Here is a 54592-nt window from a genome sequence, read left to right on the forward strand (position 1 = left end):
CGCCGCCGGTCACCCGGCCAGCAGGATCGACGAGCTCCTGCCCTGGAACTTCAACCCGTCAAGCTGATCCCGCGTGGGGCGCAGACAGCGCTTACTGACGGCCCAGGCGCAGCGGGCGATTGCGCGGGGCGGTTCGAGCCTCACGAGCTTCCGGCCTTACAACCGCAATGAGCGCGTGTCCTGCGAGTCGCGGGATATGCTGATCACCCCCGACGAATGGCAACAATGCGAGACCGACACGCTGCCCCCGCGCCAGGGCAGCGTCGTCATCGGGATCGACCTGGGCGGCTCGGCCTCGATGACGGCGGCGGCGTTCTGCTGACCCGAGACCGGGCGGCTCGAATGCCTGGGCATCTTCCCGTCGATGCCGGACCTGCTCGACCGGGGCCAGACGGAGACACGGATCGATTTATGGCGGGGCTGGACAATGTGTAGTGTTTCCCTGCCACGCGATGTGCACCGAGTCGTGTCCCGCGGGCGTGCCGCAGCAGAAAACCGGCGTGAAGCCGTGGTGCCCAATCTTCCCCGAGCTTGAGGCGGAAATGGCCAAATGGTGCCGCCGTCGCGGCCCCTGCCTGCTTCGGGAGGACGGCAAGAGCAAAGGCAAGCCATTCAGCACGATCCAGATGTGGAAGGCGTCTGACCGCGAGCGCCAGAAACACCCGAGCCTTGCGGGCGCTGTCCCCCATGGCCTGCGAGCCAATGCGGTGATCCGGCTCCGGGGCGCTGGTTACTCTGCACTGAAGATCTCGGACATGGTGGGGATATCTGTCGTTACGGTCGAGCACGTCTGACGATACGCAGACCGCAAGGCAAGCGGGCAAGCGGTCCCGCAGAACCTACGGGAACGAAACGACGGCACGACTGTGGAACACTGGGAAAGTGGGAAGCAAAAATGACTGAAACACAGTCGCTTATCGGACCGAAAAGAGAGTGCAGGTTTCTGTTGCCAGGTACCTGCGAACCCCGCCTTACGTTGCTAGACGCAAGGGCTTAAGATTTGGTTTTGCGGACTGCTTACGCAGCCAGCGCCACCGGAGCACGGTTGTCATTGGCAACTATCATGCTTGCACCGATAACGGTGGTAGCTCACCGGGCAAAAGCTAACCCCTTTAGACGTCCGTCGATCCTGTTTCGGCCCCAGGATCCCGCCAATGTGGGATATTTGGTGGAGCCGCCGGGTACCGCCCCCGGGTCCGATCCGCTTATTACGGGCGCGTTTATCGCCATAGTCCCTTGCGGGACGATGCCAAGATAAGCCGGGGCGGCGCGCGCTTCAAGGGGTCAGCGCGCGGGAAGGGCCGCACAATGGGCGCCGCCCGCCGCCTGACCCGAGCCGAGCGCGAAAAGCGGCGGGGCAAGATAGGGGTCGAGCGGGGCGGACCGCGCGAGGTCGAAGGCCAGAAACCCCGCCGCCGCGGTCAGAAGGATCAGAACGACCGGGCGCCGGGTCATCTGCGCGCCTCAAGCCCCAGCAGGGGCCGAAGCTGGATGCCGTACCAGGACCCGGTGAAAGCGGCCGCGAACCAGGCCCAGCCATGCAGGCTGCCGGTCGAGATCCCCGAGAAGAAGGCGCCGATATTGCAGCCGAAGGCAAGCCGCGAGGAATAGCCCAAGAGGAACCCTGCGATCACCACCGCGACCCAGGCCCGCGCCGGGTGATCGGCGATCCGTCCTGTCAGCCCGTCGCGCCAGAATGCGGCCAGTGCCGCCCCGGCGATCAGCCCCAGATCGGTCAGCGAGGTGACGTCGGTCAGCACGCTTTCGCGCAGCCGCTCGGCATTGGCGGGGGCCCACCAGAAGGCCGAGCCCGAGAGGTCGGCCCCGAGCGCCGCCGCGCCCTTCGCGACCCAGAGCCCCAGACCGTAGACGACGCCCCAGGGCTGGCCCGCCACCGCCAGATGCAGGATCGCCAGCCCGGCCAGCAGCACCGCCGCCAGCCAGTAGCGCGCCGGGATCGCGCGCTTGCCCGGATCGGCCAGCGCCATCGCAAGCCCCGCGACCGAGGCCAGCAGCACCAGCGTCAGCGCCAACCCCCCGGTGCCGGTCAGCGCGGCAACCGGCAACGCGCCAAGCTCGGTCCACCAGACCAGATGATAGGCCCCGAAAAAGCTGCCCAGACAGAAGAAGGGCAGGGCGATGGCGCTGACCAGATTGCCCGATCCGGCATTGACCAGCGTGCCCGACCCGCAGCCCAGCACGATCTGCATGCAGGCGCCGAAGACGAAGGCGCCGCCGACCATCGCATAGCCGACAGGGGCATGGGCGCCCACCAGCTCGCCCGGATGGGCGGCCAGCATCGGGAAGGCCGCCGCCGCGACCAGCGCCAGACAGACCATCTGCGCCACCAGCCCCGAGGCGTCCCGCTGCAGGATCATCCGCCGCCAGGGACCGGTAAAGCCGAAGCGCAACCCCTCAAGCACCAGCCCGAAGCCGAGCCCGATCATCAGCAGCGCGCCCGAGCGTGGCCCGGCCATCGCGGCCACGGCCAGAACCGCCAGTGCGCACAGCCCGAAAGCGGCGGTTCGGGGCAGGATGCGGGGGGGGACGGGCATCGTCTGGCTGCTGTCGGTCATGGGGTCAATAGCGTCCGGTCACGCGGTTCCAGAGATTGCGAAGCGGGCCGGGCAGGTTCGCGGTCTCATGCCCCGAGCGGGTCCAGCCGACCATCGACTCGGGGTAAAGCCTGACCCCCTCGATCCCGGCCAGTTCGCTGAGCGCGAACCAGTTCGTCGCGGCCCAGTGGCCGGTATTGCAAAACGACACCAGCCGGTCGCCCTGGGCAAAGCCGTTGGCCGCGGCGAGATCCGGGACCAGATCGGGCTTGATCAAGGCGGGGGCGTCGCTGCCGAACCAGCCCGAATGGGTGAAATAGCGCGATTGCGGCAGGGTGCCGGGCCGGGCCGCCGCCGGATGCTTGGCATTGCCCGCCCAGAAGGATTGGGGCCGCGCGTCGATCAGGTCGCCGGGCGCGTCGCCCGCGACGATGGCCTCGACATCCTCGGTGGTGGCCAGCCAGTCATGACTGAAGCTCACCTCGATATCGCTGGGCGCGGGGCGCAGCGCCGGGCCGGTCTCGACCGGCAGGCCGGATGCGCTCCAGGCGGTCATGCCGCCGTTCAGGATCGCAAGCGGGCTGACCCCGCTCGATTTCAGCGTCCAGTAAACCCGCGCGGCCGCGCCGAAATCGGACGGGTCGCTGCCCTGATGCACGATCACCGTGGGCCGGTCCCGGGTCACGCCGAGACTGCGCAGCACCTCGGTCAGCCGGTCCTCGGGGATCAGCGCGCCCGGATTGTCGGCCGGGCCGCGGAACAGCCCGTAGGGCGCCGAGACCGCGCCGGGAATATGGCCAGCCTCGAAGACCGGGGCGGCGCCATCGGGGCCGCTGCGGATATCGAGCACAAGCGGCGCGACCGCGGCCTGCGCCTCGGCCAGACCCTGGGGGTCGATCAGCGGTCCGAAACCCGGTGCGGCAAGGGCTGCGGGACCGGCAAGAAGGGCAAGGATGAAAGCGGCGCTCGGGGCAAATCTGGTCATCTGGTCACCTCATGAATTGCGCCCCAAAGCTGTGGCGGCCGGACGCGCGACGCAAGGCCGCAACATCTTGTTAACCCTAATCCGATTCGTTTTGAAGGTCGCCTGTTCGTTGTGCGTCTGCCGCGAGACCACGCGTGGACGGTTTCGCGGCATCGCCCCGCCCCGGCCGCGCATCGGGCGGTCCCGCACGGACCGGGCCGCAAATGGGGGGCTGGGCGGGAAATGCCCGCCGGTTGACAGCGGGCGTGGTCGGTTCGCGATTGATCCCTCCGCGCGTCATGCCTATCATGGAGCCACCGGCAATAGAGTAGCAGGGTGGTGTCTCCTGCGCCCGTCTTGCGACGGGTTCTTCGCAGCCACGGTGTTCGACCTGATCCGATCGGGACGGCACTCTGGCTTGTCTATGGGCTTTCCCGATCCTCACTACAGACAGACCGCTCGGTTGCGGTCGGGAAAGCGCAGACCTCATGCCCTCTTACCTTGTGTCTTATTCCGCTCTTGCGGGAGCGATCCTCTGCGAAGTCGCGGGCTCCAGTTTCCTTCTGAAATCGGAGCAGTTCACCAGGCTTGGCCCGACTGCGGTCATGGCCTTGTTCTACATCGCCTCTTTCTATCTCTTGTCGATCGCTCTCAAGACGATTCCTCTCGGCATTGCCTATGCGGTCTGGGGGGGACTGGGCACCGTGCTGATCGCGCTGGTCAGCGTCACGATCTTCCGGCAATCGCTGGATGCGGCGGCCATAGTGGGGATCGCCATGATCGTGGGCGGCGTCGTCATCATGAACGCCTTTTCGACGGTCTCTCACTAGCAGAGGCCGCCGCCAAGGGCTTGGCGACAGAGCAAAGATGGCCCGCGAAGGGCCGCGGCTCGTCAGCGGGTCCGGACAGGTCGGCGAGGGCCGGGCCGTCCGGACTGGTCGGCGCCCCGGCAGGAGCGCCGACCCGGTTCAGGCTGCCGCCTCGGCGGCGTCGGGTCCTAGAAGCCCGCCTTGATCTTCTCGAAGGCCGCCGACTGCTTTTCGCGCAGCTCGCCCGGCATCGGCAGTTGCGCCAGCACCGGCACGTCGATCGGGCCGAGCCCGACCGCGGTCAGCGCCTCGTCGCCGATTTCGGCCATCGCCTTGTCGTTCGACTGGCCATAGCCCGCATCCAGCAGCGCCTGGGTCGCGGCGGGGTCGAGCATGGCGTTCAGGAAGTCATAGGCCTTCTCTTCCGACCCGGGGCCGTCCTTCAGATCGACATAGCCGCACAGCCAGAGCGACGAGCCCTCCTTGGCCTCGCGCTGGAAGCCGATGGGGAAGTCCTGTTCGACCATCGTGGGCAGGGTCTCGTTCCAGGCCCAGGCCACCAGCACCTCGCCCGAGGCCAGAAGCTGCGCCAGCTCGGCCGGGTCGGTCCAGTAAGTGCGCAGGTTCGGATGCACCTCGCGCAGCCATTCCACGGCCGCGTCGAACTGGGCATCCGTGGCATGGGTCCAGTTGGTGGTGCCGGTCGCCAGATAGGCCAGCGCGAAGGTGTCGTCCACGTTGTCGGGCAGGGTCACGCGGCCTTCGTATTTCGGGTCCTTGAAGACCTGGAGCGAGGCCACGTCCTCGGCCGGCACCTCCTCGGTGTTATAGGCGATCCCGGTCGAGCCGAAATCGGTCGGCACGAAATAAACGTCGGCGCCGGTATCGGCCACGTCGGTGCCCTTGAGATCGGCGTTCAGATCGCCCCAGGCAGGGATCTTCGAGGTGTCCCAGGGGTCGAGAATGCCGGCTTCGACCCATTTCGTGACCGAGCCCGCGCAGACATGGCTGACATCGGTCCGGAAGCCAGAGCGCAGTTTCTGGAACGCTTCTTCCTCGTCGCCGAAGAAGGTGAAGGTCGGGTTGTCTCCGTATTTGTCCTTGTACTTGGTGTGGAAGGCCGCGTTCTCGAAGCCGGGATAGTCGAACACGAGCAGATCGGCGTCGGTGGCCCAGGCGGCCGACCCTGCAATCAGGGCCGCGGTGCTGGCGAGAATCAGGCGAACGGTCATGGAGGTCCCTCGCATTGGGAATGGGTGCAAGGTCACGCTAGCGGTGCGCCGGGCTCCGCTCAAGACCATTGGCGGGACTCGCCTCCGCGTCGTGGGTCTGCCAAAAGGGGGCCAGGCAAGAGGACGGGGACCGATGGGACAGGCAATGGTCACGGCGGGCTGGTGCCGGCTGATGGCACGATACAATCGCTGGCAGAACCGCGCGATGATGGAAGAGGTGGCCGGGATGGACGAGGCCGCCCGCACGGCCGGGCGCGGCGCCTTCTGGGGGTCGATCCAGGGCACCATGGCGCATCTGCTCTGGGCCGATCACGTCTGGATGTCGCGGCTCGACGGCTGGGAGGCGCCCCATGTGGGGTTGTCCGACAGCGCTCATTTCGTTGCCGACTGGTCGGAATACCGCTCCAAGCGGCAGATCACCGATGCCCGCATCAGCCGCTGGGCGCAGGGCCTGACCGAGGCCGGTCTTGCGGGCGATCTGGCCTGGTATTCGGGGGCCGCGGGGCGCGAGATGGTGGTGCCGCGCGCGGTCTGCGTCGTTCACATGTTCAACCACCAGACCCATCACCGCGGCCAGATCCACGCGATGCTGACCGCCGCCGGGGTGTTGACCGCGCCGACCGATCTGTTTCTGATGCCGGACCTGATCGGGTAGGGACACCCGACACGGAAAGAGGGAAAAACAGGCATGTTCAGAGCGCTGGTCGTCGAGAAGGATGCGGAGGGCAAGACCCGTGCCGCGGTGCAGGATCTGTCGGAGGACCGGCTGCCCGAGGGCGATGTCACGGTCGCGGTCGAATATTCGACGCTGAACTACAAGGACGGGCTTTGCCTGGGATCGGGCGGCGGGCTGGTGCGCAGCTGGCCGCATGTGCCGGGCATCGACTTCGCGGGCGTGGTCCAGCAAAGCGCCGATCCGCGCTACAAGCCCGGCGACCGGGTGGTGCTGACCGGCTGGCGCGTGGGCGAGGTGCATTGGGGCGGCTATGCCCAGCGGGCGCGGGTGAAGGCCGACTGGCTGGTGCCGCTGCCCGACGGGCTGTCGACCCAGATGGCGATGGCGGTCGGCACGGCGGGCATGGCCGCGATGCTGGCGGTGCTCGCTTTGGAGGACCAGGGGCTGAGGCCCGGCGACGGCCCGGTTCTGGTCACCGGCGCCTCGGGGGGCGTGGGCTCGGTGGCGACGGCGGTGCTGGCGCATCTGGGCCATGAGGTGGCTGCGGTGACCGGCCGCCCCGGGTCCGAAAGCTATCTGCGCGATCTCGGCGCCAGCCGGATCGTGCCGCGCGAGGACCTGTCCGAGGTGACGCGCAAGCCCTTGGAAAGCGAGATCTGGGCGGGCTGCGTCGATCCGGTGGCGGGCGCGATGCTGGGCCGGGTGTTGAAGCAGATGAAATACGGCGCCTCGGTCGCGGCCGTGGGCCTTGCGGGCGGCGCCGCCATCGAGGGCGCTCTGATCACGCCCTTCATCCTGCGCGGCGTGAACCTTCTGGGCATCGACAGCGTGATGCGGCCCTACGAGGACCGTCTGCGCGCCTGGCAGCGGATCGCGACGGACCTGCCGATGGATCGGCTGAAGGGCATGATCCGTCACGCGACGCTGGAGGATCTGCCCGGGCTCGGGGCCGACATCCTGAACGGCAAGGTCCAGGGTCGCGTCGTGGTTGACGTCAACGCCTGAGCCGACCGGGCCTTAAACCGGCCCGGGCCGGATCGGCGGTGGGCGTGTCGAAGCAAAGGCTTGCTGAGTTGGGGCGCGGAGGCAAACTCCGCGCCCTTTGCTTTGCAGAGTGAAGCTCTGGCGTCCGGTCGGCCTTGCGGAAGGAGAGTCGTCTAATATATTGAAAATAAAGATATTAATTGGATTCTGGCTTCGCCCTTTCCGGGCGTGTCGTTGGCCGGGCTCTTCCCCGCACTTGGTCTTTCGAAGAAAACGTCCTAAGGTTTGGCGCAACGGAACGCCGCCTGTCCGGGGGCGGTGGCGGCGCGACAGGTGTCGGCATGACCGAGTCCGGGACGACTGACTGGCGCCTTTGCCCGTCGGGTGGAGGTTCTGCATCCGGGCGCCCACGGGGCCGCCGGATGTGACGAAGCGCAAGGAGGGCATGATGTTCAAGCAGATCCTGGTGCCGGTCGATCTTGCCCATGCCGACCGGCTGACGCGCGCCTGCGAGGTGGCCGGAGATCTGGCGCGCCATTATGGCATCGGCGTGACCTATGTCGCCGTGGCCGCGCCGCAGCCGGGCGCGGTCGCGCAGTCGCCCGAGGAGTATCGCTGGAAGCTCGATGCCTTTGCCGCGGCCGAGGCCGACCGGCATGGCCACCGGGTGGCCTCGCGGCTGATGGTCAGCCCGGACCCGGCGGCCGAACTCGACGAGGCGCTGGTGCGCGCGCTTGAAGAGTCGGGCGCCGATCTGGTGGTCATGGCAAGCCATGTGCCCGGATGGGCCGAGCATGTCTTCCCGTCGCACGGGGGCAGGCTGGCAAGCCATGCCAAGGCCTCGGTCCTGCTGGTGCGCCCCTAGCGCCCAATAGGGCCGGGGGCACCGGTCCGGCGGCCCTGAACGAGAAACCGAAGAAGACACGGGTCGCGACCGGCGGCGACCGCCACAGACATGAAGGGGAAAACATGACCGATCAGACGTCCCAGGACCTGACCGATCAGGGAATTCCGGCGCCCGAGGGCGAGGTGGACCTGATCGAGACCGATTACGAAATCGGTCAGGACAATATCGAAGGCAGCCTGGGTCCGTTCGGCTTTGACATTCACAACCCGGTTTTTCTGGTCTCGGGCCTTTCGATCATGGCCTTCGTTTTCTATGCGCTGGCGCTGCCGGGCCAGGCCGAGGCGGTCTTCGGCTGGCTGAGGCCGTTTCTGACCTCGACCTTCGACTGGGTGTTTCTCAGCGCGGGCAACATCTTCGTGCTGTTCTGTCTGGCGCTGATCGTGCTGCCGGTCGGCCGGGTCCGGCTGGGCGGTGCCGAGGCGACGCCCGATTACAGCTATGCGGGCTGGTTTGCGATGCTGTTCGCCGCCGGGATGGGCATCGGGCTGATGTTCTTCGGCGTGCTCGAACCGGTCTATCACATGGCGATTTCCCAGCCGCTGGGCACGCCCTCGCCCTTTGCCGCCGATGGCAGCCTGATCCCCGGCAATGTCGATGCCGCGCGCGAGATGGGGCTGGCGGCGACGATCTATCACTGGGGGCTGCACCCTTGGGCGATCTACGCGGTGGTGGCGCTGGCGCTGGCGCTGTTCACCTATAACAAGGGGCTTCCGCTGACGATCCGGTCGGCCTTCTACCCGATCTTCGGCGAACGGATCTGGGGCTGGACCGGCCATGTCATCGATATCATCGCGGTCTTCGCAACGCTCTTCGGGCTGGCGACCTCGCTGGGCTTCGGGGCGCAGCAGGCCAATGCCGGGCTGCACCATGTCTTCGGGGTGCCCGAGGATCTGTCGGTGCAGATCCTGCTGATCACCGGCATCACCGCGATCGCCCTGATCTCGGTGCTGCGCGGGCTCGATGGCGGGGTGAAGGTGCTGTCGGAAATCAACATGGTCGTGGCCGCTCTGCTGCTGGTCTTCGTGCTGGTGGCCGGGCCGACCGGCACCATCCTTGCCGATTTCGGCGAGGGCATGCTGGCCTATGTCAAGGATCTGCCCGCGCTCTCGAACCCGTTCGGGCGCGAGGATACCGATTACATGCAGGGCTGGACCGCCTTCTACTGGGCCTGGTGGATTTCCTGGTCGCCCTTCGTCGGCATGTTCATCGCCCGCGTCAGCCGCGGCCGGACGGTGCGCGAATTCGTGGTCTGCGTTCTGCTGATCCCCAGCCTGGTCTGTGTGCTGTGGATGGCGGTCTTCGGCGGCGCGGCCATCGACCAGGTGCTGTCCGACCCGGTGAACAGCGCGGTCAAGGCGCAGGTGATCGACAGCTACAACCCGCCGATGTCGCTCTTCGCGATGCTCGAGGCGCTGCCCTGGGCGTCGGTCACCTCGGTGATCGGCATCGTGCTGGTGATCGTCTTCTTCGTCACCTCGTCGGATTCGGGCAGCCTGGTGATCGACACGATCACTGCCGGCGGCAAGATCGATGCGCCGCTGCCCCAGCGGGTGTTCTGGTGCGCCTTCGAGGGGGCGGTCGCCATCGTGCTGCTGGTCGGCGGCGGACTGTCGGCGCTGCAGGCGATGGTGATCTCGACCGGGCTTCCGTTCACGCTGGTGCTGCTGATGATGTGCTTTGCCATCTTCCGCGGTCTTCAGGCCGAGGCGCATTAGGGCGATTCGGGCGGGGCTAGAGCGTAATCTCCGGATTTCAAGGCGTTGCGTGGCCGCACTTGGCCGATTAGACAGGTTGGAATGGCCACGCAGCGTCCGGGTGGGGAATGGTTGCGCTCGATACCGAATTTGTCCGCAACCAGTTTCCGGCCTTCCGGTACAAGGAGTTGCGCGACAAGGTGTTCTGCGAGAATGCCGGCGGATCCTATGCATGCCGCTACGTGATCTGGCGGCTGCACCGCTTTTACCAGGAGCGCAAGGTTCAGCCCTACGGCGCCTACCCCACGTCGCGCCTGGCGGGCGAAGAGATGGACGAGGCCCGCACCCGTCTGGCCGCACATCTGGGCGTCGGCCGGGACGAGTTGCATTTCGGCCCCTCGACCAGCGCCAATACCTATGTTCTGGCCCAGGCCTTCGGCGCCTGGATCGAGCCGGGCCAGGCCATCGTCGTCACCGATCAGGATCACGAGGCCAATTCGGGCGTCTGGCGGCGGCTTGCGGCGCGCGGCATCGAGTTGCGGGAATGGAAGGTCGATCCCGGGACCGGGCATCTCGACCCCGCGGCGCTTGAGCCTCTGCTGGACGAGACGGTGCGGCTGGTCTGTTTTCCGCATGCCTCGAACATCCTCGGCGAGGTCAACGACGTGGCCCGGATCACCGCGATGGTGCGGCGGGCGGGCGCCTTCACCTGCGTCGACGGGGTCAGCTTCGCCCCGCACGGGCTGCCCGACATCCCGGCGCTGGGGGCCGACATCTATCTTTTCTCGACCTACAAGACCTATGGGCCGCATCAGGGCGTGATGCTGATCCGCCGCGAGCTGGCCTATCAACTGCCCAACCAAGGCCATTGGTTCAATGCCGAGGACGTGTTGCGCCGGTTCGATCCGGCCGGTCCCGATCATGCCCAGGTGGCGGCGGTGGCCGGGATATCGGATTATATCGACGCGCTTTACGACCACCATGTCCGGGGCGGGCGCGACGCCCATGCCCGGGCGGGGATTGTCGCGGGCATGATCCGGATTCAGGAAACCGCAATTCTGGAACCCTTGCTGGAGTATCTGTCGACCCGCCCCGATCTGCGCGTGCTGGGGCCTGCGCGCGCCGGTCCGGCGCGGCTGCCGACGGTGTCGATCGCGCTCGACCGGCCGGGGCACGAGGCGGCCGGGCGGCTGGCCGCCAGGGGGGTGCTGGCGGGCGGCGGCGATTTCTATGCGCGCCGGGTGCTGGAGGCGATGGGGATCGACCCGGCGCTTGGCGTGCTGCGGCTGAGCCTGCTGCACTACACCCTGCCCGAAGAGGTTGACCGCCTCATCGAAGCGCTAGATTCCGAACTCTAGGGCCCGTGCGAGGGCAGGGGCCGCTTTATCGTGGCTATCGGCCTGTGCCGCCGCGCGGCGGGGGTCGATCGGGGATGTGACGAAACCGAATGTCAGACCAAGTGCCCGTGATCTGGTGGGTCCGCCGCGACCTCCGTCTCGGCGACAACGCAGCGCTTGCCGGTGCCATCGCGTCCGGCCGCCCGGTCGTGCCGCTTTTCATCCATGACGAAACGGTCGAGGCGCTGGGCGCGGCGGCGAAATGGCGGCTGGGCGAGGGCGTCGCGTGTCTCGGGCAGGCCCTGTCGGCGCGCGGCTCGCGGCTGATCCTGCGGCGCGGTCCCGCGCTTGACGTGCTGCGCGCGGTGATTGCCGGGACCGGTGCCGCCGCCGTGGTCTGGAGCCGCGCCTATGACCCGGCTTCGGTCGCCCGCGACAAGTCGGTCAAGGCCGCTCTGGCCGAAGACGGTGTCGAGGCGCGGTCCTGCGCCGGGCATCTGCTGTTCGAACCCTGGACGGTCGAGACCGGGCAGGGCGGCTTTTACAAGGTCTACACCCCCTACTGGAAGGCGGTGCGCGACCGCGCCGTTCCGGAGCCTGCCCCCGCACCGGGGCTGATCCCCCGGCCCGACACCTGGCCCGCCTCCGACGAGATCGGGACCTGGCGGATGGGCGCGGCGCTCCGCCGGGGCGCGGCGGTGCTGGCGCGGTTCGCCCCGGTCGGCGAGGCGGCGGCGCAGGACAAGCTGAACGAGTTCGCCACGCGCAAGATCGCCGATTATGCCGACCGGCGCGATATGCCCGCAGCCGATGCCACCTCGGGCCTGTCGGCGCATCTGACCTGCGGCGAGATTTCGGCGCGCGCCTGCTGGCATGCCGGGCTCAATGCGATGGACGCGGGCAAGGCCGGGGCCGAGACCTTCCTCAAGGAGCTGGTCTGGCGCGAATTCGGCTGGCATCTGATGTGGCACAGCCCGCATATCGCCGAGCGGAACTGGCGCGAGGGCTGGGACGGTTTCCCCTGGTCGACAGAAGGCGACAGCCCCGAGGCCACGGCCTGGAAGCGCGGCCGGACCGGCATTCCCTTCGTCGATGCTGCCATGCGCGAGATGTATGTGACCGGCACCATGCACAACCGCGCGCGGATGATCGCGGCCTCCTGGCTGACCAAGAACCTGATGACCCACTGGCGGGTTGGGATGGACTGGTTCGCCGAACATCTGATCGACTGGGACCCGGCCTCGAATGCCATGGGCTGGCAATGGGTGGCGGGCTCGGGGCCCGATGCCGCGCCCTATTTCCGGATCTTCAATCCCGTCACGCAGGCCGAGAAATTCGACCCCGACGGCGCCTATCGCGACGCCTGGATCGCCGAGGGGCGCCAGAGCCCCGACCGCCGCGCGCTGGCCTATTTCGACGCGGTGCCGCGCGCCTGGGGGCTTTCGCCGGGCGATGCCTATCCCGCCCCGGCCGTCACGCCCGAGGCCGGGCGCCGCCGTGCTCTGGCGGCCTATGAGGCGCGAGGGGGGTAGGCCGTTGCGGTGGCGCGCGCGATCTGCACAATCGCAGGACAGAACCAGAAAAACCATAAGGGAACGAGGGAGCCAGGATGACCGTCCTGACGAGTACCAGGGGGCAGGCCGACCTGCCGCGCTATTTTGCACAGGTTTTCGACATCGCAGGCCGAATGGGCCACGGACGGCTCGATTTCGTGCTGTCCGACGGGCGGCGTTTTCGCGCCGAGGGCCGGGCGCCAGGCCCGGTGGCCGAGCTGGACATTCACGACCCGGATGTCTTCGCCCGGCTGATCCGCGAGGGCGATCTGGGCTTTTGCGAAGCCTATGTAGAGGGCGGCTGGTCCACGCCCGATCTGATGGCCTTCATGGATCTCGTTCATGCGGATAACGACGAACTCTTCGACGGGTTCCCCGGCCTGGGGCTGATCCGCGCCTACGAGCGGCTGCGCTTCTGGCTGCAAAGGAACTCGAAGACCCAGGCGCGCAAGAACATTTCGCACCATTACGACCTGGGCAACGACTTCTACGGGCTCTGGCTCGACGAGACGATGACCTATTCCTCGGCGCTGTTCCGCACCGGGCAGGAAAGCCTCGAGGCCGCGCAGGAGCTGAAATATGCCGCCATGGTCGACCAGATGGGCGTGGCGCCGGGCGATCATGTGCTGGAGATCGGCTGCGGCTGGGGCGGTTTTGCCGAATATGCCGCCGGACAGCGGGGGCTGAAGGTCACCGGGCTGACCATCAGCCGCGAACAGCACGACTATGCGGTGGCGCGGATCGCGAAGGCCGGGCTTTCCGACCGCGTCGAGATCAAGCTGCAGGATTACCGCGACGAGACCGGGCGCTATGACGGGATCGCCTCGATCGAGATGTTCGAGGCGGTGGGCGAGAAGTACTGGCCGACCTATTTCCGGCAGGTGACCGACTGCCTCAAGCCCGGCGGGCAGGCCACGCTGCAGGTCATCACCGTGCAGGAGCGCCGCTACGAGATCTACCGCAAGGGCGTCGATTTCATTCAGAAATACATCTTCCCGGGCGGCATGCTGCCCAGCCCCGGCGTGCTGCGCGCCCAGGCCAGCGCGGCCGGGCTGGAAATCCGGCGCTCGATGGAATTCGGCGACAGCTATGCGCTGACGCTCCGGCGCTGGCACGAAACCTTCAACGAGCGCTGGGACGATGTCGCGCGGCTTGGGTTCGACGCGCGGTTCCGGCGCATGTGGAACCTCTACCTCGCCTCTTGCGCGGCCACGTTCCAAAGCGGAAACTGCGACGTGACTCAACTGACCGTTGCACGGCCCACCTGACGAATGCCCGCCTGATCCATGCCCACCGCCGCCAAGCTTGTCGCATTCCTTCTCTACGGAGGGCTGGCCTGGGCCGCCTCCGTCGCGCTGGTGCCGAGCTTTCCCGAGGGCATGGATCTGGGCCATTTCTTCACCGTCAACGCGGCGGTGGGGGCGCTGGCGGGCTGGTTCGTCATGGGCCGGCTCGCGGGCCAGGGCTATGGGCTGGCGGTCACGGCAGGGCTGCGCACGACCGTGGTGCTGGTCTTCTACGCGCTCTTGATCCATGCCGGGGCCCGGGCCTATGCCCGCGCCGTCGAGATGCGCTTTGGCGATCCGGTTGCGGCGGTGCTGGGCTGGATCGGGCTGGCGGCGGACTACGGGCTGCAGCTTTTCACCTCGCCCGCGGCGATGGGCGTGCTGCTGGTCGGCGGCGTTCTGGTCGGGCTGGCGGTCGAAGCCGTGTCACATTTCTGGACCTGAAGGACACGAACATGGAACGCATGTTCTTTTATGGCACGCTGTGCCATCTGCCGCTTTTGGCGCGGGTGCTGGACCGCCCGGCCGGCACGCTGACGACGCGGCCCGCGCGGCTGGCGGATCATGCCGTGCGGCTGGCCGAGGGCGAAAGTTTTCCGCTGATCCTGCCCGAACCCGGCAAGCAGGCCGAGGGGCTGCTGGTCGACGGGCTGACGGCGGAAGACCGCGCGCGGCTCGATTATTACGAGGGCGGCTATGGCTTCGACCGCCAGGAGGTTTCGGTCGAGACCGCCGGGGGGGCCGTCAAGGCCGGGGTCTATGCCCATGACCGCGCGGGGCTCGTGCCGGGCGCGCCCTGGGATCTTGACGGCTGGCGCAGGCGCTGGGGCGATCTGGTGACCGAGGCCGCGTCGGAGGTGATGCTGGGCTATCCCGACCGCCCGCCCGAGGTGAATGCCCGGCGCTACCGGATGATCCTGGCCCGCGCCGCCTCGACGCTGCGCGCCCGCCAGCCGGGGCCTGCCACCCTGCGCAAGCCGACCGGCCCGGGCGATATCGTCGAGACCGCCCGGGTCCAGCCCTATGCGAATTTCTTCGCGGTCGAGGAATATACCTTCCGCCATACCCGCTTCGACGGGCGCATGAGCGACGAGATGGTGCGCGCGGCCTTCCTGACCGGGGACGCCGCGACCGTGCTGCCTTATGATCCGGCCCGCGATGCGGTCTTGCTGATCGAACAGGTGCGCGCGGGGCCCTATGCACGGGGCGACAGCCAGGTCTGGTCGGTCGAGGCCATCGCCGGGTTGATCGACCCGGGCGAAACCCCCGAAGAGACGGTGCGCCGCGAGGCGCTCGAAGAGGCGGGGCTGACGATCGGGGCGCTGCATCGCTGTTTTGGCTATTACACCTCGCCGGGCGCGAAGGCCGAATACATCTACTCCTTCGTGGGCGAGGCCGATCTTGGGGCCGAGGCGGGCGGTCTGGGCGGGGTCCCGGCCGAGGGCGAGGACATCCGTGCCCATGTGGTGCCTTTCGCGCGGGCGATGGATCTGGTCGATACCGGCGAGATCGGCAATGCCCCGCTCATCCTGTCGCTTCTCTGGCTTGCACGTCACCGTGAGGCCTTCCGGCCCCCGGCTTGAGTTCCCTCCGGGGCGCCGGTAGCAATGACGAAACCGGCAGGCAGAGGGAGACGCACATGGCGGCGATACGGAGCGATCTGGCCGATCTGGTCGGCAATACGCCTCTGGTGCGCCTGAAAGGGCCATCGGAGGCGACCGGCTGCGAGATCCTCGGCAAGGCCGAATTCCTCAATCCGGGTCAGTCGGTCAAGGACCGCGCCGCCTTGTGGATCATCCGCGATGCGGTGGCGCGCGGCGCGCTGGCGCCGGGCGGCACCATCGTCGAGGGCACGGCGGGCAATACCGGCATCGGGCTGGCGCTGGTCGGCGCCTCGATGGGGTTTCGCACGGTGATCGTGATCCCCGAGACGCAAAGCCGCGAGAAGAAGGACATGCTGCGCCTGGCCGGGGCCGAGCTGGTCGAGGTGCCCGCGAAACCCTATCGCGACCCCGACAACTACGTGCGCTATTCGGGCCGTCTGGCCGAGGCGCTGGCGCAGACCGAAGCCAATGGCGCGATCTGGGCCAACCAGTTCGACAATACCGCCAACCGCCAGGCCCATGCCGAGGGCACCGGCCCCGAGATCTGGGAGCAGACCGGCGGCCGCATCGACGGGTTCATCTGCGCGGTCGGTTCGGGCGGAACGCTGGCGGGGACCGCGATGGCGCTGCAGCCCAGGGGCGTGAGGATCGGGCTGGCCGATCCCCATGGGGCCGCCCTCTACAGCTATTACACCACCGGCGAGATGACATCCGAGGGCTCCTCGATCACCGAGGGGATCGGACAGGGCCGGATCACCGCCAATCTTGAAGGTTTCACCCCCGATTTCTGCTGCCGCATCGGCGACGACGAGGCGCTGGGCGTGGTCTTCGACCTGCTGGCGCAGGAGGGGCTTTGCCTTGGCGGTTCGTCGGGGGTCAATGTCGCGGGCGCCATGCGGATGGCCCGCGAGATGGGTCCGGGCCACAGGATCGTCACCATGCTGTGCGATTCCGGTACCCGCTATCAGTCGCGGCTTTTCGATCCCGCCTTTCTGCGCGGGAAGGGCCTGCCCGTGCCGTCCTGGATGGACGGCCCCAAACGGTCGATGCCGGAGGTGTTCGCCGGATGAAGTTTCGTTTCCTTTTTGCGCTGCTGGCCGTCCTGGCCACAGCCGTTTTGCCGACCGCACTCTCCACCCCCGCGCTGGCTCAGGCCCAGGCCCAGCAAGAGGGCCCCGATTACGCCCAGTGGAACAAGGTCGCCTCGCGGGTCGAGAAGGTTCTTGCCGAGGGCAAGGCCTCGACGGCCGCCTTCGATACGCTGCGTGGCGAACTGGTGGACTGGCGCACGCGGTTTCTCGACGCGCAGAACATCAACTCGGCCCGGATCAAGACCCTGCGCGACCAGATCTCGGCGCTGGGCGATCCGCCCGCCGAGGGCGAGACCGAGCCGCAGGAAATCGCCAAGCGCCGGGCGGAACTGACTAAGCAGCTGAACGAGGCGCAGGCGCCAAGCCTGAAGGCGGTCGAGGCCTATAGCCGGGCCGACGGCCTGATCCGCGAGATCGACCAGATCATCCGCGAACGTCAGGCCGATCAGCTGCTGCAGCTGGGACCCTCGCCGGTGAACCCGGTCAACTGGGCCGCCGGTCTGACCGCGATCCGCGGCACCCTTGTCGAGGTCGGCAACGAGCTGTCGTCGAACTGGGAAAACCCCAATGCGCGCGCGACCATGCGAAGCGCGCTGCCGGTGACGCTGCTGTTTCTGGCCCTGGCAGCCCTCCTGACGGTCAGGGGCCGCCGCTGGATGGAGATGCTGTCGGTGTTTCTGGCCCAGCGCGGCCGGGGCCGGGGACGGACACTCTTTTCCGGCATCGCATCGCTCGGCCAGATCGTGGTGCCGACGCTGGGGGTCGTGCTGCTGGCGGGGGCGCTGAAATCCTCGGCGATGCTCGGGCTTCGCACCGAGCGGCTGGCGCAGATCCTGCCGATCCTCGGCTTCACGATCTTCACCGCGGGCTGGCTGGGGGGCCGCGTCTTCGCCCAGCTGGGCGTCAGCCGCGCCATCCTGACCCTGCCGCCCGAGCGGCGCGCCGAGGGAAGGTTCAATTCCTGGATCATCGGGCTGATCCTGGCGCTGGCGATGCTGGCCCAGGAAGTCAGCAAGGTCGAGACCTACTCCGCCGAGGCGGTGGCGGTCCTGAGCTTCCCGATCCTGCTTCTGGCCGGGCTGATGCTGTCGCGGATGGGCCAGCTTCTGCTGGCGCATTCCCGGGCCGACAGCGCCGAAAGCCCCGAAGAGCGGCCCTATCGCAACCGCGTCGCCGCCTTCTTAGGCCGCGCCGCCATCGGGGCCGGGCTGATCGGGCCGCTGCTGGCGGCGGTGGGCTATGCCGAGGCGGGCGATTTCTTCGTCTATCCCTCGATCCTGACGCTGGCTTTGATGGGGTTCCTGCTGCTGTTGCAGCGCTTTGTGACCGATATCTACGCCATCCTGATGGGCCGCGATGTCGAGGACCCCGAGAATGGCGGCGACCTGATCCCGGTGCTGATCGGGATGATGCTCGTGCTGCTGTCCCTGCCGGTGCTGGCGCTGATCTGGGGCGCGCGCATCGCCGACCTGACCGAGCTCTGGACGCGCTTCACCGCGGGCTACAGCATCGGCGGGACCCGGATCTCGCCGACGAGCTTCCTGACCTTCGTCGTGGTCTTCACGCTGGGCTATGCGCTGACCCGGCTGGTGCAGGGCATGCTGCGCTCGACCGTACTGCCGAAGACAAAGATCGACCCGGGCGGGCAGACCGCGCTGATCTCGGGCGTGGGCTATGTCGGGATCTTCCTGGCCGGTGTGGTGTCGGTGACGACCGCGGGCATCGACCTCAGCTCGCTGGCCATCGTCGCCGGTGCGCTGTCTGTCGGTATCGGCTTCGGGCTTCAGACCATCGTGCAGAACTTCGTCTCGGGCATCATCCTGCTGATCGAGCGGCCCGTCAGCCAGGGCGACTGGATCGAGGTCGGGGGCGTGATGGGGATCGTCAAGGATATCTCGGTCCGCTCGACCCGGATCCAGACCTTCGACCGCACCGACGTGATCGTGCCCAATGCCGATCTGATCGCCGGGCAGGTGACGAACTGGACCCGGCAGAACCTGACCGGGCGGGTCATCCTCAAGGTCGGTGTCGCCTATGGCAGCGACACCCGCAAGGTCGAGAAGATCCTCATGGAAATCGGCGAAAGCCATCCGCTGGTGATGGTGAACCCGGCGCCGCTGGTGGTGTTCCAGGGCTTCGGCGCCGATGCGCTGGAATTCGAGCTTCGGGTCATTCTGCGCGACATCAACTACGGGCTTTCGGTGCGAACCGAACTGAACCATGAGATTGCCCGCCGGTTTGCGGAGGAAGGGATCGAGATCCCCTTCGCCCAGCGCGACATCTGGCTCAGAAACCCCGAAACCCTGCGCGAGCGGCCTGCGCCGCAGCCGCCGGGTCCGTTCCTGCCGCGCCAGAGCGCCGAACCCCAGCCCGAGCCGCTCGCCGATCTCGGCGGCGACGCCGATGCCGATGGAGGAGATGGCCCACGTTGACCGGCCCGCTTTACCGCAAGGACCCCTATCTCAGGGAGGCGCCGGCCACGGTCACCGCCCATGCCGAGGGTGGCGTGGTGCTGTCGGCGCCGCTTTTCTATCCGCGCGGCGGCGGCCAGCCCGGCGACACCGGGCGGCTGGTCTGGCAGGGCGGCCAGATGATCGTGGCCGACACCGTCAAGAGCGAGGCGGGGGCCGAGCTGTTGCTGGCGCCCGAGGGTGCCGCCCTGCCGCCGGTTGGAGCCGAACTCACCCAGCATCTCGACTGGGATCGCCGCTATGGACATATGCGCGTCCATACCGCGCTGCATCTGCTGTCGGTGGTCATTCCGCTGCCGGTCTCCGGCGGCGCCATCGGCGCCGACAAGGGGCGGCTCGACTTCGACATGCCCGAGGCGCCCGGGGACAAGGAGGCGCTCGAGGCGGCCCTGAACGACCTGATCGCCCGCGATCTTCCGGTCGCCGAGCAGTGGATCACCGAGGCCGAACTCGATGCCGGTCCGGGGCTCGTGAAGACGATGTCGGCGGCCCCGCCGCGCGGCACGGGGCGTGTCCGCCTTGTCCGCATCGGCTCCGGCGAGGCCCCGGTCGACCTGCAACCCTGCGGCGGCACCCATGTCGCCCGCACCGGCGAGATCGGCGCGGTCCGTCTTGGCAAGATCGAGAAGAAGGGCCGTCAGAACCGGCGGGTGACGGTGCATCCGGGCGGTTAGCCTCGGCCATGGCACACTCGGCTTCGGGCTCGTGCCGGAGGGTCGCGGGGCAGGGGGGCGAGAGTGACCAAACTCCTCTTGCATCGCGCCCCCGGCCGAGGGTAGACAGCCTGTCACGGAGAGGTGGCCGAGTGGTCGAAGGCGCACGCCTGGAACGCGTGTAGGCGGGAAACCGTCTCCAGGGTTCGAATCCCTGTCTCTCCGCCACTTGCCCCCGCGAAAGCGTTCTCCCGATCCGGCTGCGGCCGGATTTTTCCGTTGTTTTCGAGGGTTATGCGGGAGGGGCTGAGCACTGGCCCCCGCGCCAGGAGGCCCGGAAGCGGTCTCTCAGGGCCGATATTCTCCGGACCTGTTGACTGCGCAGTTTTGGTGAAAAGCTTTCAAGCATCTGTTCTATAAGCCGTTTTTGCCTGTGTCCGCGCGGACTCCGATCCGAGTTCCATTCGAGCGAAATGCCTCTGGCGTCGAACTCCCTGATTTAGCGATCGCATTTCCGCGGGTCGTTGACCTCATCGCTGTGTTGTGACCATTCTGACCACAAATCAGGGAGGGGCCCATGAAGGCCGTGTCTGCCCGTGAGGCCAAGCATCACTTCGGCCAGTTGATCGATGAGGCGCGGGCCGAGCCGGTGGTCGTCGAGAAGCATGGTCGTCCGGTGGTCGTCGTTCTTGCGGTCGAAGAGTACCAGCGGCTGACCGGCCAGACCGTGGAACCTTCCGGCAAGAAACGAGAGGACGAGCGGTAGCGCATGCCGATACTGAACTGGCTGACACGGGACGAGGACATCCGCACGGCGCAGCACGTGCCCTATCGCCTGCTAGAGGAAGTCCCGGATTTATCGGCGGGCGACGGTGGCGCGGGCAACATGCTGATCCAAGGCGACAACCTGGAAGCGTTGAAGGCGCTGCTGCCGTTCTATGCCGGCCGGGTGAAATGCATCTATATCGACCCGCCCTATAACACCGGCGCCGCATTCGAACATTACGACGACAATCTGGAAAACAGCATCTGGCTCGGCACAATTTGGCCGCGCCTTGAGCTGTTACGCGATCTGCTGGCGGAAGATGGGTCTTTGTGGGTCAACATCGATGATCGCCAAGGGCATTATCTCAAAGTTATCCTTGATGAAGTCTTTGGGCGCTCGCGGTTTGTCGCAAATGTAGTGTGGCAGAAGAGGACTTCACGAGAGAACCGCAAGGCTATCGGCTCTGCTCATGACCATATTCTCGTTTACGCTCCCGCCGGTGCGCAAGATTGGAAAAAGTACCGGAACCTCCTGCCCGATACCGACAAAGGATACGCCAATCCCGACGAGGATCCGAAGGGGCCGTGGCGGTCAATTCCGTTCAGCGCTCAGGGCTTCCGCGCCAACCAGATGTACAAGATTACTACACCAACTGGAGATGTGCTTGACCCTCCAAAAGGGCGCTGCTGGGGAGCCACGGAACCCGAGTTTCTACGCCTCCGCGACATTGAAGGGCGCGTCTACTTCCCGAAGAACGGCCGTGGCCGCCCAAGGATCAAGAAATACCAGTTCGAGGAAAGCGGATTGGCGCCCATGACTTGGTGGACCGCAGCAGATTTCGGGGACAACCAGCAGGCAAAGAAAGAAATTCTCGAACTGTTCAACGACGAAGATGCGTTTGACACACCGAAACCAGAGAAACTCATCGAACGCATTCTGCACATCGCGACCAACCCGGGAGACCTTGTGCTTGATTCCTTTCTCGGATCGGGGACCACGATGGCAGTCGCCATAAAGACTGGGCGGCGTTCGATCGGAATCGAGATGGGTGAACACGCAGCAACATACTGTGTACCCCGACTTCGAAAGGTCATCGAGGGCGAGCAAGGCGGCGTCTCCAAGACAGTGGGGTGGCAGGGTGGCAGCGGGTTCCGCTTCTACCGGTTGGGCCCGCCCGTCTTCGACGAGGAGGGCCACATCCGGCAGGACATCCGCTTCCCGGTGCTGGCGGCGCATGTTTGGTTTTCGGAGACCGACCGGCCGTGGGATGGCAGCGGCGACAGCCCGCTGCTCGGCATCCACGACGGCCGCGCCCATGCGCTGCTCTACAACGGCATCCTCGGCGACAAGAGGCCGGGCGGCGGCAACGTGCTGACCCGCGCGACGCTCGCCCTGATCCGTGAGGATATCGCCAAGCTGGCGCCGGACTTCGACGGCCCGCTGACCGTCTATGGCGAACAATCCCGGCTGACGCCCGTGACGCTCGACCGCGAGCGCATCACCTTCAAGCAGACGCCCTACGACGTCAAAGCGCGAGCCTGAGGGGGCATCTGATGAAACTGAAGCAATACCAGACCGATACTCTCTCCGTTCTCCGCCGGTTTTTCGAGGAGGCGCGCGTGGCGGGCCCGAAGGGCGCGTACGAGGCGATCACCAGGGAGCCGGACCAAGCCAAGCGTCTCGGCCGGTACGGCGGCACCTACACGCCGCTCGCCGAGCTGCCGGCCGTTCCCTATGTCTGCCTGCGCCTGCCCACCGGGGGCGGCAAGACTATCCTCGGCGCTCACTCCATCGGCATCGCGCGCGACGCCTGGGTGGAGAAGGACTATCCGATGGTCCTGTGGCTGGTGCCGTCGAACACGATCCGACTTCAGACGGCCGAGGCCCTGAAGAACGCCCGCCACCCCTATCGGCAAGCGCTGGACGAGGCCTTCGACGGCCGGGTGCGCGTGTTCGACATCGCCGATTTCACCCACATCCGCCCGCACGACATCCGCGACCATTGCTGCATCGTCGTCGGCACGATCCAGACCCTGCGCGTGTCGAACACCGAGGGCCGGAAGGTCTATTCCCACAACGAGAACATGGAGCCGCACTTCACGGCGCTGCCCAATACCCTGCCGGGTCTGGAAGCGCTGGAAGGCGGCGGCGTGAAGTTCTCCTTTGCCAATCTGATGCATGTCCACCGGCCGTTGATGATCGTGGACGAGGCGCACAACGCGGTCACCGGCCTGACGCGCGAGATGCAGGCACGCGTCAATCCGTCCGCGATCATCGAGTTCACGGCGACGCCGCGGCTCAACTCGAACATCCTGCACAGTGTCACCGCGCAGGAGCTGAAGCTCGAGGAGATGATCAAGCTGCCGATCATGCTGTCCGAGCACGACACCTGGCAGAACGCCGTGAACGGGGCGATCGCGTCACGGGCGTCGCTGGCCGAGGAAGCCGAGAAGGACACGGCATACATCCGACCCATCGTCCTGTTCCAGGCGCAGCCCAAGAACCAGGAGGTGACGGTCGAGGTGCTGAAGAAGCACCTGATGGAGGTCGAGCAGATCCCCGAACACAAGATCGCCGTGGCCACCGGCGATCAGCGCGAACTGGATGGCATCAACCTGTTCGATCCGAAGTGCCCGATCGAGTACGTCATCACCGTTGAGGCGCTGAAGGAGGGCTGGGATTGTTCCTTCGCCTATGCGTTCTGCTCGGTCTCGCGGATTCAGAGCGCGGTGGACGTCGAGCAGCTGCTGGGGCGCGTCCTGCGGATGCCTTATGCCAAGCGCCGGAAGGCCGAGGATCTAAACCGCGCCTATGCGTTCCTGTCGGAGCCGTCGTTCGGCGAGGCGGCGCGGTCGCTGGCCGACAAGCTGGTGGCGATGGGTTTCGAGGAGGATGAGGCGCTCGACAACATCGAACCGGCGCAGACGTCGCTCGATGCCGATACCGGCCTGTTCGGCCCGCGCGACAAGCCGAAGCCGACCTTCAAGCACACGGTGACGGCGCCACCCGAGGTGGTTGCCGAACTGAAGAAGCGCGCAGGGGTGAGCGTTCGCGAAACCGATGACGGGAAGGTCGAGATTGCCGTGACGGGGCGTGTTGACGGCGGCCTCGAAAAGGCGATCGTCGAAGCTCTCCCCGAGACCGAACGAACGGGGTTCTCGGCGGCCGTCACCAAGTATCGCGTCGAAGTGAAGGACCAGCTATCGCCTGCAGAACAGGGCGAGGCGTTCGAGGTCCCGCGCCTGGTGTCCGAGATCCAGGGCGAGTTCGAGTTCGCTGACACCGACGTGTTCATGGAGTTCCACGACTGGTCGCTGCTCGACCACTCGTCGAAACTGGGCGAAGGCGAGTTCGCGATCCGCGAGACGGCACGCAGCTTCGAAATCGACCTCGACGGCAACCGCATAACCTACCAGTTCGCAGACGAAGAGGAGCAACTGGCACTCGACGTCGATGTTGAAGGCTGGACACCGGAGGCGCTGGTGCTCTGGCTCGACCGCCAAGTGCGCCAGCCGGACATCCATCAGAGCGAATTGCTCCGTTGGCTGCGCGACCTTGTCGGCCACCTGATCACCGTACGCGGCATGCACATCGCGGCGCTGATGCGGTGCAAGTTCATCCTCGCCCGCAAGGTTCGCGAGAAGCTCGCCGCCATCCGTCAGCAGGAACGCGACGGCGTCTACCAGCGGTATCTCTTCGCGCCGGAGGCCAAGGTCGAGGTGTCCTTCGACCAGGCCTTCGCGTTCAAGGACGGAATGTATTGGGATCAGCGCCGGTATCGTGGGCGCTGGAAACCTCGCAAGCACTTCCTTGGGCCGGACCATGTGCCTGCCTTCGATGGAGCCGAGAACGGTGAAGAATTCCAGTGCGCGCAAGCCATCGACAGCTTGCCAGGCCTGAAGTTCTGGATCCGCAACGTCGCACGCCACCCCAATTCGTTCTGGTTGCCGACGGCTACGGACAAGTTCTATCCGGATTTCGTGGCTCAATTGGATGACGGCCGGCTGCTCGTCGTAGAGTACAAGGGTGCGCTCACTGCCGAGGGGGCAGATACCGACGAGAAGCGGACCATCGGTCAGCTATGGGAGAGGAAGAGTGGCGGGAGGGGTCTGTTCATCGTGGTAGAGAAAACCGTGGATGGAATGAGCATGCGAGATCAGATCGTCGGGAAACTCAGTCCGGGCCTGTGAAGGATGCGACCACGGGAGGAGGAGTATTTCTGTGCTAGGCGGTGTTAAGGCCCAGTGCTGCGAAAGTCTCCAAAGTCTTGGTGCATCCTCGGCAAAGCCCGCATCCAACGGTTTCCCTGTGGCACGAGAACGTCCAGCGAAGCAACGAGTGTGGAACTCCGCTTTCGTGCACGAGCTGGACAGTCGTCATGTTGATTGCCGGAGCCGTTACCCGGGCGTCGGGCAGTTCGCAACGTATCAAGGCGTCGATCGCCGTGACGAATTCAGGATTGCCGTCGGGATGAACGCGGTCCGTAATCACCGTTCCCACGGCGATTTCCTTCAAGCCGCGATCCGCACATGCCATGGCGGCTACCGTCACAAGGAATTGGTTCCGAAATGGCCACGCCTCGCTAACCTTGGAATGAGACGCCATCCCTCGGCCGACCATATCCCCGGCACCCAGGGCAGCTACGTTCGCCGTCACCACCTCCTGCGGCAAGTCAAGCTGTTGTGCCAGGTGCGATGCGGCCCTGAGTTCTCCGGCTGCCGGCCGCTGCCCATAATCGATGGTGAGCAGTAAGTCTGGCCGCTGCCAGTAGGCAAGAGCAGTGGATTCGACGCCGCCGGAGAAAAGCAGGACCCTCATGCCAAAGCTCGGCGACCTGCCCACGCAACATGGTACAGCGCGGTAGAGAAGTCGTCGACGACACGGCAATTGGGAGAGCCCAGCAACATCGTCAGGTCGCTGCGCTTTGTCGATTGGGCGAGCGCCACAACAGGTAGGCCGATGCGGGTTGCATAGCCGACTTCGAATAGAGTCCCCGGGTCGCCACCATCCAGAAGGGCGAGCACTGCCGCGGACTGATCTAGCGCTGCAAGGTCCGCCGGGACGACTTCGGAGGGCTGTCCAAGCCCAATCTCATGGTAGGGAGAAAAGACCTTCACCCCCAGTTCTTTCAACCCGCGATATGCTTCCTCGACGAGCCAGAGTTCATGTGTCGTGAAGAAAGGGCCAGCGATATAGACCTGTCCGCCTGCCCCAGGCTTTACTGGCGCGCCGACGCTGGTGGCCTCATCTGCTCGAACGGCCGGCGTACGTGTCTGTGCATAGTGAGCAACGCAGCGCGAGGCCACGTCGGCCGCATCTGGCGCTGATCGCCCCGCCAACATCCAGTTCTCTGCGAACGCGGCGCTGAAGACATCGCCCGTGCCAATCTTGTACACGCGAGCGGATTTGTAGGGCGGCACCTCCGCGGAAAGGCGTGCGTTCTCGTACACCCGGCATCCGTCGGCCCCGGCCTTTACGATGAGAGCTGAGAGGTTGCCGCCTGCGAAAAGGCGCTCGACGGCAGCGGCTTCATCCGTTGCCCGCCCGAGCGCAAGGAGTTCGGACAAGTTCAATACGATAGCAAGCCGTGAAGCGCTCGAGCCATTCTCGCGGAAATCCGCCGGATCACCTTGGGGATCATATACGCAGGTCTCAGCCTTTACGACGCCCGTGCCTTCCATGAGTCCGAAGCGCAGCACGGTTGCTGCCTCGACAACTAGGGGCTCTTCTCTTGGCAATGGAAAGGGCAAGTACTCAGGACGGGCGAGCGGATGAGTGTAGCGGAATGACACAAGCGCATCGCTGTCTGCTGGTTCATGCGCCAAGTTCTCATGCATCACGGTACGCGTGGCGTTCAGTTGCTCAGCAGCTGGGCAGTAGTACCGCCAACGAACCCGTCTACCCACTGCAGCAAGCGCGAGCGCTGCTCGGCCGCCAGAGCCAAAGCGGGCGTCCACCTCGGGTGAAACGCAGCGCTCGGCATAATAGCCACCAACTACCGTGATATCGGGTTCGGCGTTGCTCATGCACGCCGCACTCGAAGGCGCACGCGCCCAGACGAACCCTCTGTGACGTCGATGACATCCGCAGCAAATTCGACACCGTCCTCAAGGCAGCCGATCAGCGTGGGAAGCTGCACGTGGCCTGCGAGAGTGCCAGCTTGCGAGCCGCTATCCAGAAAGACGCCGACCGAATTTGCGGGTGTCAGGCGGACCGACAGCACTTGGCCTGTCGTGAGCCTGTCCGCGACACCGGGTACAGGGGAGTAGAGATCGTCCTGGAATGATATCGCACAGGGATTCGCGCCCGGGCTTCCTCCGCCTCCTCCTGATCCGCCGCTACCACCGCCAGTCCGGCTTCCTCCTTTTGGATAGCTTGGATCACCACCGCTTCCTCCCATCAACATTTCCTCCTAATCAATTTCAGGTAGAGTATCCGACAGTGGCTCGCGCCACCATACGCGATCCGAACCGACGCATGTCGTCCCAAATCACGGCGTCAAGAATCGACGGCCGAACTTCGAGAGCTTCTGCGAAGGCGACAAAGCGCACCTCAAGGCGCTCATAGTCAGCAGGCAAGCGCACTTGGTCAGGAAAGAGCCTCAGGTAACGACCAAGACGGAGAATGTGTATGTCCAAGATCGCCACATCTTCAGCTCCCAGCCAGTTACGGGCAATCCAACTGGCAGTCTTCGGGCCAACGCCAGGCATGGCCATAAGCCTGTTACGAAAAGCCCGTGGAACTTTGGCATGCACTGGGCGCTCTGGCGTCAATTCATCTGCCATCGCGAGGGAACGGGCAAGCCGCGCCGCCTTCTGACGCGGGAAGCGGTAACGCTGTAAGGTTTCCCCACGGGCATCGGCAACCGGAATCCGCTCTGAGAGCAAGTCAAACAGGTCCTCCTCTGAAGGTCGGGCACCCCATTCAAATACGCCGCGCTCCCGGAGATGGCGGAAGAAAGCATCGTTCACTTCAACCCGCACTCCATATCCGCCGAGAAGGCAGAATCCCAACTCCTCGTGCAAAGTAGATTCTCGTGCGACGTACCCCTCGCCGGCTTCCTCTGCATGTTGGCAGCGCCAACGCCAATAGGCGGGCGAGAGGATCACATCCGGTCGACCCATTGCAACGCCAGGAAGGATCTCCGCTTGCCCATTTGCGTGAAGCGGAGGTGAGGCGCAGGGGCTGCGAGAACGGGAAGCTTCACAAATCTCCATGCATCCTGTATGCATCAATTGATGCATGAAGACAAGCTTGATCAGCCTAGCTTTGGCGCTGCCCTGCAGCGGGCGCGCAAGCGACTTGGACTTTCGCAGCGTGCTGTTGCGGCGAAGGTGGGGCTTGAGCAAAGCACGGTCTCGCGCATCGAAAAAGGGTCAGTATTTCAATCATCCAAGGCTGATCTGCTTAGGGCCATCGTCGATGACGCCTCAAAGGAAGTCGGTTTGGAAGCCATCGTCGCACGTGTTGCGCGATCACCGGAGCTGCGCGCTCTGATCGCTCGTATCGTCGATGACGACATGCATAGATGATGCATGATAAGTGTCGCAACTGAGATCTTGACGGTGTTTCAGTCGTGTAGGTTGGGCGGTGTCCCGCAGGGGCGGTTCGCCGCTTGTCGGGGCTCTTGAGGTGCCAGGTTCTGCGCTCGAGGCCGACTTCGTTAGGCGTGGTTTAAGCGGCCCGACTGTTGCTTCCACTCCAACGGAAACTGCTCCAGCACCCGCGCCAGCGTCACCTCCGATCCCTGCCGCCCGTCGAGGATCGTCTCGACGATGTCGGGCGCCAGCAGCGTCAGGCGCAGGACGCGGGTCAGGTATGACAACGCGATCCCTTCGCGTTCGGCCAGTTCGGCGATGGTGGCGTACTCGCCCGACTCCAGCATACTCTTCCACCGGAAGGCGCGCGCCAGCGCCTTGACCAGCGTATTGTCGGTCCGCCGCAAGTGCATGACACCCTCCGGCAGCTGCATCTCCTTTCGTCCGCCGCGCCTCACGATACGAAACGGGACGTGCAGCGTCACAGAGTCGGGGATCGGCGCGCTGCGGGTCATGCTGCCTCTCCGATGCTGGCAGCACTCATTTCGCGGGAGAGGCTCCCGAGGCCGTCGACCCGGAGCCGCACCTTCAGGCCGTCTGTTCCGATATCGACACGCTCGATCAGCAGCGCCACGATGCGCGCCTGCTCGGCAGGGAAGAGATCGTCCCACAGCGGGTCAAGCTGCTGCAGGGCCGCGTGGGCGTCGGCCTCGGTGATGTCGTCGGCGTGGGCGCGCGCCGCCTTCCACGTCCCTGCAACGATTTCCGGCTGGCGGAACACGGCGCGAAGTTGGTCGATGACCGCGGCCTCGATCTCGCCTGCGGGCACGCGGCCGACCGGGCACGACCCAGCGCCATGCTTCAGCACCGTCTGGCTGACATAGTAGCGGTAGAGCCGCCCGCCTTTGCGGGTGTGCGTTGGCGAGAACGCGGCGCCGTCCGGCCCGAACAGCAGTCCCTTCAGCAGCGCGGGCGTGTCGGCGCGGGTGCGGGCCGCGCGCTTGCGCGGGCTCTCCTGCAGGATGGCGTGGACGCGGTCCCACGTCTCGCGGTCGATGATGGCGTCGTGCTCGCCGGGATAGCTGTCGCCCTTGTGAACCGCCTCGCCGATGTAGGCGCGGTTCGAGAGCATCCGGTAAAGGTACTTCTTGTCGATCCTGTTCCCGCGCGGGGTGCGGATGCCGCGCGCGCCAACCTCCCGCGCCAGTTCCGTGCAGGACCCGATCTCGAGGAATCGAGCGAATATCCAGCGCACATGCGCGGCGCTCTCGTCGTCGATGACCAGCTTCCGGTTCTCGACCCGATAGCCGTAGGGCGGCACCCCGCCCATCCACATGCCCTTTTTCCGGCTGGCGGCGACCTTGTCGCGAATCCGCTCGGCCGTCACCTCGCGCTCGAACTGGGCGAAGGAGAGCAGGATGTTCAGCGTTAGCCTGCCCATCGACGTGGTCGTGTTAAAGGACTGGGTCACCGAGACGAACGTGACACCGTTGCGGTCGAACACCTCCACCAGCTTGGCGAAGTCGGCGAGCGAGCGGCTGAGCCGGTCGATCTTGTAGACCACCACCACGTCGACCAGCCCGTCCTCGATATCCTCCAGCAGCCGCTGCAGGCCGGGCCGTTCCAGCGTGCCGCCGGAGATGCCGCCGTCGTCATACTGATCGCGGACCAGCACCCAGCCCTCGGAACGCTGGCTGGCGATGTACGCCTCGCAGGCCTCCCGCTGGGCGTGGAGACTGTTGAACTCCTGCTCCAACCCTTCCTCGGAAGATTTCCGGGTGTAGACCGCGCATCGCAGCTTGCGGACGACCTTCGATTTTTCCGGCGGCTTCGTCATGTCCGCCCCCTGTGGTTCTTGAGCCCGAAGAACACCCAGCCGTTCCAACGTGTGCCGGTGATCGCGCGCGCGATGGCGGACAGCGACTTGTACGGCCGCCCCTGCCACTCGAAGCCATCGGCCGTGACGGTGACGACCTGTTCGACGCCCTGCCATTCGCGCAGAAGGCGCGTGCCAGTGATCGGGCGGTCACGTTCGAGGCGGATGCTGCGCTTGGATCGGTCGCCACCGTCCAGTTCCTCGCCGAGCCGTTCCAGCCGCCGGATCGTCTCCGGCTTAAGGCCGCCATAGGCCAGTTCCTGGATGCGATAGGCCAGCCGGCTCTCCAGATAGCGGCGGTTGAACGGCGGCGGCTCGCTGTCGAACAGGTCGCGCCACTGCTGCTTCAAGTCGGGCGTCGGCGTGGTCTTGAGCGCGGCCAGGCGCGCGGGGATGGGATCGGGCTTGTTCATGCATTTCTCCGGTGAGTTGGAGTTGCATGACGGCATTGGTCGGGCGGATAGTGTAGGCAACCTTCTCCAGTATCGTCAGATACTTCGCTCGTCTCCCGCATCCGCAACCGAACCAGCCCTAGCGCCAGCAGGCCGCACAGCTCGTTGCGGCGCTCTGCGGGCGTCATCTGGTCCGGCGGGAGAGGATTAGGGCGTTTCATGTCTTGGTAGCCGTGATCGGTGGTGCTGTTACCGATCAAAAGCCACCCTGCCTCCCGGGACGGGACATCTCAGCGGAACGGGATGCGGAAATGCGAACAGGAAGAGAACATCAGGACTTGCTGATCAGGGATTTGTCCATGATTATCGCAGGTTGAATCAATCGACAGCAGTAGTTCATTGAGGTGAGTTCATGGCGCGTAAGAAGAGCGAATTCGGACCGAACCTCGGAAGTATCCTTCAGGGCGCCCCGGCGGCGCTGGTCCGGCAGTTTCTCGCCAGCTTCAAACGGCCCGACGACACTCTTCTCGCTCCGCCGGAAATCACTGAGGTCACGCCCGATGATCAAGGCAAGGCAGCGCTGAGTTCGTACCTGCGTTCGGAGGACAAGGAAATCATCGGGCTACTTGAAGGCATCGCTGGCGCTCTGCTCGACATGGGCCAGGACAAGGGAGCGACCTCACTCGAAACGGTTGCGGGCCAACGGCTGCAGAATGTCGACTACGACCAGTATGAGTCCCAGCCTGACCTGCTGTGCAAGAGCATCTGGATGCGCACGGTCTTCCCGATGCACTTCCACGACGCCCAGAGCTTCTATGCCGCGCGGCGATATCGAGAACGGCGGACGTACTACACATGCTGCGAAGTGGACTTCGACCACGCTTCTGTTGCCGACACAGACGGAATCCCTGACGAGAAGCTCTGTGACGCTGTTCAGGAAGCTCTAGGACTGAAGGGCAAGGTCACCGCGTCCGTCCTCGAATTGCCCGAGACCGCCAACTATCCGCCGTCCTTCATGGTCGCCCTGCGCCATCCCGGGCCACTGTCGAGTATCGACAATCATCGCGAGGAAGGGGGCTGGACCGTCCATTACTACAGGCCCTCGCATGAGGCAGTCCTGATCTACACACCCCAGCTGAAGAAAATCGAGGTCGCGTCTGCCAGCAGCGACGTTCGCGAAAAGACCTCTAAGGTCTTCGCGGAGGTCGTTCTAGGGCGCCCGCCGTCGGCCAAGCCGTTGACCCGCCGGGAATTCAACCTCGAACGCTTCAGGTCTTCCTTCGATCTGGATTGTCCGGATCTCGACGACGTCGAGATCACGATGGCGGCGGTAGTCGAGGCCGAGGTCCGCCTCGGCTCGTGGGGCCGAAGGCTGAACATCAAGGTGACCATAAAAGACAAGATGGAGGACGTTGTCCAGAAATACGTCTCCAATTCAGCCAACCTGATCCGGAGTTTCGGCTTCACAAAAATCGCCATCGCAATTGGTTACACCCGTCGATCGGACGGAAAGGAGGGAACCTTCCGGGTCTCAATCTCGGATGGCAGCAGTTCTGACGTGCAGAGCATGCGCGATCCGTTCCTTCGGGACCTCGGGTTCCGACTGCTCGAACACTGGGGTATTACGCAGAACCTGCGGACGCTCACCGATCAGGAACGGGCTCAGTGGTTCGGCTTTCTTCTGTCGCTGTACGACCTGCCCGACGACACTGTTGCCGGTGCGTTCTTCATCTCCGCGGGCGTCGATCCAGCGCGCCTGGTCAGTGCGAGATTGATTGCCCGCAAAGGGCGGCAGTTGATTGGGCTCGCCGAGGATGACGATGAGGTTGTCGAAGTTGAGCAGCAAACGGGTCCGGAGCCAGGGACGGTTCGACAAACCGGTTCCTTTGGAGAGGCAGACGGATTGCGCCTCGACACCAATGCCATCGAGTACGGGATCGATCGAGCATGGCTTGCCGAAACCATCCTCAAGGCGATAGCTGGCTCTCTCGGCATCAGTAACATCGAAACCATCAACGAGTTCCTCGTCTCGCTTGGGCCGATGGCACTGGGTGAGCGAAAGGTCCCGCTCTATCTCGCGCGTCGCCTCGCCGATCTGAAAGCCCGCGAGAGCGTCGAGACTGTGCTTCGGTCGCGGCATACGGCGGGTCCCGGTCTCGTACTCGCCGTTTCCGATGAGCCGCCGCAATTCCTCGGACCGAACGTCGTTATCGCGCTACGCGACCTTTTGCTAAACGACGGAAGCCTCGGCGATCTGGATCGAGAGGAAATGGCCCGGCGCTTCGAGGCAAACCGAACGCTGGCGACCTCCGCGCAAGTCGCTCAAGTTGTGCGGCACACGCCTCGCTCCGGGACGCTCATCATCCCTGGTCTCGAGCCGCTCACGCTCGACGGCGCGAACCAGATCCAACTCTTCGAAAGCCTTGTTGAAGCGGCAACCGATGGCACAGGCCAGCGGCTGACCAAGGTCCTGATGGACGGGATGGGGTCTGACAATCCCAGACAGCTGTTCTCTTCCGGCGCATGGGCGAAGGCGCATCCGACTTACATCCGGCACGGCTCGAGCAATCGCTATTGGCGTCTCGGCGATGCGACCGACACTGCGTGATCTAGCAGGGTGCTGAAGAAGTCCTGCCTCGACGCGGTTTGTGGAACGTGATTCACCCACCGCACGGTTGAGGCGGGGTTGGGCGATGCGCGGAACGGACAAGGCGACGGGGTCGCTGTTCAGCTATGTCGATCTTGAGGCGCGGATCCCGGCACGGCATCCGCTGCGCAAGATCCGGCAGGTGGTGAACGAGGCGCTGGCCAGCCTCGATCCCGAGTTCGAGTCGCTTTACACCGACTTCGGCCGTCCCTCGATCCCGCCGGAACGGCTGATCCGGGCGAGCTTGATCCAGATCCTGTTCTCGGTCCGCTCCGAGCGGCAGTTGATGGAGCAGATGCAGTATAACCTGCTGTTCCGCTGGTTCGTGGGGCTGGGCGTCGACGATCCTGTGTGGGTCCCGACGGTGTTCAGCAAGAACCGGGACCGCCTTCTGACCACTGACATGTCGCGCAAGGTGATGGCGGCGATCCTGGCCCATCGCGAGGTCGCGCCGCTCCTGTCGGACGAGCACTTCTCGGTCGACGGCACGCTGATCAAGGCCTGGGCTTCCATGAAGAGCTTCCAGCCAAGGGCCGAGGGCGCGCCGCCCGACGACGAGGACCCCGGCGACCCGCCTTCGCGCGCCGCCGCCGACCATCCTCCCGTCGATACCAACCCGGAGACCGACCCGATGCCCCGCCCCAGCCGCCAGAACCGCAACGCCGAAGTCGACTTCCGGGGAGAGAAGCGCTCGAACGCGACCCACGCCTCGACCACGGATCCGGACGCCCGGCTCTACAAGAAATCGCCCGGCGCGGGCGCAGTGCTGTGCTTCATGGGCCATGCGCTGATGGAAAACCGGTCGGGCCTGATCGTGCAGGGCGACCTGACCCGGGCCGACGGCCATGCCGAACGGCGCGCCGCGCTCGACATGATCCATGCGCATTCACCGGGCTCGACACGGCAGCTGACGCTCGGGGCGGACAAGGCTTACGACAGCGCCGACTTCGTTCGCGACCTCCGGCGCGCCTGCGTCACGCCTCATGTCGCCCGGAAGGCGCGCCACTCCGCCATCGACGGTCGCACCACCCGACACGAGGGCTACACCCTGTCCCAGAAGCACCGGAAGCGGATCGAGGAGCCATTCGGCTGGGCCAAGACCGTCGGCGGCATGGCCCAGACCGTCTATCGCGGCATCGAACGGGTCCGATCCCGCTTCATCCTGACAATGGCCGCGGCGAACCTTGCTCGGCTGCCCCGATTGCTGGCCGCGTGAGGCCACACGCCGACATCGGGAGCCCATGGCGCATGGCGGGACACGCCCTGATCGAGAACCAAATGATCCGGAACGCAGGACAACGTTCCGACCACACGCCTATTTCAGCACCCTGCTAGAGTTCATCTAGGGTTTCGGGCGGGACGGTCTAACGAACCGCTGATTATTGGAAGGGCTCCATCGATCAGAGGAGCACCCCGATGCCGACTCCCTTCGCCCCGCGCCAAGCAGCCTCGACGAGCTGGTCCGGCGCCGCGACGACCAAGCCCACCACCTCCAACTCGGAATGGCGCTGCACGCGCTGTGACAAGCTGCTTGGCGTCTGCCGGGACGACCGCATGCACCTGCGCTTCGCGCGGGGGCACGAGTATCTCGTGGGCTTCCCGGTTCAGGCCACCTGCCGCGGCTGCGGCACGCTGAACCAAGCGACCGCGCCCGCGCGCTGACGCGCGCATTCACCCACCCCCCTGAAATCGCAGAGACGCGCGACGTCCTGACCTGGCCACGAGAAGGCGCCGGACGCCTGGCCGCAAGGCAGGCGTCCGATGTCCTTCGCGTGGCACGAGATCCGTGATCACCTCATGCATTCATCCTCCAACCTCCACTTCCAGCGCAGTTTCGACGCCGTTCGGCGTGCGCAGGCCGCCCTCGCACCTTTCCGGGATCCGGCGGCCCTGCTGGATGGGCTGCACCGCACGCCCGGCGATCAGGGCCAGAAGAACGTGATCCTTTCCGCGCTTGTCGAGGCGGCGCAGGGCGACGGGCCGGCGGCCGACTGCGCGCTGACGCTACTGTTGCTGGCGCTCTGGCCCGGCCTCGACGCCATTCGTCGCCGGTCGATCTGGCGCAGGCTCGGCACCGCCGACGAGGTCGCGTCCGACGTTCTGGCGCGCACCACCGAGGTGGTCCACGTGCTCGACCTGGGGCGCGTCAACTGGATTGCGGCCACGGTGCTGCGGAACGTCGAGCGCGACATGATCCGGGCGCGCAAGCGCGAATTGGCTCATGACAGGCTGCCGGACGAGCTCGAACCGCTGGTCCGCCGGACCAGCGAGCGAGATCCCGCGATCAGCGACGCCCGCCTCAACGCAGAACTACGCAGTGTCATTGGCGACGATGCCCTGCTGGTGATCCGGGTGGCGATCGAGGGCTTTTCGCAGGCCGAGGTGGCCGTCGAACTCGGCCTCTCCGAGGCCGCCGCCCGCAAGCGGTATCAGCGCGCAATGCACAGGCTGCGCGACGCCCTCAAGGGAATTCCCTGAGCCGATGTCCCGATCCGGTCCCGCCGGCGGCTTTTCCCATTCGAGCGCCGCCGAGCGCCTTCCCTCCAACCGAAAGCAGACACGCATGAACCGCACTGCCGATCTGTCGCTCGAGGATTTCAGGCGTCTTCCGGGGCTCTATCGCCGCTGGGAGCTGACCGAGGTCTGCGAGCCCAACCGCAACTATCAGATCGAGGACGCCGGCGCCCATGCCGACGGGACGCCGCTCCTGGCGATCTACGTCGCCGAGCCCGCGCCCGACGTCCGCGAGGCCGCGTGATGCGCCTCCTCGATCACATCAGCCCACGGAGAACCGCCATGCCGGACCAGCCGGACGCCATCACTCGTCTTCGCAAGGTGAACTACGCCCTCGAAGATCTCCCCGAAACCATCTCCCTCCCGCAGCGTCCCGGAGACGAACCGCGCGAGCCGCTGTTGGTCGTCGAGGCGACCGTCGACGAGATCGCCTTCGCGATCGTGGAAGCGGAGCGCGAGAGCACGGCCGCCTACCGCCGCGCCGACGCGCTGAAGCGCCTCTACAAGCTCGCCCGCGAGGCGGGGTACATCGGCGCAGATCGCGCCGCCGCGGCGGTGATGAAGAAGGAGGGCCAGTGATGGCCCTTCCCATCATCGGCGCCGACGAACGGCTCGCGCAGCGCAAGGGCATCAAGGGCGTCATCTTCGGCCGGTCCGGCATCGGCAAGACCAGCCTGCTCTGGACGCTGAACGCCTCGACCACGCTCTTCCTCGACCTCGAAGCCGGGGATCTGGCGGTCGAGGGGCTGGAGATCGACACGCTCCGGCCCCGCACATGGAAGGAATGCCGCGATTTTGCAGTGTTCATCGGCGGGCCGAACCCGGCGCTGCGCGAGGACCAGCCTTACAGCCAGGCGCATTTCGACGAGGTCTGCGGGCGCTACGGCGATCCGGCGGTGATCGGCAAATACGAGACCGTCTTCATCGACTCGATCACCGTGGCCGGGCGGCTCTGCTTCCAGTGGTGCCGCGGGCAGCCCGAGGCGTTCTCCGAGAAGACCGGCAAGCCCGACATCCGCGGCGCCTACGGTCTGCATGGCCGCGAGATGATCGGCTGGCTGACCCATTTGCAGCACACGCGCGGCAAGCATGTCTGGTTCGTGGGCATCCTCGACGAGCGGCTCGACGACTTCAACCGCAAGGTCTTCCAGCCGCAGATCGACGGCTCGAAGACCGGGCTCGAACTGCCGGGCATCGTGGATCAGGTCATCACCATGGCCGACATCGCCGATGCCAACGGCCAACCGCAGCGCGCCTTCGTCTGCCAGACGCTGAACCCCTGGAGCTATCCGGCCAAGGACCGCTCGGGCCGCCTCGATATGGTCGAGGCCCCGCATCTCGGCCGGCTGATGGAGAAGATCCAGCGCCCCGCGGCGCCTGCCTCCGAACGCCTGACCTGGCCGCCGGTGACGTCGGCCGATCCCGCGCCCGCTGAGGAGCCCGGCCATGGCTGAGCGCCTCTCGCCATTCCCGGTGTCCCGATCCGGTCGCCGGGGTGGCTTTTCCCCTCTGACGCCGCTGCGCGTCCCATCCTCCAACTGAAAGGAGCCGCGCAATGTCCGGACCCTGGAACGACTTCAACTCCGCCCAATCCAACACCAACGTCATCCCCAAGGGCACGCTCGCCAAGGTGCGCCTGACGCTCCGCCCCGGCGGCTTCGACGACCCCTCGCAGGGCTGGACCGGCGGCTGGGCGCGCCGCGCCGCCACCGGCGCCGTCTATCTCGACGCCGAATACACGGTGCTCGAGGGGCCCTATGCCCGGCGCAAGGTCTGGTCGCTGATCGGCCTCTACAGCCCGAAGGGCCCGGACTGGGCGAACATGGGGCGCGGCCTGATCCGTGGCATCCTCAACTCGGCGCGCGGCGTGTCCGACAAGGACAACTCGCCCGAGGCGCAGGCCCGCCGCCGGATCAACGGGTTCGGCGATCTCGACGGGGTCGAGTTCGTCGCCCGCATCGACATCGGCACCGACACCAACGGCGAGGACAAGAACGAGATCCGCGCTGCCGTCACGCCCGACCATCGCGACTACGCCGCGCTGATGGGCACGGTGGCGCCGCAGGTCTCCGCCGCCCCGGCGCAGGGCCACGCCCCGCAGCAGCCCACAACGGCCACCCAGCCCAGCCAGCCCGCGTCCGCCCCCGGCAACGCCGGTCGGCCGAGCTGGGCGCAGTAAGGGGGAGACCGGCCATGCGCCTGCGCCCCCGCCAGAAGACCTTCGTCGAGCGCAGCGTGGCTGCGCTCGCTTCCCGCGGCAACACTCTGGGCGTGGCGCCCACCGGCGCGGGCAAGACCATCATGCTTTCGGCGGTCACCGGCGAGATGATCGGCGACGGCGCGAAGGCCTGTGTGCTCGCCCATCGCGACGAGCTGACGGCGCAGAACCGCGCCAAGTTCCAGCGCGTGGTGCCGGGCGTCGCCACCTCGGTCATCGACGCCACGGAGAAGTCGTGGGGCGGCCAGGTCGCCTTCGCCATGGTGCCGACGCTGGCGCGGGCCTCGAACCTCGCCGACATGCCGCTCCTCGACCTGCTGGTCGTCGACGAGGCGCACCATGCCGTCGCCGACAGTTATCGCCGGATCATCGACCGGGTGCGTGAGGCCAATCCCGACGCCCGGATCTTCGGGGTCACGGCGACGCCGAACAGGGGCGACAAGAAAGGCCTGCGCGAGGTCTTCGACAACGTGGCCGATCAGGTGCGCCTCGGTGAGTTGATCGCCTCCGGCCACCTGGTGCCGCCGCGCACATTCGTCATCGACGTGGGCGTACAGGACGAGCTGCGCTCGGTCCGCAAGACCATGTCGGATTTCGACATGGCGGAAGTGGCGGGCATCATGGACCGCGCCCCCGTCACCGACGAGGTGATCCGGCACTGGAAGGAAAAGGCGGACGACCGGCAGACCGTGGTGTTCTGCTCCACCGTCGCGCACGCCGAACACGTCACCGACGCCTTCCGGGCAGCTGGCGTTTCCGCCGCGCTGATCCACGGCGATCTGGCGGCCGAGACCCGCAAGGCGATCCTCGCCGACTACGCCGCTGGGGACATCCGCGTCGTGGTCAACGTGGCGGTGCTGACCGAAGGCTGGGACCATCCGCCCACCTCCTGCGTCGTGCTGCTGCGGCCCAGCTCCTACAAGTCCACCATGATCCAGATGGTCGGGCGGGGCCTGCGCACCGTCGATCCCGAGGAACATCCCGGCATCGTCAAGACCGACTGCGTCGTGCTGGATTTCGGCACCTCCAGCCTGATCCACGGCACGCTGGAGCAGGACGTCGATCTCGACGGCAAGACCGAAGCTGGAGAGGCGCCGACGAAGACCTGTCCGGCCTGCGAGGCGGAGATCCCGCTGGCCGCCACCGAATGCCCGCTCTGCGGCGAGGCGTTCCCGCGCGAGGATCTGGATGCGGGCGAAGGCGGGGACGCCGCGCCGCTCTCGGGCTTCATGATGACCGAGATCGACCTGCTGAAGCGCTCCAGCTTCGCGTGGGTCGACCTCTACGGCACGGACGACGCGCTGATGGCCACGGGCTTCGCAGCCTGGGGCGGCATCTTCTGGCTGGACGGGGCCTGGTACGCCATCGGCGGCGCGAAGGGCGAACGCCCCCACCTGTTGGGCGTCGGCGAGCGCACCGTCTGCCTCGCGCAGGCCGACGACTGGCTGAACACGCACGAGACCGACGAGAGCGCCTTCAAGACCCGCTCCTGGCTGCGCCAGCCGCCGACCGAGAAGCAGCTGCAGTACCTGCCGCCCGAGTGCCGCCACGACTTCGGCCTGACGCGCTACCGCGCCTCCGCGCTGATGACCTTCGGCTTCAACAAGCGCGCCATCCGCCAGCTGATCGACACGGCGGCCTCTCCCGAACGGAGGGCGGCATGACCCATGGCACCCTCAACCCCCATCACGGTCGAGGACCGGCGGCGACTCTGGCATCCGCGTGGGACGCTTTGTGCTGTCTGCCGGCAACCCACCCGTGGTTTTGGCTGGTTCGATCCGCACCGGTCGAAGCGGCCCCGGCCATCGGTCTGGTTCTGCTCGATGCCCTGCCAGTCCTTCTGGACGCGCTTCGCGCGGGAGCGTTTCGCCATGGTTGACCTGACCGAGGAGGAGCGCGCCGCGATCACCGCCACCATGAAGCGCGTGGCGCTGCTGATGGACGAGATCGGCTGGGCCACCCCGCTCGGCGAACTGACCGAGGCGCAGGTGCGCGCGCTGATCGAGGAAGCCGTCGAGGGCTTCCGCGAGGCCATGTCCGACATCGCCCGGGCGCAGACGCCGGAGGTGCCATTTTGACCCTCGATTACAATCGCCGCCCCAGCTTCGCTGACCGGGTCAACGCCGCCGTCGATCGGGCGCTCACCGCCGATCAGGCCACGCGGCCGCCCCGCGACTATCTCGGCGGCTCGCGCCTCGGCCATGCCTGCGAGCGGGCGCTGCAATTCGAGTTCACGGCGACGCCGAAGGACGAGGGTCAGGACTTCAGCGGCCAGTCGCTGCGCATCTTCGCCATCGGGCACGCCCTCGAGGATCTGGCCGTCGCCTGGCTGCGCGGCGCGGGCTTCGACCTATACACCCGCAAGGGCAACCGGCCCGATGGCGGCCAGTTCGGCTTCTCGGTCGCTGGCGGGCGCATCCGGGGCCATGTCGACGGCATCATTGCCGCCGGGCCCGAGGGCTTCGGTCTGGCCGTTCCCGCACTCTGGGAATGCAAGACGATGAACGCGAAGAACTGGCGGGCCTGCGTCAAGGACGGCGTGACGAAATCCAAGCCGGTCTACGCCGCTCAGATCGCGCTCTATCAGGCCTACTTGGAAACCAGCGTGCCCGGCATCTCGGCCGCGCCTGCACTCTTCACCGCGATCAACAAGGATACGGCCGAGCTCCACCACGAGCTGGTCCCCTTCGACGCCGATCTCGCGCAGCGCATGTCGGATCGGGGCGTGCGGATCCTGCAGGCGACCGATGCGGGTGAGCTTCTGCCGCGCGTCGCCACCACACCCGACTTCTTCGAATGCCGCTTCTGCCCCTGGTCCGAGCGCTGCTGGAGGCTGCCGGCATGAGCGACGACGGCATCCTGCACTTCAACCCGTGGATGGACTTCAACCACGGGCCGCCGTCGGAGAACCCTTTCGGCTGCGACCCCGACCCAGAGCAGATCGCCATCTTCCTCGATACGGTCTTCAGTTGGTGCGAGGGGCTGATCCCGCTCCGCGGTTTCGTCGACAAGGGTCAAGGCCGGGACGGCAAGCCGCACAACATCTGGATCCCGGCCGACGACACCGCGACCGAGAAGCTCGCGACCTTCGCCGCGTGGGCGAACCGCGAGGGCGCGGCGGTCTATGTCATTCCCGGCACGGTTGAGGAACAGGGCCAAGCCCGCGCCGCCGACGTGCTGCAGATGCAGGCCATCGTCGTCGATCTCGACGCGGGCGATATCCCGGCCAAGCTGGACCATGTCACCCGCCACCTCGCCGCGCCCACGCTGATCATCGAGAGCGGCGGGCGCACGCCCGAGGGCGCGGCGAAGCTCCATGTCTGGTGGAAACTGACCGAACCCGCCGAGGGCGAGGATCTGGCCACGCTGTGCCGCCTGCGCGGAGACATCGCGGTGAAGGTCGGCGGCGACACGCATTTCCGCTCGGCGCACCAGCCGATCAGGGTGCCTGGCACCGTCTATCACAAGCACGGTCATCAACGCCTCGTGCAGATCCGCGAACATCGAGACGTCGAGGTGGACCTGGAGGATTTCGCCGAGAAGGTCGCTGAGATGCCGCCGCTGCCCGGTGTGGGCTTCGCCAGCGACGTTGCCGCGCCGACCGCGAAGCCCGGCATCGACGCGGTGCTCACCACGCCGGTGCGCGAAGGCGCGGTCGACGACTGGTCCCGTTTCCAGGGGGCCAGCGCCGCCATCGGCCATTACGTTCGTCTGGTGCACGAAGGCCGCCTTGACCCCTTCGCAGGCTGGGAGGCGATCTGCGGCTACAACGCCGCCATGCTGCGCCCGTCCTGGCCGCTCGATCGGCTGATGGCCGAGTCCGAACGGCTCTGGGCGCTGCATGTGAAGCGCAACGGTCCGCCGCTCCTGCGCGCGGCCCGCGTTGATGCCCCGGTCAGCCCGCTGCCGACCTTCAGCCTCGGCGCGCTCCTCGACGACACGAGCCCGATGCCCGAGGACATCATCGGGCCGCGCGTGCTGACCCCGGGCGGGCTCCTCGTGCTGGGCGGTGCGCCCAAGGTCGGCAAGAGCGACTTCCTGATCTCTTGGCTCGTGCACATGGCGGCGGGCGTGCCGTTCCTCGGCTTCACGCCGCCCCGGCCGCTGCGCGTGTTCTATCTGCAGGCCGAGATCCAGTACCACTACCTGCGCGAGCGCATGCAGCAGATCGCGCTGCCCGCCGCCGTGATCGCTGCCGCGCGCGACACCTTCATCGCCACGCCGAAGCTGAAGTTGCTGCTCGACGCGGAGGGCGTCGCCCGCGTGGCCGAGGCGATCCGCGCCGCATTTCCCGACGCGCCACCCGACATCATCGTCATCGACCCGATCCGCAATCTCTTCGACGGCGGACCTGAGGGTGGCGGCGAGAACGACAACACCGCCATGATGTTCTTCCTGAAGGACCGGGTGGAGCTTCTCCGCGAGGCGGTCAATGAGGACGCGGGCGTCATCCTCGCCCACCACACCCGCAAGGCCAGCAAGCACCAGGTCAAGGACGATCCGTTCCTCGCCCTCTCCGGCGCCAGCGCGCTGCGCGGCTTCTACACCTCGGGGCTGCTGATGCACCGGCCCGACGAGGACAGCAGCGTCCGCAGGCTGGAAATCGAACTGCGGAACGGCCCCGCACTGCCGGGCAAGCTGATCGACAAGGTGAAGGGCGAATGGGTCGAGCTGAACCCGATGAACGAGCGCCTGGTGCGCAAGGAGGTCGGCGCCAAACTCGATGCCGAACGGCTGCGCAAGCATGATGTCATCCTCGGCATGCTGCTGGATGAGGCGGCGAGCGAGCGCCTCTACACCGCGATGCAGTTCGCCGAGACCTTCGAGAACCGGGGCGGTCTGGGCAGCAAGCATACGATCCGCGAGCGCCTCAGCGTGCTGGCGACCAAAGGCTTCGTGAAGTTCCTGCGCGATCCCTCGGGGTTCGGCTTCCCCGTCACCCGGTCGCGGTTCGGCTATCTCTGCGTCGAGGGCATGCAGTTCGGCGCGCACGTAGAGCATGTCGATCCAGACACCGGCGAGGTCACCACACCCGCCCGTCCGGTCCTGCCCAGCCACTTCAAATGCCCCCAATCCGGGCTCTGCCTGCAGGTCGAAAACCCCGCCGTCTGGGTCTACCCGGAGGGGCTCGAGGACGACCTCACTCATATGAGTGAGGCCTGACTCATATGACAGCGCCAACTGTGCACTCAACGAAATCAACGGGTTACGGGCAAATAAGAGTTAGGTCCCTGACTCATGCCCGAAGACTTCATGAAGTCTTATTACCTAATGATTTCAGCCACTTGTTCTCCCCGGAACAGTTAGGTGTCAAACCCCCATACTACGTATGGGAGGGCTACCCCACAGGGTTGGCCACTCCTCCCATACGTCCGGGTCAGCCGCGCGCGCCGCCGTGACGGTGTGTTGTGCTTTCCGATCCGACGACGCCGGCCCCGTACCGCCAAGCACCAGACCGCCGTCGTCTTCCACCACCACAGGCCACCGGCAAAGGAGACCCATCATGGCTCAGCCGACTCTGATCCCGAATTGCGACGGCGCAAGGTTTGAATCGCTGCCGCTCGACACACCCCGCAACCGCTGCATCCTCGCGCTCGACCTCGGCACCTCGACCGGCTGGGCGATCCGCGGCCATGACGGCCTGATTACCAGCGGGACCGTCTCGCTGCGCCCCGGCCGCTTCGATGGCGGCGGCATGCGCTACCTGCGCTTCACCAACTGGCTGACCGAGATCGACCGGCTGTCCGGGCCCGTCGCCGCCATCTGGTTCGAGGAAGTCCGCCGCCACGCAGGGACCGACGCGAGCCACATCTATGGCGGGCTGATGGCCACGCTGACTGCATGGGCCGAGCTGCGGGGCGTGCCCTACGAGGGCGTCCCGGTCGGTACGATCAAGCGCCACGCCTCGGGCAAGGGCAACGCCGACAAGGCCGCCATGGTCGCCGCCGTCCGCTCCCGCGGCTTCAGCCCCGCTGACGACAACGAGGCCGACGCCATCGCCATCCTGCTCTGGGCGATCGAGACGAAGGGAGGTGTCGCATGAGATGGCACCCCCATGGCTACGGCGGTCGGCGCCGCGATCCCGAGCAGGTCAAGCGTGAGGGCTGGCGGGAACAGGGCGTCCTCGCGGTCTCCGCCGATGACGACCGCCTCACCTGGCCCGAGCGTGAACTGGTCCGCCAGCTGGGCGAGAAGCTCTACGGCCCGCGCCCGTCCGACAGGGAGGCGCGTCATGGCTGATCGGGAATGGACCGCGGACTGCGTCGCCGATCATTTCGAGGAGGCGTTCCGCACCCTGCGCAAGCTGCCGCCGGTGAAGGCGCAGGGCTATTTCAACACCTGGCCCGACATCGTGCGGACCAGCCGCGAGATCGCGGCGATGGAACCCCAGCCGATGCGGGTCTGGCCCTCGGCCGCTGCGATCACCCGGCTCGAGGAGACCTTCGACTGGGTGCTCTGGATCGAGGAGGCGGAGCGCAAGCTGGTCTGGTCGCGTGCGGCCCGGGTGCCGTGGAAGCAGATCAGCGGCGAGCTGGGGTGCGACCGCACGACCGCCTGGCGTCGCTGGCAGCTGGCGCTGACCAAGATCGCTGCGCGCCTGAATGCGCAGTGACTCCAATATGTTGCAACACTTTTTCCTTCGACATCTGCAACATGATCATGCTATTCCGAAGGCAAGATGGGGAGAGTGCGCTGGAAAGCTCGCTCTCCCCTTTGCGTTGACGGGGCTCTTCTGGACCCCGGTATCCAGCGAGGGTCCGGCGGGGGTCCATCCCACGGCAGTTTCCGGTTCCTTCCTGGCGACATTCGTATGCTGGCGGGCGAAGCGCGCAATATCGCCAGCGTAAGGGCCGATTTTTTGGGAAGCCACCCGGAAGCCGGAGCCACGCGCACCTCGCGCAAACACCAATGAACGCTGGCCTTCCGACCGGAGACCGCCGGTAGCCGCTGGACCCCGCTTGGAGTCCAGCGCGGCATCCGGTGTCCGGAATCCAGCCAGCATCCACCTGAACATCGGAAACCACCCGACCATGACCCTGAGCTTTGCCCCGGATCGGATCGAAACCTGGCCGCTGGCCAAGCTGCAGCCCTACGCGAAGAACGCGAAGGCGCATGGCGCGGACCAAGTCGCGAAGATCGCCGCCAGCATGGCCGAATTCGGCTGGACCGTTCCATGCCTAGTGGCAGAGGACGGCGAACTGATCGCCGGGCATGGCCGAGTGCTGGCAGCGACGCAGCTGGCGCTGACCGAAGCGCCGGTGATCGTGCTGGGGCACCTGACCGATGCGCAGCGCCGCGCATACCGGATCGCGGACAACAAGCTGACCGAACTCGGCACCTGGGACGAGGCGCTGCTGTCGGCGGAACTGAACGACCTGCTGGCCGAGGACTTCGACCTGTCGCTGGTCGGCTTCTCCGACGGCGAGTTGGACAAGCTGCTGGCCTACGTCGCGGAAGACGACGGTGAAGAAGGTGGAGCCGGGGGCTCCGTGCCGCCGGTGACCATCCCCGAACCACCGCGCAATCCGGCGTCACGGCCGGGCGACCTGTGGTTCCTCGGCGACCATCGGTTGCTGTGCGGCGACAGCACCAGCCATGACGACGTGCGCCGCCTGATGAATGGTGAGCGGGCGATCCTGTTCGCGACCGACCCGCCATACCTCGTCGACTACGACGGCTCGAACCACCCGACGCGGAACAAGGACTGGTCGGCGTCCTACGGCACGACCTGGGACGACAGTTCACAGGGCGCGGAGCTCTACGACGGCTTCATTGCGGCAGCCGTGGCGGAAGCCATCACCGAGGACGCCGCCTGGTATTGCTGGCACGCCTCGCGCCGCCAGGCGATGCTGGAAGCCTGTTGGGAGAAGGCGGGCGCCTTCGTCCATCAGCAGATCATTTGGGTGAAGGATCGCGGTGTCCTGACCCGCTCCCACTACCTCTGGAAGCATGAGCCCTGCTTCATGGGCTGGCGCCGCCCGAACCGCCCGCCGAAGGTGGCCGAGCAGACGCTGCCCTCGACCTGGGAGATGCCCAGCTTCGCCAAGGACGAGCGGCCCGATCACCCGACGCCGAAGCCGCTCGACGCCTTCGGCATCCCGATGCGCCAGCATGTCACCCGTGGTGGCCTCTGCTACGAGCCGTTCTCCGGCTCCGGCTCGCAAGTCATGGCGGGCGAGGCCAATGGCCGCCGCGTCTTCGCAATGGAGATCAGCCCCGCCTATGTCGATGTCGCCGTGGAACGCTGGCAGGCCGAGACCGGCAAGGAAGCGGTCCTCGACGGTGACGGGCGGACCTTCGCGCAGGTGAGAACCGAGCGGCTGGGCGACGATGCCGACGCCCGGGCCGATACGCCGGACACGGACGCCGCCCCCGAACCCGCGCGCAAGCGCAAGACCGCCGCATGAAGCAGTCCCGCCTCATGTCGCTGGTCGAGTCCGTCGCCAACGTGATCGTCGGCTACGGCGTCGCCGTGGTCACGCAGATCCTGATCTTCCCGATCTTCGGCCTGCACACGACGCTGGCGCAGAACCTGAAGATGGGCGCCATCTTCACTATCGTGTCGATAGCGCGTTCCTTCGCCCTGCGGCGGGTGTTCGAGGCGATCCGGATGCGGACCGCCAAATGATCGACCGCCGCCCCTGTGGGACGGCGGCCATCAACTTGGCGGGGTCCGGTGCCTCAGGCGGCGGGGAGCTTGTACACGCGCCCCCGGTTCTCGACCTTCTCCGAGGTCACTTCGAGCCCGAGCTTCTTCTTAAGCGCCCCGGCCATCGCGCCGCGCACCGTGTGCGACTGCCAGCCCGTCGCGGCCATGATCTCCTCGATGGTCGCGCCGTGCGGCGCGCGCAGCATGGCGATCAGGGTAGCCTGCTTGGTGCCCTCGCGCGGTGTGCGCGTCTTTGGCGCAGCCTTCGGTTCGGTGGGGGTGTCCGGCGCGGGCTCCATGGTCGGCGCGTCCGTCGCGCCCGCAGGCGCGGTGTTCCCGTCCTCGGGCTCGATCCCGATTGCGGCGAGGCCTGTGTCGGTCGCGACCAGCGTGACGCCTTGGCCGTCGCCGGTCTCGCGCCAGACGGGCTCGCCCTTGCGCGTGTCGGCGTCGACCTCCTCGAGGAAGCCCTTGGCGAGCATCGCGCCGACCACCTTGGCGGCGGCGCCGCCGCGGAGCGAGCCGGGCAGCGGCAGGACGTTGCGGTCCTCACGTTGCGCGGCGGCGCTGAGGATCACGAGCTGGGTATCGGAAAGCTTGGTCATGGGGTCGTCTCCGTGTTCGGGGCCCGCGACATGCGGCGCCTTCTACGACCCCGAGCCGCGCAGGGCGCGCGGCGGGAGTTCCGGCGGTGACGGAGATCAGCGGGTGTGTTCGCCTTCGCCGAAAGCGCTGTCGGTGATGCGCTTCAGGAGGCTGGCGTAGTGTTCGAGGGTGCCGACCATCGCCCAGCCCGCCTCGTCAGGGGCGCAGTTGAAATGGTCGTCGCTGAGCGCCTGCAGGCGGGCGAGCATCTCGTCGATCTCGTCCTTCTTGCCGATGAAGGCGGCGAGTGCCGCTTCCTTGTTCCGGCGCGCCTTCTCGGCGCGGGCCTCAAAGCGCGGGGTGGTGATCGGGTTCAGGCGGGTGGTCATCGTAGTGGCTCCTTGGTGAGTTGCATCGCTTCGTTGGAGTGACGTTCGCTCTGTCCGCCGTGCTTATCAACTCGATAGGCATATGATCTTGAATGATAATCGGAGCCGTCGATGCAGGGCATGAGCGAGCGCCAGTACGCCGCGCATGTCGGGCTGTCGCGGGGCGCGATCCAGAAGGCCAAGGCCGCCGAGCGGCTGGTCCTCTATCCCGACGGCAGCATCAACGCGGCCGCCAGCGACGCCAGACGTGCCGAGACGACCGACCCGTCCAAGACCCGCAAGCCGCCCACGCCGAAGCTGAAGCCCGTCCCCGAGGCGGCCGTGGCCGCTGTTGGCGACACGCTGCGTGAACAGGGGCTGGCAGTCCCGGCCGTCGGCGGCGGCACGACCTTCCTGCAGGCGAAGACCGCGAACGAGGTGCTGAAAGCGCAGGAGCGGCGCATCCGGCTGCAGAAGCTGAAGGGGGAGTTGATCGAGCGGGCGCGCGCGCTGGCGCTGGTGTTCCGCCTGGCGCGGGAGGAACGGGACGCGTGGGTGACCTGGCCTGCGCGCGCGGCGGCGCTGATGGCGGCCGAACTGTCAGCCTCGTGCGCCGACGTGACCGGCCAGCAGATCACCGTGGAGCCAGCCGCGATGCAGAAGGTCCTGGAGAAACATGTACGCGCCCACCTCGACGAACTCGCCGAGGTCCGGCCCGACTTCCGGTGACGATGATGGCCTGATCGACTTCGACGGCGCGGGCGAGATCCTCCGCGCCTGGGGCAACGGGTTGCGGCCCGACCCGGACCTGACCGTTTCGGAATGGGCGGACCGGCACCGGATGCTCTCGGGGCGGGCTTCAGCCGAACCGGGGCGGTATCGCACCGTGCGCACGCCCTACATGCGCGAGATCATGGACCGGCTGAGCCCCGGCGATGCCACACAGCGGATCGTGTTCATGAAGGCGGCGCAGGTCGGCGCGACCGAAGCGGGCAACAACTGGATCGGGTTCGCGATCCACCAGGCGCCGGGTCCGATGCTGGCAGTCCAGCCGACCGTGGAACTCGCCAAGCGCAACTCGCGCCAGCGGATCGACCCGCTGATCGACGAAAGCCCCGAGCTGCGGGAGCGGGTGAAGCCCGCGCGATCCCGCGACGCGGGCAACACGATGCTGTCGAAGGAATTCGCGGGCGGCATCCTGATCATGACGGGCGCCAACTCGGCCGTGGGGCTGCGCTCCACACCGGCGCGGTACATCTTCCTCGACGAGGTCGACGCCTATCCCGCCTCGGCCGACGAGGAAGGCGATCCGGTCACGCTCGCCGAGGCGCGCTCCCTGACCTTCGCCCATCGGCGCAAGGTGCTGCTGGTCTCAACGCCGACGATCCGGGGGCTGTCGCGCATCGAGCGGGAGTTCGAGGCCTCCGACCAGCGCCGGTACTTCGTGCCGTGCCCGCATTGCGGCGCGATGCAATGGCTGAAGTTCGACCGGCTGCGCTGGCAAAAGGGCCGCCCGGAGACGGCCGAGTATCACTGCGAGGGCTGCGACGCGGCAATCGCGGAACACCACAAGACGGCGATGCTGGAGGGCGGCGAATGGCGGGCGACCGCCACGGCCGCCGATCCGACCACGGTCGGGTATCACCTTTCGGCGCTCTATTCGCCGATCGGCTGGCTGAGCTGGGAGCGGATCGTGCGGTCATGGGAAGCAGCCCAAGGGTCGGACGAGGCGATCAAGGCGTTCCGCAACACGATCCTCGGCGAGACATGGGTCGAGACCGGGGAAGCGCCCGACTGGCAGCGGCTCTACGACCGGCGCGAACGCTGGAAATCCGGCACGGTGCCAGCAGGCGGGTTGTTCCTGACAGCCGGAGCCGACGTGCAGAAGGACCGGATCGAGGTCGATGTCTGGGCCTGGGGTCGCGGCTTGGAAAGCTGGCTCGTCGATCACGTCGTCATCGAGGGCGGGCCCGACCGGCACGACGCCTGGTCGGAGCTGACCGCGCTGCTGGACAGGTCCTGGCCGCACGAGCGCGGCGCGCATCTCAGGATCGCGCGGCTCGCCATCGACACGGGCTACGAGGCCCCGGCGGTCTATTCCTGGTCGCGAGCGCAGGGGTTCGCACAGGTGTCGCCGGTCAAGGGCGTCGAGGGGTTCAACCGCTCGAGCCCGGTATCTGGCCCGACCTTCGTCGACGCGACCGAGGGCGGCAAACGCCTGCGGCGCGGGGCGCGGCTCTGGACCATCGCGGTGTCGACCTTCAAGGCCGAGACCTACCGGTTCCTGCGGCTGGCGCGGCCGACCGAGGAGGAGATGGCCGACGGGGCGGCGTTCCCGCCCGGGTCGGTGCATCTGCCGCATTGGGTCGAGAACGAATGGCTGAAGCAGTTCGTGGCCGAACAGCTGGTAACGGTGCGCACGAAGCGCGGCTTCGCCCGGCTGGAATGGCAGAAGCTGCGCGAGCGCAATGAGGCGCTGGACTGCCGGGTCTATGCCCGCGCCGCCGCCTGGATCGCAGGCGCGGATCGCTGGCCCGACGAGAAATGGCGCGACCTCGAGGATCAGCTCGGGGCGGCCCCCACCGATACCGATCCCGCCGGGCAGATCAACCGGCAGGGACAGGCCCCGCAGGGCAAGCGCCGCTCCGACTGGCTCGGACGGCGCGGAGGATGGTTCTGAACATGACCGACTGGACGGAAACCGAGCTCTCGGCGCTGCGCCGGGCCTATGCCAGCGGCACGACCCGGGTCAGCTATGACGGCAAGTCGGTGGACTACGGCTCGGCCGAGGATCTGCTGGCGCGCATCCGGACCATCGAGCGCGCCATCGCGGGAACGACCCGGCCGCTGCCGGTGGCCGGGCTCGCCGGCTTCTCGCGCGGGGACCGGTGATGTCGGCGACCTGGTTCGATCACGCCATCGCCACGGTGGCGCCGCGCATGGCGGCCCGCCGCGTGATGGCGCGTCAGGCCTTCGAGACCCTGACGCGCGGCTATGACGGCGCATCGAAGGGGCGGCGGACCGAGGGCTGGCGCGCACCGGGATCCTCGGCCGACACCGAGATTGGCGTCGCCGGGGCGCTGCTGCGCGACCGGATGCGCGATCTGGTGCGCAACAACCCGCATGCGGCCAAGGCCGTGGCGGTGCTGGTCAACAACATCATCGGCGCAGGGATCATGCCGCGCGCCGCGAGCGGAGACGACAAGCTGGACCGCAAGGTCGATGCGCTCTTCGAGCGCTGGACGGCGGAGTGCGATGCCGATGGTCAGCTCGACTTCTACGGTCTGCAGACGCTGATCTGCCGCGAGATGCTCGAGGCGGGCGAGGTACTGGTGCGTCGAAGGCTGCGGCGGGCGAGCGACGGTCTGCCGGTGCCGCTGCAATTGCAGGTGCTCGAGGCCGACTTCCTCGACGCCACGAAATCCGGCGCCCTCGGCGCAGGCCGCCTTGTCCAGGGGATCGAGTTCGACCCGGTGGGCAAGCGCCGGGCCTACTGGCTGCATGCCGAGCACCCGGGCGACGCCTATGGGGCGCTGCAGAACGGTCTGCAGAGCCGCCCGGCCCCGGCGAGCGAGATCGCCCATGTCTATGAGAAGCAGCGCACGCAGGCGCGCGGGGTTCCCTGGGGCGCGCCGGTCATACGGTCCCTGCGCGATCTCGACGATTACGAGGTGGCGGAACTGGTCCGCAAGAAGACCGAGGCCTGCGTCACCGCCATCGTCTTCGGCGACGACGAGGCGCAGCAGGGCATCGCGCCGTCCGTGGTCGACGCCGACGGCAATCGGGTGGAGCAGTTCGAGCCCGGGCTGATCGCCTATGCGCGCGGCGGCAAGGACATCCGCTTCAACCAGCCCTCCGCCACCGGTGGCTATGGCGAATACAAGCGCGCGAGCCTGCACACGATCTCGGCCGGGTTCCGGGTGCCCTACGAGTTGCTCACCGGCGATCTCAGCCAGGTCAACTATTCTTCGATCCGTGCCGGGCTCGTGGAGTTCCGCCGCCAGATCGACGCGGTGCAGTGGCAACTGTTCATTCCGATGTTCTGCGCGCCGGTCTGGCGCTGGTTCACGGAGGCCGCTTGGGCGGCGGGACAGATCCCGTCGCCGACCGTGCCGGTGGAATGGTCGCCCCCGAAGTTCGAGGCGGTCGATCCGCAGAAGGACGCGATGGCGAACCTGCTTTCGATCCGCTCCGGCACCATGACGCTGGCCGAGGTGATCGCCCGGCAGGGCCGCAACCCCGACGCGGTGCTGGCCGAGATCGCCGCGACCAACGCGAAGCTCGACGCGCTGGGGCTGGTGCTCGACAGCGATCCGCGGCGCGTGACCAAGACCGGCAGCGCGCAGACCAACGACCCGGCCGCCGACGAACCGGCCAACGACCCCTCCGCCGGCGCGGACAATGACCCGGCGCAGGCCGACCAACAGGACTGACCTTCATGGACACGATGATCGAACTGCCGGCCATGCGCCGGTCGGCGGAGCTTGCGCCGAACACCGCCGATGCCGACAGCCGCACCGTCGAGGTGGTCTGGTCGGCCGGGGCCCGCGTGCGGCGCGCCACCTTCTTCGGCGAGCCCTATGACGAGGAACTGAGCCTCGATCCCGCCCATGTCCGGCTCGACCGGCTGAACGCGGGCGCGCCGTTCCTGAAGGTGCACGAGCTCGACACGCTCGACGCGGTGATCGGCTCGGTCGTGCCGGGCTCGGCCCGGATCGAGAACGGTCGCGGCATCGCCTTGGTCCGGATCAGCGAGCGTGCCGATGTCGAGCCGATCTGGCGCGACATCCAGGCGGGGCACATCCGCGCCGTCTCCATCGGCTACCAGGTCCACCGGTTTGATATCTCGAAGCCTGATGGCGCCCGCGAGCTCTGGCGCGCGGTGGACTGGACGCCCTTCGAGGTCTCCGCCGTCGCGGTCGGAGCCGACCCAGCAGCGGGCTTCCGCGCCCAGCACCCCCTTCACGACTGCGTCCTCCACCGCCGGGACGCCCCTTCCACCACGAAAGGACCGATCCCGATGACGGACACGACCCAGACCCCGGCGAGCGACGCCGCAACCCCCGCCAACACCCAGCCGACCGCGCCGGTCGAAACCGAGGACACCCCCATGACCGAGCCGAAACCGGCTGCGCCCGACCCGAAGGTCGCGGCCAGCGAGACGCGCAGCCAGAAGACGCAGGTAACTCCCGCGCCCGATACCGAAGTGGTCGCCACCCGCGCCCGCGAGGCCGAGCGCGACCGCGTCTCCACCATTTACGATCTGGCCGGGCGGCTGAACCTCGAGCGCGGCTTCGCCGAGGATCTGGTCAAGCGCGGCGTCAGCATCGACGAGTCCCGCCGACTGATCCTCGACCAGGTCGCCGCGAAATCCGACGAGACCCGGAACTTCCCCCATGTCTCCGTCCCGCTCGGCGGCCGAGACGAGTGCATCACCCGCCGTGACGCGGTGGCGAACGCACTGCTGCACCGCTACAGCCCAACGCTGTTCCAGCTCGAGGACGCCGCGCGCCAGTATCGCGGCATGACGCTGCTGGAGCTCGCCCGCGAAAGCCTCGGCAATGCCGGGGTCAACACGCGCGGCCTGTCGCGTGACGAGGTGGCGACGCGCGCGCTGCACTCGACCTCGGACTTCCCCGAGATCCTGTCGGCCGTCACCAACAAGACGCTGCGGCAGGCCTACGAGGCCTATCCCCGCACCTTCATGCTGTTCTGTCGCCAGGTGCTGGCGACCGACTTCAAGGCGATGCATCGCGTCCAGCTCGGCGAAGCCCCGCAGCTGCTCGAGGTCGGCGAAAGCGGCGAGTTCAAGCGCGGCACGCTGGGCGAGAGCAAGGAGAGCTACAAGGTCAAGACCTATGGCCGGGTGGTCGCCATCACCCGTCAGACGCTGATCAACGACGATCTCGACGCCTTCACCCGCATCCCGGCGATGTACGGCAACTCCATCGCCCAGCTGGAGTCGGACGTGGTCTGGGGCATCATCACCGCCAACCCGGCGATGGCCGACGGCAATGCGCTCTTCCACACCACCCACAAGAACCTGGCAGGCACCGGCGCGGCGCTCGATGTCAGCAGCGTCGGAGCGGCGCGCGCGGCGATGGCCAAGCAGACCGGCCTCGACAAGAAGACGGTGCTGAACGTCCGGCCTGCCTTCCTGATCGTGCCGGCCTCACTGGAACTGAAAGCCGAACAGCTGGTGGCCCAGAACCTCGTGCCCGCCGCGACGTCCAGCGTGGTGCCGCAGTCGATCAGGACGCTGGCGCCGATCAGCGAGCCCCGGCTCGACGCCGCCAGCGAGACCGCCTGGTATCTGGCGGCCAGCCCGAACCAGATCGACACCATCGAGTACGCCTATCTCGAGGGCCAGCAGGGCGCCTATATCGAGACGCGCAACGGCTTCGACGTCGACGGGGTCGAGATCAAGTGCCGCCTCGACTTCGGAGCCAAGGCCATCGACTGGCGCGGCCTCTACAAGAACCCGGGCGCGTAAGGCGCGCTTCCTGAACCCTGACACACGGGCGGTCCTGACGGGCCGCCCTTCGTCTTTCCACGAGGATCCCCATCATGAAAACCTACGTCCAGCCCGGCAACACCATCACCCTGACCGCGCCCTATGCCGTCGCCTCCGGCGATGGCCTGCTCGTCGGCTCCATCTTCGGCATCGCCGCGGGTGCCGCCGCCATTGGCGAGCCCGTCGAGACCGCGCTCGTCGGCGTGTTCGACATCACCAAGGTCGGCTCCCAGGCGTGGACGGTTGGCGCCAAGGTCTATTGGGACGACACCAACAAGCGCACCACGACCGTCGCGACCGACAACACCCTCATCGGCGCGGCCGTCGAGGCGGTGGCGAGCGGCGCCGGCGACACCATCGGCCGGGTGCGCCTGAACGCGACGTTCTGATGTCGGCCTTCGCCGCCGCCATCGGCGCGCTCTTCGCCGATCCGAACATCGGCCGGGACGCGGTCTACATCGCCGACGGCGGTACACCCGTGCTGGTGCGTGCCGTCGCCCGTCGCGCCGACGCGGTCACCGACTTCGGCGACGCGCGGCTCTGGTCCGAAACCACCCGGATCGACCTGCGCGTGGCCGAGGTGGCGAACCCGCGTCCCGGCGACCGCATCGAGATCGACGGCGACGCCTTCCTCATACAGGGCGAGCCGGTCCGCGACCGCGAGCGGCTGGTCTGGACCGTCGACCTGAGGCCCGCGTGAAACTGAAG

At 66.7% G+C, this 54592-nt stretch carries 56 protein-coding genes, 1 tRNA gene and 1 other RNA gene (1 of these 58 cut by a window edge); 45 read left to right on the top strand and 13 right to left on the bottom strand.

Translation table 11 applies throughout. The annotated features are described in order from the left end of the window. Positions 1–196 precede the first annotated feature (196 nt). Entirely contained in the window at positions 197–322 is a 126-nt protein-coding gene (locus EV657_RS22615; RefSeq protein ID WP_341800932.1) for a hypothetical protein, read from the top strand. Positions 323–434: 112 nt separating this feature from the next. Beyond that, on the top strand, positions 435–794 hold the full coding sequence (locus tag EV657_RS14495; RefSeq protein WP_208323284.1) for a site-specific integrase: 360 nt from the start codon (positions 435–437) through the stop codon (positions 792–794). Positions 795–932: 138 nt separating this feature from the next. Here the strand turns inward: EV657_RS14495 and ssrA are convergent. The 4 genes from ssrA to EV657_RS14510 form a co-directional block, all read right to left on the bottom strand. Beyond that, positions 933–1284, bottom strand: a transfer-messenger RNA (tmRNA) gene (gene ssrA / locus EV657_RS14500). Next, on the bottom strand, positions 1285–1455 hold the full coding sequence (locus EV657_RS21630) for a hypothetical protein (protein WP_166673713.1): 171 nt from the start codon (positions 1453–1455) through the stop codon (positions 1285–1287). It abuts the tmRNA gene before it with no gap. Continuing rightward, complete coding sequence (locus EV657_RS14505) at positions 1452–2576, bottom strand: YeeE/YedE thiosulfate transporter family protein (RefSeq protein ID WP_134078552.1); 1125 nt, start codon at positions 2574–2576, stop codon at positions 1452–1454. The genes EV657_RS21630 and EV657_RS14505 overlap by 4 nt, the downstream gene beginning before the upstream one ends. 4 nt (positions 2577–2580) lie before the next feature. Further along, on the bottom strand, positions 2581–3540 hold the full coding sequence (locus tag EV657_RS14510; RefSeq protein ID WP_134078554.1) for a sulfurtransferase: 960 nt from the start codon (positions 3538–3540) through the stop codon (positions 2581–2583). A gap of 467 nt (positions 3541–4007) precedes the next feature. Between EV657_RS14510 and EV657_RS14515 the strand changes: the two genes are divergently transcribed. Next, the gene (locus EV657_RS14515) at positions 4008–4349 is read left to right on the top strand and encodes a DMT family transporter (RefSeq protein WP_075786937.1); all 342 of its coding nucleotides are present in this window, start codon (positions 4008–4010) and stop codon (positions 4347–4349) included. A gap of 167 nt (positions 4350–4516) precedes the next feature. Here EV657_RS14515 and EV657_RS14520 read toward each other — a convergent pair whose 3' ends face one another. Further along, positions 4517–5560 (bottom strand): ABC transporter substrate-binding protein, encoded by a 1044-nt coding sequence (locus tag EV657_RS14520; protein WP_134078556.1) that lies wholly within the window; start codon positions 5558–5560, stop codon positions 4517–4519. 172 nt (positions 5561–5732) lie between these two features. Between EV657_RS14520 and EV657_RS14525 the strand changes: the two genes are divergently transcribed. From EV657_RS14525 to EV657_RS14600, 16 genes are all read left to right on the top strand, one after another. Next, the gene (locus EV657_RS14525; protein ID WP_237399881.1) at positions 5733–6215 is read left to right on the top strand and encodes a DinB family protein; all 483 of its coding nucleotides are present in this window, start codon (positions 5733–5735) and stop codon (positions 6213–6215) included. A 33-nt stretch (positions 6216–6248) separates the two neighbouring features. Continuing rightward, positions 6249–7241 carry an MDR family oxidoreductase gene (locus tag EV657_RS14530; protein WP_134078557.1) on the top strand — a complete coding sequence of 331 codons (993 nt, stop codon included), beginning with the start codon at positions 6249–6251 and terminating at the stop codon, positions 7239–7241. A gap of 427 nt (positions 7242–7668) precedes the next feature. Further along, positions 7669–8085 (top strand): universal stress protein, encoded by a 417-nt coding sequence (locus EV657_RS14535; RefSeq protein WP_075786934.1) that lies wholly within the window; start codon positions 7669–7671, stop codon positions 8083–8085. Positions 8086–8189: 104 nt separating this feature from the next. Then, positions 8190–9842: a BCCT family transporter gene (locus EV657_RS14540; RefSeq protein WP_134078559.1), complete on the top strand. Its 1653-nt coding sequence runs from the start codon at positions 8190–8192 to the stop codon at positions 9840–9842. Between the two features lie 107 nt (positions 9843–9949). After that, a complete protein-coding gene (locus EV657_RS14545; RefSeq protein ID WP_134078561.1) occupies positions 9950–11179 on the top strand; it encodes an aminotransferase class V-fold PLP-dependent enzyme in 1230 nt (409 codons plus the stop codon). A gap of 89 nt (positions 11180–11268) precedes the next feature. Continuing rightward, positions 11269–12690, top strand: a complete 1422-nt coding sequence (locus tag EV657_RS14550) for a cryptochrome/photolyase family protein (RefSeq protein ID WP_134078563.1) — start codon at positions 11269–11271, stop codon at positions 12688–12690. Positions 12691–12767: 77 nt separating this feature from the next. Continuing rightward, on the top strand, positions 12768–13979 hold the full coding sequence (locus EV657_RS14555) for an SAM-dependent methyltransferase (RefSeq protein WP_075786930.1): 1212 nt from the start codon (positions 12768–12770) through the stop codon (positions 13977–13979). Between the two features lie 18 nt (positions 13980–13997). Continuing rightward, a complete protein-coding gene (locus tag EV657_RS14560; protein ID WP_134078565.1) occupies positions 13998–14441 on the top strand; it encodes a TrgA family protein in 444 nt (147 codons plus the stop codon). An 11-nt stretch (positions 14442–14452) separates the two neighbouring features. Continuing rightward, the gene (locus tag EV657_RS14565) at positions 14453–15580 is read left to right on the top strand and encodes an NUDIX domain-containing protein (protein WP_134078567.1); all 1128 of its coding nucleotides are present in this window, start codon (positions 14453–14455) and stop codon (positions 15578–15580) included. Between the two features lie 56 nt (positions 15581–15636). Continuing rightward, positions 15637–16671: a cysteine synthase A gene (locus EV657_RS14570; RefSeq protein WP_075786927.1), complete on the top strand. Its 1035-nt coding sequence runs from the start codon at positions 15637–15639 to the stop codon at positions 16669–16671. After that, positions 16668–19124 carry a DUF3772 domain-containing protein gene (locus tag EV657_RS14575; protein WP_134078569.1) on the top strand — a complete coding sequence of 819 codons (2457 nt, stop codon included), beginning with the start codon at positions 16668–16670 and terminating at the stop codon, positions 19122–19124. The genes EV657_RS14570 and EV657_RS14575 overlap by 4 nt, the downstream gene beginning before the upstream one ends. After that, entirely contained in the window at positions 19121–19837 is a 717-nt protein-coding gene (locus tag EV657_RS14580; RefSeq protein WP_134078570.1) for an alanyl-tRNA editing protein, read from the top strand. Before EV657_RS14575 ends, EV657_RS14580 begins: the two co-directional genes overlap by 4 nt. Positions 19838–19954: 117 nt before the next feature. Beyond that, a tRNA-Ser gene (locus EV657_RS14585) sits at positions 19955–20044 on the top strand. 349 nt (positions 20045–20393) lie between these two features. Next, complete coding sequence (locus EV657_RS14590; protein ID WP_134078572.1) at positions 20394–20582, top strand: type II toxin-antitoxin system Phd/YefM family antitoxin; 189 nt, start codon at positions 20394–20396, stop codon at positions 20580–20582. A 3-nt stretch (positions 20583–20585) separates the two neighbouring features. Beyond that, positions 20586–22124: a site-specific DNA-methyltransferase gene (locus EV657_RS14595; RefSeq protein WP_134078574.1), complete on the top strand. Its 1539-nt coding sequence runs from the start codon at positions 20586–20588 to the stop codon at positions 22122–22124. Positions 22125–22135: 11 nt separating this feature from the next. Continuing rightward, the gene (locus EV657_RS14600; RefSeq protein ID WP_134078576.1) at positions 22136–24772 is read left to right on the top strand and encodes a DEAD/DEAH box helicase; all 2637 of its coding nucleotides are present in this window, start codon (positions 22136–22138) and stop codon (positions 24770–24772) included. Between the two features lie 34 nt (positions 24773–24806). Here the strand turns inward: EV657_RS14600 and EV657_RS14605 are convergent, their stop codons facing one another. The 3 genes from EV657_RS14605 to EV657_RS14615 all read right to left on the bottom strand — a co-directional run bounded on the left by EV657_RS14605 (position 24807) and on the right by EV657_RS14615 (position 27607). Further along, positions 24807–25400, bottom strand: coding sequence for a 7-cyano-7-deazaguanine synthase (locus EV657_RS14605; RefSeq protein WP_134078578.1), 594 nt, complete (start codon positions 25398–25400; stop codon positions 24807–24809). Continuing rightward, a complete protein-coding gene (locus tag EV657_RS14610; protein ID WP_134078580.1) occupies positions 25397–26608 on the bottom strand; it encodes a PfkB family carbohydrate kinase in 1212 nt (403 codons plus the stop codon). The genes EV657_RS14605 and EV657_RS14610 overlap by 4 nt, the downstream gene beginning before the upstream one ends. 396 nt (positions 26609–27004) lie before the next feature. Then, complete coding sequence (locus tag EV657_RS14615; protein WP_208323281.1) at positions 27005–27607, bottom strand: 8-oxoguanine DNA glycosylase; 603 nt, start codon at positions 27605–27607, stop codon at positions 27005–27007. Positions 27608–27820: 213 nt separating this feature from the next. Between EV657_RS14615 and EV657_RS14620 the strand changes: the two genes are divergently transcribed. Further along, positions 27821–28114: a helix-turn-helix domain-containing protein gene (locus EV657_RS14620; protein WP_166673714.1), complete on the top strand. Its 294-nt coding sequence runs from the start codon at positions 27821–27823 to the stop codon at positions 28112–28114. A gap of 131 nt (positions 28115–28245) precedes the next feature. Here the strand turns inward: EV657_RS14620 and EV657_RS14625 are convergent, their stop codons facing one another. The 3 genes from EV657_RS14625 to EV657_RS14635 are packed head-to-tail and all read right to left on the bottom strand — an operon-like array spanning position 28246 to position 30409. Next, the gene (locus EV657_RS14625; protein ID WP_134078583.1) at positions 28246–28635 is read right to left on the bottom strand and encodes a hypothetical protein; all 390 of its coding nucleotides are present in this window, start codon (positions 28633–28635) and stop codon (positions 28246–28248) included. Next, complete coding sequence (locus tag EV657_RS14630; RefSeq protein ID WP_134078584.1) at positions 28632–29957, bottom strand: recombinase family protein; 1326 nt, start codon at positions 29955–29957, stop codon at positions 28632–28634. Before EV657_RS14630 ends, EV657_RS14625 begins: the two co-directional genes overlap by 4 nt. Continuing rightward, a complete protein-coding gene (locus EV657_RS14635) occupies positions 29954–30409 on the bottom strand; it encodes a DUF2924 domain-containing protein (RefSeq protein WP_134078586.1) in 456 nt (151 codons plus the stop codon). The genes EV657_RS14630 and EV657_RS14635 overlap by 4 nt, the downstream gene beginning before the upstream one ends. Positions 30410–30800: 391 nt before the next feature. On the opposite strand from EV657_RS14635, the gene EV657_RS14645 reads away from it, so the two are divergent. From EV657_RS14645 to EV657_RS14725, 17 genes are all read left to right on the top strand, one after another. Beyond that, positions 30801–32996, top strand: coding sequence for a hypothetical protein (locus tag EV657_RS14645; protein ID WP_134078588.1), 2196 nt, complete (start codon positions 30801–30803; stop codon positions 32994–32996). Positions 32997–33081: 85 nt separating this feature from the next. Then, on the top strand, positions 33082–34251 hold the full coding sequence (locus EV657_RS14650; RefSeq protein ID WP_134078589.1) for an IS5 family transposase: 1170 nt from the start codon (positions 33082–33084) through the stop codon (positions 34249–34251). Between the two features lie 200 nt (positions 34252–34451). After that, positions 34452–34697: a hypothetical protein gene (locus EV657_RS14655; RefSeq protein ID WP_134078591.1), complete on the top strand. Its 246-nt coding sequence runs from the start codon at positions 34452–34454 to the stop codon at positions 34695–34697. Between the two features lie 99 nt (positions 34698–34796). Further along, positions 34797–35513: an RNA polymerase sigma factor gene (locus EV657_RS14660; RefSeq protein WP_134078593.1), complete on the top strand. Its 717-nt coding sequence runs from the start codon at positions 34797–34799 to the stop codon at positions 35511–35513. Between the two features lie 85 nt (positions 35514–35598). Next, on the top strand, positions 35599–35793 hold the full coding sequence (locus tag EV657_RS14665; protein WP_018303655.1) for a hypothetical protein: 195 nt from the start codon (positions 35599–35601) through the stop codon (positions 35791–35793). Between the two features lie 38 nt (positions 35794–35831). After that, positions 35832–36128 (top strand): hypothetical protein, encoded by a 297-nt coding sequence (locus EV657_RS14670; RefSeq protein WP_134078594.1) that lies wholly within the window; start codon positions 35832–35834, stop codon positions 36126–36128. Continuing rightward, positions 36128–37003 carry an ATP-binding protein gene (locus EV657_RS14675; RefSeq protein WP_134078596.1) on the top strand — a complete coding sequence of 292 codons (876 nt, stop codon included), beginning with the start codon at positions 36128–36130 and terminating at the stop codon, positions 37001–37003. The genes EV657_RS14670 and EV657_RS14675 overlap by 1 nt, the downstream gene beginning before the upstream one ends. Before the next feature lie 101 nt (positions 37004–37104). Next, positions 37105–37728: a hypothetical protein gene (locus tag EV657_RS14680; protein ID WP_134078597.1), complete on the top strand. Its 624-nt coding sequence runs from the start codon at positions 37105–37107 to the stop codon at positions 37726–37728. Between the two features lie 14 nt (positions 37729–37742). Continuing rightward, positions 37743–39431, top strand: a complete 1689-nt coding sequence (locus EV657_RS14685; RefSeq protein WP_134078599.1) for a DEAD/DEAH box helicase — start codon at positions 37743–37745, stop codon at positions 39429–39431. 207 nt (positions 39432–39638) lie between these two features. Continuing rightward, positions 39639–39845, top strand: coding sequence for a DUF6511 domain-containing protein (locus EV657_RS14690; protein ID WP_062563779.1), 207 nt, complete (start codon positions 39639–39641; stop codon positions 39843–39845). Further along, on the top strand, positions 39842–40612 hold the full coding sequence (locus EV657_RS14695) for a PD-(D/E)XK nuclease family protein (protein ID WP_134078600.1): 771 nt from the start codon (positions 39842–39844) through the stop codon (positions 40610–40612). The genes EV657_RS14690 and EV657_RS14695 overlap by 4 nt, the downstream gene beginning before the upstream one ends. Next, positions 40609–42930 (top strand): AAA family ATPase, encoded by a 2322-nt coding sequence (locus tag EV657_RS14700; RefSeq protein WP_243837645.1) that lies wholly within the window; start codon positions 40609–40611, stop codon positions 42928–42930. Before EV657_RS14695 ends, EV657_RS14700 begins: the two co-directional genes overlap by 4 nt. 340 nt (positions 42931–43270) lie before the next feature. Next, positions 43271–43810 carry a crossover junction endodeoxyribonuclease RuvC gene (locus EV657_RS14705; RefSeq protein WP_228189155.1) on the top strand — a complete coding sequence of 180 codons (540 nt, stop codon included), beginning with the start codon at positions 43271–43273 and terminating at the stop codon, positions 43808–43810. Beyond that, on the top strand, positions 43807–44007 hold the full coding sequence (locus EV657_RS14710) for a hypothetical protein (protein WP_071796301.1): 201 nt from the start codon (positions 43807–43809) through the stop codon (positions 44005–44007). Before EV657_RS14705 ends, EV657_RS14710 begins: the two co-directional genes overlap by 4 nt. Continuing rightward, the gene (locus EV657_RS14715) at positions 44000–44380 is read left to right on the top strand and encodes a DUF6362 family protein (RefSeq protein WP_099649490.1); all 381 of its coding nucleotides are present in this window, start codon (positions 44000–44002) and stop codon (positions 44378–44380) included. Before EV657_RS14710 ends, EV657_RS14715 begins: the two co-directional genes overlap by 8 nt. A 418-nt stretch (positions 44381–44798) precedes the next feature. After that, complete coding sequence (locus tag EV657_RS14720; RefSeq protein ID WP_134078603.1) at positions 44799–46175, top strand: site-specific DNA-methyltransferase; 1377 nt, start codon at positions 44799–44801, stop codon at positions 46173–46175. Further along, positions 46172–46396 carry a DUF7220 family protein gene (locus EV657_RS14725; protein ID WP_134078605.1) on the top strand — a complete coding sequence of 75 codons (225 nt, stop codon included), beginning with the start codon at positions 46172–46174 and terminating at the stop codon, positions 46394–46396. The genes EV657_RS14720 and EV657_RS14725 overlap by 4 nt, the downstream gene beginning before the upstream one ends. A 53-nt stretch (positions 46397–46449) precedes the next feature. Here the strand turns inward: EV657_RS14725 and EV657_RS14730 are convergent, their stop codons facing one another. After that, positions 46450–47022, bottom strand: coding sequence for a DUF3489 domain-containing protein (locus tag EV657_RS14730; protein ID WP_134078606.1), 573 nt, complete (start codon positions 47020–47022; stop codon positions 46450–46452). 96 nt (positions 47023–47118) lie between these two features. After that, positions 47119–47391, bottom strand: coding sequence for a hypothetical protein (locus tag EV657_RS14735; RefSeq protein ID WP_134078608.1), 273 nt, complete (start codon positions 47389–47391; stop codon positions 47119–47121). Positions 47392–47502: 111 nt separating this feature from the next. Between EV657_RS14735 and EV657_RS14740 the strand changes: the two genes are divergently transcribed. From EV657_RS14740 to EV657_RS14775, 8 genes are all read left to right on the top strand, one after another. Further along, positions 47503–48099, top strand: a complete 597-nt coding sequence (locus tag EV657_RS14740; protein WP_134078609.1) for a hypothetical protein — start codon at positions 47503–47505, stop codon at positions 48097–48099. Then, on the top strand, positions 48047–50050 hold the full coding sequence (locus tag EV657_RS14745) for a phage terminase large subunit family protein (protein WP_134078611.1): 2004 nt from the start codon (positions 48047–48049) through the stop codon (positions 50048–50050). Before EV657_RS14740 ends, EV657_RS14745 begins: the two co-directional genes overlap by 53 nt. A gap of 2 nt (positions 50051–50052) precedes the next feature. Continuing rightward, positions 50053–50262 carry a phage head-tail joining protein gene (locus EV657_RS14750; protein WP_028030714.1) on the top strand — a complete coding sequence of 70 codons (210 nt, stop codon included), beginning with the start codon at positions 50053–50055 and terminating at the stop codon, positions 50260–50262. Further along, on the top strand, positions 50262–51803 hold the full coding sequence (locus EV657_RS14755) for a phage portal protein (protein WP_134078612.1): 1542 nt from the start codon (positions 50262–50264) through the stop codon (positions 51801–51803). The genes EV657_RS14750 and EV657_RS14755 overlap by 1 nt, the downstream gene beginning before the upstream one ends. Before the next feature lie 5 nt (positions 51804–51808). Next, positions 51809–53863, top strand: a complete 2055-nt coding sequence (locus tag EV657_RS14760) for a prohead protease/major capsid protein fusion protein (protein WP_134078614.1) — start codon at positions 51809–51811, stop codon at positions 53861–53863. Positions 53864–53937: 74 nt separating this feature from the next. After that, on the top strand, positions 53938–54273 hold the full coding sequence (locus EV657_RS14765; RefSeq protein ID WP_062563543.1) for a DUF2190 family protein: 336 nt from the start codon (positions 53938–53940) through the stop codon (positions 54271–54273). Continuing rightward, entirely contained in the window at positions 54273–54584 is a 312-nt protein-coding gene (locus tag EV657_RS14770) for a head-tail joining protein (RefSeq protein ID WP_062563544.1), read from the top strand. Before EV657_RS14765 ends, EV657_RS14770 begins: the two co-directional genes overlap by 1 nt. Beyond that, positions 54581–54592, top strand: the beginning of a protein-coding gene (locus EV657_RS14775) for a DUF6441 family protein (RefSeq protein ID WP_062563545.1). 618 nt of this gene lie beyond the right edge of the window; only the first 12 of its 630 coding nucleotides appear in the window; its start codon is at positions 54581–54583; its stop codon lies beyond the right edge, outside the window. The genes EV657_RS14770 and EV657_RS14775 overlap by 4 nt, the downstream gene beginning before the upstream one ends.

This window comes from Rhodovulum visakhapatnamense (assembly GCF_004365965.1).
Lineage (GTDB): Bacteria > Pseudomonadota > Alphaproteobacteria > Rhodobacterales > Rhodobacteraceae > Rhodovulum > Rhodovulum visakhapatnamense.

What these genes read in the sequence shown, in the direction of transcription:
- EV657_RS14735 (WP_134078608.1), bottom strand. Translation starts at nt 47,391, where the DNA reads ATGACCACCCGCCTGAACCCGATCACCACCCCGCGCTTTGAGGCCCGC.
- EV657_RS14525 (WP_237399881.1), top strand. Translation starts at nt 5,733, where the DNA reads ATGGCACGATACAATCGCTGGCAGAACCGCGCGATGATGGAAGAGGTG.
- EV657_RS14575 (WP_134078569.1), top strand. Translation starts at nt 16,668, where the DNA reads ATGAAGTTTCGTTTCCTTTTTGCGCTGCTGGCCGTCCTGGCCACAGCC.
- EV657_RS14660 (WP_134078593.1), top strand. Translation starts at nt 34,797, where the DNA reads ATGTCCTTCGCGTGGCACGAGATCCGTGATCACCTCATGCATTCATCC.
- EV657_RS14665 (WP_018303655.1), top strand. Translation starts at nt 35,599, where the DNA reads ATGAACCGCACTGCCGATCTGTCGCTCGAGGATTTCAGGCGTCTTCCG.
- EV657_RS14745 (WP_134078611.1), top strand. Translation starts at nt 48,047, where the DNA reads ATGTACGCGCCCACCTCGACGAACTCGCCGAGGTCCGGCCCGACTTCC.
- EV657_RS14560 (WP_134078565.1), top strand. Translation starts at nt 13,998, where the DNA reads ATGCCCACCGCCGCCAAGCTTGTCGCATTCCTTCTCTACGGAGGGCTG.
- EV657_RS14530 (WP_134078557.1), top strand. Translation starts at nt 6,249, where the DNA reads ATGTTCAGAGCGCTGGTCGTCGAGAAGGATGCGGAGGGCAAGACCCGT.
- EV657_RS14550 (WP_134078563.1), top strand. Translation starts at nt 11,269, where the DNA reads ATGTCAGACCAAGTGCCCGTGATCTGGTGGGTCCGCCGCGACCTCCGT.
- EV657_RS14670 (WP_134078594.1), top strand. Translation starts at nt 35,832, where the DNA reads ATGCCGGACCAGCCGGACGCCATCACTCGTCTTCGCAAGGTGAACTAC.
- EV657_RS14570 (WP_075786927.1), top strand. Translation starts at nt 15,637, where the DNA reads ATGGCGGCGATACGGAGCGATCTGGCCGATCTGGTCGGCAATACGCCT.
- EV657_RS14555 (WP_075786930.1), top strand. Translation starts at nt 12,768, where the DNA reads ATGACCGTCCTGACGAGTACCAGGGGGCAGGCCGACCTGCCGCGCTAT.
- EV657_RS14720 (WP_134078603.1), top strand. Translation starts at nt 44,799, where the DNA reads ATGACCCTGAGCTTTGCCCCGGATCGGATCGAAACCTGGCCGCTGGCC.
- EV657_RS14610 (WP_134078580.1), bottom strand. Translation starts at nt 26,608, where the DNA reads ATGAGCAACGCCGAACCCGATATCACGGTAGTTGGTGGCTATTATGCC.
- EV657_RS14510 (WP_134078554.1), bottom strand. Translation starts at nt 3,540, where the DNA reads ATGACCAGATTTGCCCCGAGCGCCGCTTTCATCCTTGCCCTTCTTGCC.
- EV657_RS14770 (WP_062563544.1), top strand. Translation starts at nt 54,273, where the DNA reads ATGTCGGCCTTCGCCGCCGCCATCGGCGCGCTCTTCGCCGATCCGAAC.
- EV657_RS14730 (WP_134078606.1), bottom strand. Translation starts at nt 47,022, where the DNA reads ATGACCAAGCTTTCCGATACCCAGCTCGTGATCCTCAGCGCCGCCGCG.
- EV657_RS14705 (WP_228189155.1), top strand. Translation starts at nt 43,271, where the DNA reads ATGGCTCAGCCGACTCTGATCCCGAATTGCGACGGCGCAAGGTTTGAA.
- EV657_RS14715 (WP_099649490.1), top strand. Translation starts at nt 44,000, where the DNA reads ATGGCTGATCGGGAATGGACCGCGGACTGCGTCGCCGATCATTTCGAG.
- EV657_RS14605 (WP_134078578.1), bottom strand. Translation starts at nt 25,400, where the DNA reads ATGAGGGTCCTGCTTTTCTCCGGCGGCGTCGAATCCACTGCTCTTGCC.
- EV657_RS14630 (WP_134078584.1), bottom strand. Translation starts at nt 29,957, where the DNA reads ATGACGAAGCCGCCGGAAAAATCGAAGGTCGTCCGCAAGCTGCGATGC.
- EV657_RS14655 (WP_134078591.1), top strand. Translation starts at nt 34,452, where the DNA reads ATGCCGACTCCCTTCGCCCCGCGCCAAGCAGCCTCGACGAGCTGGTCC.
- EV657_RS22615 (WP_341800932.1), top strand. Translation starts at nt 197, where the DNA reads ATGCTGATCACCCCCGACGAATGGCAACAATGCGAGACCGACACGCTG.
- EV657_RS14620 (WP_166673714.1), top strand. Translation starts at nt 27,821, where the DNA reads ATGCATGAAGACAAGCTTGATCAGCCTAGCTTTGGCGCTGCCCTGCAG.
- EV657_RS14690 (WP_062563779.1), top strand. Translation starts at nt 39,639, where the DNA reads ATGGTTGACCTGACCGAGGAGGAGCGCGCCGCGATCACCGCCACCATG.
- EV657_RS14565 (WP_134078567.1), top strand. Translation starts at nt 14,453, where the DNA reads ATGGAACGCATGTTCTTTTATGGCACGCTGTGCCATCTGCCGCTTTTG.
- EV657_RS14680 (WP_134078597.1), top strand. Translation starts at nt 37,105, where the DNA reads ATGTCCGGACCCTGGAACGACTTCAACTCCGCCCAATCCAACACCAAC.
- EV657_RS14750 (WP_028030714.1), top strand. Translation starts at nt 50,053, where the DNA reads ATGACCGACTGGACGGAAACCGAGCTCTCGGCGCTGCGCCGGGCCTAT.
- EV657_RS21630 (WP_166673713.1), bottom strand. Translation starts at nt 1,455, where the DNA reads ATGACCCGGCGCCCGGTCGTTCTGATCCTTCTGACCGCGGCGGCGGGG.
- EV657_RS14710 (WP_071796301.1), top strand. Translation starts at nt 43,807, where the DNA reads ATGAGATGGCACCCCCATGGCTACGGCGGTCGGCGCCGCGATCCCGAG.
- EV657_RS14645 (WP_134078588.1), top strand. Translation starts at nt 30,801, where the DNA reads ATGGCGCGTAAGAAGAGCGAATTCGGACCGAACCTCGGAAGTATCCTT.
- EV657_RS14760 (WP_134078614.1), top strand. Translation starts at nt 51,809, where the DNA reads ATGGACACGATGATCGAACTGCCGGCCATGCGCCGGTCGGCGGAGCTT.
- EV657_RS14505 (WP_134078552.1), bottom strand. Translation starts at nt 2,576, where the DNA reads ATGACCGACAGCAGCCAGACGATGCCCGTCCCCCCCCGCATCCTGCCC.
- EV657_RS14675 (WP_134078596.1), top strand. Translation starts at nt 36,128, where the DNA reads ATGGCCCTTCCCATCATCGGCGCCGACGAACGGCTCGCGCAGCGCAAG.
- EV657_RS14515 (WP_075786937.1), top strand. Translation starts at nt 4,008, where the DNA reads ATGCCCTCTTACCTTGTGTCTTATTCCGCTCTTGCGGGAGCGATCCTC.
- EV657_RS14535 (WP_075786934.1), top strand. Translation starts at nt 7,669, where the DNA reads ATGTTCAAGCAGATCCTGGTGCCGGTCGATCTTGCCCATGCCGACCGG.
- EV657_RS14755 (WP_134078612.1), top strand. Translation starts at nt 50,262, where the DNA reads ATGTCGGCGACCTGGTTCGATCACGCCATCGCCACGGTGGCGCCGCGC.
- EV657_RS14520 (WP_134078556.1), bottom strand. Translation starts at nt 5,560, where the DNA reads ATGACCGTTCGCCTGATTCTCGCCAGCACCGCGGCCCTGATTGCAGGG.
- EV657_RS14595 (WP_134078574.1), top strand. Translation starts at nt 20,586, where the DNA reads ATGCCGATACTGAACTGGCTGACACGGGACGAGGACATCCGCACGGCG.
- EV657_RS14725 (WP_134078605.1), top strand. Translation starts at nt 46,172, where the DNA reads ATGAAGCAGTCCCGCCTCATGTCGCTGGTCGAGTCCGTCGCCAACGTG.
- EV657_RS14740 (WP_134078609.1), top strand. Translation starts at nt 47,503, where the DNA reads ATGCAGGGCATGAGCGAGCGCCAGTACGCCGCGCATGTCGGGCTGTCG.
- EV657_RS14600 (WP_134078576.1), top strand. Translation starts at nt 22,136, where the DNA reads ATGAAACTGAAGCAATACCAGACCGATACTCTCTCCGTTCTCCGCCGG.
- EV657_RS14765 (WP_062563543.1), top strand. Translation starts at nt 53,938, where the DNA reads ATGAAAACCTACGTCCAGCCCGGCAACACCATCACCCTGACCGCGCCC.
- EV657_RS14540 (WP_134078559.1), top strand. Translation starts at nt 8,190, where the DNA reads ATGACCGATCAGACGTCCCAGGACCTGACCGATCAGGGAATTCCGGCG.
- EV657_RS14635 (WP_134078586.1), bottom strand. Translation starts at nt 30,409, where the DNA reads ATGAACAAGCCCGATCCCATCCCCGCGCGCCTGGCCGCGCTCAAGACC.
- EV657_RS14700 (WP_243837645.1), top strand. Translation starts at nt 40,609, where the DNA reads ATGAGCGACGACGGCATCCTGCACTTCAACCCGTGGATGGACTTCAAC.
- EV657_RS14685 (WP_134078599.1), top strand. Translation starts at nt 37,743, where the DNA reads ATGCGCCTGCGCCCCCGCCAGAAGACCTTCGTCGAGCGCAGCGTGGCT.
- EV657_RS14590 (WP_134078572.1), top strand. Translation starts at nt 20,394, where the DNA reads ATGAAGGCCGTGTCTGCCCGTGAGGCCAAGCATCACTTCGGCCAGTTG.
- EV657_RS14625 (WP_134078583.1), bottom strand. Translation starts at nt 28,635, where the DNA reads ATGACCCGCAGCGCGCCGATCCCCGACTCTGTGACGCTGCACGTCCCG.
- EV657_RS14545 (WP_134078561.1), top strand. Translation starts at nt 9,950, where the DNA reads ATGGTTGCGCTCGATACCGAATTTGTCCGCAACCAGTTTCCGGCCTTC.
- EV657_RS14650 (WP_134078589.1), top strand. Translation starts at nt 33,082, where the DNA reads ATGCGCGGAACGGACAAGGCGACGGGGTCGCTGTTCAGCTATGTCGAT.